Source organism: Streptomyces sp. NBC_00210 (genome assembly GCF_045160975.1).
In the GTDB taxonomy this organism is placed as follows: Bacteria; Actinomycetota; Actinomycetes; order Streptomycetales; family Streptomycetaceae; genus Streptomyces.
In genome coordinates this window covers 6,429,086-6,486,003 of the sequence record NZ_CP108120.1, presented here as the reverse complement: position 1 = coordinate 6,486,003, position 56,918 = coordinate 6,429,086, and the positions used below count along the sequence as shown (strand labels likewise).

At 70.6% G+C, this 56,918-nt stretch carries 53 protein-coding genes and 1 riboswitch (1 of these 54 cut by a window edge); of the genes, 24 read left to right on the top strand and 29 right to left on the bottom strand.

The annotated features are described in order from the left end of the window. The 3 genes in view from OG729_RS29295 to OG729_RS29285 are tightly spaced (each overlapping or abutting the next) and all read left to right on the top strand, a layout consistent with a single transcriptional unit that may run on beyond the window. Window positions 1–676: the 3' portion of a MoxR family ATPase gene (locus tag OG729_RS29295; protein ID WP_360866293.1), read on the top strand. It extends 371 nt beyond the left edge of the window; only the last 676 of its 1,047 coding nucleotides appear in the window; the start codon falls outside the window, past its left edge; its stop codon occupies window positions 674–676. After that, window positions 676–2,031 (top strand): DUF58 domain-containing protein, encoded by a 1,356-nt coding sequence (locus OG729_RS29290; protein WP_405808861.1) that lies wholly within the window; start codon window positions 676–678, stop codon window positions 2,029–2,031. Before OG729_RS29295 ends, OG729_RS29290 begins: the two co-directional genes overlap by 1 nt. After that, on the top strand, window positions 2,028–4,442 hold the full coding sequence (locus OG729_RS29285) for a transglutaminaseTgpA domain-containing protein (RefSeq protein ID WP_405808859.1): 2,415 nt from the start codon (window positions 2,028–2,030) through the stop codon (window positions 4,440–4,442). Before OG729_RS29290 ends, OG729_RS29285 begins: the two co-directional genes overlap by 4 nt. 102 nt (window positions 4,443–4,544) lie before the next feature. Here the strand turns inward: OG729_RS29285 and OG729_RS29280 are convergent, their stop codons facing one another. From OG729_RS29280 to OG729_RS29270, 3 genes are all read right to left on the bottom strand, one after another. Then, the gene (locus OG729_RS29280) at window positions 4,545–4,943 is read right to left on the bottom strand and encodes a DUF3040 domain-containing protein (protein WP_405808857.1); all 399 of its coding nucleotides are present in this window, start codon (window positions 4,941–4,943) and stop codon (window positions 4,545–4,547) included. 250 nt (window positions 4,944–5,193) lie between these two features. Then, on the bottom strand, window positions 5,194–5,952 hold the full coding sequence (locus tag OG729_RS29275; RefSeq protein WP_360866304.1) for a methyltransferase: 759 nt from the start codon (window positions 5,950–5,952) through the stop codon (window positions 5,194–5,196). 137 nt (window positions 5,953–6,089) lie between these two features. Further along, a complete protein-coding gene (locus OG729_RS29270) occupies window positions 6,090–6,629 on the bottom strand; it encodes an SAV_6107 family HEPN domain-containing protein (protein WP_405808855.1) in 540 nt (179 codons plus the stop codon). 207 nt (window positions 6,630–6,836) lie between these two features. Between OG729_RS29270 and OG729_RS29265 the strand changes: the two genes are divergently transcribed. The 7 genes from OG729_RS29265 (at window position 6,837) to OG729_RS29235 (ending at window position 15,232) form a co-directional block, all read left to right on the top strand. Further along, complete coding sequence (locus OG729_RS29265) at window positions 6,837–7,667, top strand: PP2C family protein-serine/threonine phosphatase (protein ID WP_360866310.1); 831 nt, start codon at window positions 6,837–6,839, stop codon at window positions 7,665–7,667. A gap of 93 nt (window positions 7,668–7,760) precedes the next feature. After that, window positions 7,761–8,744: an MASE1 domain-containing protein gene (locus tag OG729_RS29260; RefSeq protein WP_405808852.1), complete on the top strand. Its 984-nt coding sequence runs from the start codon at window positions 7,761–7,763 to the stop codon at window positions 8,742–8,744. Window positions 8,745–8,907: 163 nt separating this feature from the next. After that, entirely contained in the window at window positions 8,908–9,825 is a 918-nt protein-coding gene (locus tag OG729_RS29255; protein ID WP_405808850.1) for an ATP-binding cassette domain-containing protein, read from the top strand. Further along, window positions 9,797–11,884: a YhgE/Pip family protein gene (locus OG729_RS29250; RefSeq protein WP_405808848.1), complete on the top strand. Its 2,088-nt coding sequence runs from the start codon at window positions 9,797–9,799 to the stop codon at window positions 11,882–11,884. Before OG729_RS29255 ends, OG729_RS29250 begins: the two co-directional genes overlap by 29 nt. A 38-nt stretch (window positions 11,885–11,922) precedes the next feature. Further along, window positions 11,923–12,531: a TetR/AcrR family transcriptional regulator gene (locus tag OG729_RS29245; RefSeq protein ID WP_360866322.1), complete on the top strand. Its 609-nt coding sequence runs from the start codon at window positions 11,923–11,925 to the stop codon at window positions 12,529–12,531. A gap of 445 nt (window positions 12,532–12,976) precedes the next feature. Beyond that, entirely contained in the window at window positions 12,977–13,633 is a 657-nt protein-coding gene (locus OG729_RS29240; protein WP_360866325.1) for a DUF4126 domain-containing protein, read from the top strand. Window positions 13,634–13,720: 87 nt separating this feature from the next. Further along, window positions 13,721–15,232, top strand: a complete 1,512-nt coding sequence (locus tag OG729_RS29235) for a phytoene desaturase family protein (RefSeq protein WP_405808846.1) — start codon at window positions 13,721–13,723, stop codon at window positions 15,230–15,232. Window positions 15,233–15,259: 27 nt separating this feature from the next. Here the strand turns inward: OG729_RS29235 and OG729_RS29230 are convergent, their stop codons facing one another. The 5 genes from OG729_RS29230 to OG729_RS29210 form a co-directional block, all read right to left on the bottom strand. Beyond that, window positions 15,260–16,117: a hypothetical protein gene (locus tag OG729_RS29230; protein WP_405808844.1), complete on the bottom strand. Its 858-nt coding sequence runs from the start codon at window positions 16,115–16,117 to the stop codon at window positions 15,260–15,262. Between the two features lie 51 nt (window positions 16,118–16,168). After that, on the bottom strand, window positions 16,169–17,086 hold the full coding sequence (gene metF / locus OG729_RS29225; protein WP_405808842.1) for a methylenetetrahydrofolate reductase [NAD(P)H]: 918 nt from the start codon (window positions 17,084–17,086) through the stop codon (window positions 16,169–16,171). Between the two features lie 152 nt (window positions 17,087–17,238). After that, window positions 17,239–17,889 carry a thiamine phosphate synthase gene (gene thiE / locus OG729_RS29220; protein ID WP_360866336.1) on the bottom strand — a complete coding sequence of 217 codons (651 nt, stop codon included), beginning with the start codon at window positions 17,887–17,889 and terminating at the stop codon, window positions 17,239–17,241. A gap of 124 nt (window positions 17,890–18,013) precedes the next feature. Continuing rightward, complete coding sequence (locus tag OG729_RS29215) at window positions 18,014–18,379, bottom strand: Rv2175c family DNA-binding protein (protein ID WP_307664016.1); 366 nt, start codon at window positions 18,377–18,379, stop codon at window positions 18,014–18,016. Between the two features lie 67 nt (window positions 18,380–18,446). Then, window positions 18,447–19,670, bottom strand: coding sequence for an NAD(P)/FAD-dependent oxidoreductase (locus OG729_RS29210; protein ID WP_405808839.1), 1,224 nt, complete (start codon window positions 19,668–19,670; stop codon window positions 18,447–18,449). Between the two features lie 108 nt (window positions 19,671–19,778). Continuing rightward, window positions 19,779–19,890, top strand: a riboswitch (TPP riboswitch). On the opposite strand from OG729_RS29210, the gene thiO reads away from it, so the two are divergent. From thiO to OG729_RS29180, 6 genes are all read left to right on the top strand, one after another. Next, window positions 19,888–21,060, top strand: a complete 1,173-nt coding sequence (thiO, locus tag OG729_RS29205; RefSeq protein WP_360866340.1) for a glycine oxidase ThiO — start codon at window positions 19,888–19,890, stop codon at window positions 21,058–21,060. Its footprint overlaps the riboswitch before it by 3 nt. Beyond that, complete coding sequence (gene thiS, locus OG729_RS29200) at window positions 21,057–21,257, top strand: sulfur carrier protein ThiS (RefSeq protein WP_360866342.1); 201 nt, start codon at window positions 21,057–21,059, stop codon at window positions 21,255–21,257. Before thiO ends, thiS begins: the two co-directional genes overlap by 4 nt. A gap of 6 nt (window positions 21,258–21,263) precedes the next feature. Beyond that, a complete protein-coding gene (locus tag OG729_RS29195) occupies window positions 21,264–22,058 on the top strand; it encodes a thiazole synthase (protein ID WP_360866345.1) in 795 nt (264 codons plus the stop codon). 250 nt (window positions 22,059–22,308) lie between these two features. After that, window positions 22,309–24,279 carry a Stk1 family PASTA domain-containing Ser/Thr kinase gene (gene pknB / locus OG729_RS29190; protein WP_405808836.1) on the top strand — a complete coding sequence of 657 codons (1,971 nt, stop codon included), beginning with the start codon at window positions 22,309–22,311 and terminating at the stop codon, window positions 24,277–24,279. Between the two features lie 5 nt (window positions 24,280–24,284). Then, the gene (locus OG729_RS29185; protein ID WP_405808834.1) at window positions 24,285–25,133 is read left to right on the top strand and encodes a deoxyribonuclease IV; all 849 of its coding nucleotides are present in this window, start codon (window positions 24,285–24,287) and stop codon (window positions 25,131–25,133) included. A gap of 81 nt (window positions 25,134–25,214) precedes the next feature. Continuing rightward, on the top strand, window positions 25,215–25,706 hold the full coding sequence (locus OG729_RS29180) for a DUF4396 domain-containing protein (RefSeq protein WP_405808833.1): 492 nt from the start codon (window positions 25,215–25,217) through the stop codon (window positions 25,704–25,706). A gap of 19 nt (window positions 25,707–25,725) precedes the next feature. Here the strand turns inward: OG729_RS29180 and OG729_RS29175 are convergent, their stop codons facing one another. After that, window positions 25,726–26,358 (bottom strand): sulfite oxidase-like oxidoreductase, encoded by a 633-nt coding sequence (locus tag OG729_RS29175; RefSeq protein ID WP_360866357.1) that lies wholly within the window; start codon window positions 26,356–26,358, stop codon window positions 25,726–25,728. Between the two features lie 154 nt (window positions 26,359–26,512). Here OG729_RS29175 and bfr point away from each other — a divergent pair, with 154 nt between their 5' ends. Further along, window positions 26,513–26,992 carry a bacterioferritin gene (bfr, locus tag OG729_RS29170; protein WP_405808831.1) on the top strand — a complete coding sequence of 160 codons (480 nt, stop codon included), beginning with the start codon at window positions 26,513–26,515 and terminating at the stop codon, window positions 26,990–26,992. Window positions 26,993–27,046: 54 nt separating this feature from the next. Here the strand turns inward: bfr and OG729_RS29165 are convergent, their stop codons facing one another. The 3 genes from OG729_RS29165 to OG729_RS29155 all read right to left on the bottom strand — a co-directional run bounded on the left by OG729_RS29165 (window position 27,047) and on the right by OG729_RS29155 (window position 28,990). Then, a complete protein-coding gene (locus tag OG729_RS29165; protein ID WP_360866363.1) occupies window positions 27,047–27,313 on the bottom strand; it encodes a (2Fe-2S)-binding protein in 267 nt (88 codons plus the stop codon). Between the two features lie 149 nt (window positions 27,314–27,462). Then, complete coding sequence (locus OG729_RS29160; RefSeq protein WP_360866366.1) at window positions 27,463–28,815, bottom strand: class II 3-deoxy-7-phosphoheptulonate synthase; 1,353 nt, start codon at window positions 28,813–28,815, stop codon at window positions 27,463–27,465. Further along, window positions 28,799–28,990: a hypothetical protein gene (locus tag OG729_RS29155; protein ID WP_405808829.1), complete on the bottom strand. Its 192-nt coding sequence runs from the start codon at window positions 28,988–28,990 to the stop codon at window positions 28,799–28,801. The genes OG729_RS29160 and OG729_RS29155 overlap by 17 nt, the downstream gene beginning before the upstream one ends. A 256-nt stretch (window positions 28,991–29,246) precedes the next feature. On the opposite strand from OG729_RS29155, the gene OG729_RS29150 reads away from it, so the two are divergent. From OG729_RS29150 to OG729_RS29140, 3 genes are all read left to right on the top strand, one after another. Next, window positions 29,247–31,967: an N-acetylmuramoyl-L-alanine amidase gene (locus OG729_RS29150; protein WP_405808827.1), complete on the top strand. Its 2,721-nt coding sequence runs from the start codon at window positions 29,247–29,249 to the stop codon at window positions 31,965–31,967. Window positions 31,968–32,066: 99 nt separating this feature from the next. Continuing rightward, window positions 32,067–32,123: a trp operon leader peptide gene (locus OG729_RS29145; protein WP_071528813.1), complete on the top strand. Its 57-nt coding sequence runs from the start codon at window positions 32,067–32,069 to the stop codon at window positions 32,121–32,123. Between the two features lie 106 nt (window positions 32,124–32,229). Beyond that, a complete protein-coding gene (locus tag OG729_RS29140; RefSeq protein WP_405808826.1) occupies window positions 32,230–34,155 on the top strand; it encodes an anthranilate synthase family protein in 1,926 nt (641 codons plus the stop codon). A gap of 101 nt (window positions 34,156–34,256) precedes the next feature. On the opposite strand, the gene OG729_RS29135 is transcribed toward OG729_RS29140, so the two are convergent. From OG729_RS29135 to OG729_RS29120, 4 genes are all read right to left on the bottom strand, one after another. Beyond that, entirely contained in the window at window positions 34,257–35,285 is a 1,029-nt protein-coding gene (locus tag OG729_RS29135; protein ID WP_360866372.1) for a 6-phosphofructokinase, read from the bottom strand. Between the two features lie 156 nt (window positions 35,286–35,441). Then, window positions 35,442–36,116, bottom strand: a complete 675-nt coding sequence (locus tag OG729_RS29130; RefSeq protein ID WP_360866375.1) for a response regulator transcription factor — start codon at window positions 36,114–36,116, stop codon at window positions 35,442–35,444. Further along, on the bottom strand, window positions 36,113–37,354 hold the full coding sequence (gene macS, locus OG729_RS29125) for a MacS family sensor histidine kinase (RefSeq protein WP_405808825.1): 1,242 nt from the start codon (window positions 37,352–37,354) through the stop codon (window positions 36,113–36,115). The genes OG729_RS29130 and macS overlap by 4 nt, the downstream gene beginning before the upstream one ends. A gap of 28 nt (window positions 37,355–37,382) precedes the next feature. Continuing rightward, window positions 37,383–38,144: a lysophospholipid acyltransferase family protein gene (locus tag OG729_RS29120; RefSeq protein WP_360866380.1), complete on the bottom strand. Its 762-nt coding sequence runs from the start codon at window positions 38,142–38,144 to the stop codon at window positions 37,383–37,385. Window positions 38,145–38,291: 147 nt separating this feature from the next. On the opposite strand from OG729_RS29120, the gene OG729_RS29115 reads away from it, so the two are divergent. Then, the gene (locus tag OG729_RS29115; RefSeq protein ID WP_360866383.1) at window positions 38,292–39,071 is read left to right on the top strand and encodes an alpha/beta fold hydrolase; all 780 of its coding nucleotides are present in this window, start codon (window positions 38,292–38,294) and stop codon (window positions 39,069–39,071) included. After that, window positions 39,064–39,651, top strand: coding sequence for a hypothetical protein (locus OG729_RS29110; RefSeq protein ID WP_405808823.1), 588 nt, complete (start codon window positions 39,064–39,066; stop codon window positions 39,649–39,651). The genes OG729_RS29115 and OG729_RS29110 overlap by 8 nt, the downstream gene beginning before the upstream one ends. Before the next feature lie 70 nt (window positions 39,652–39,721). Here OG729_RS29110 and OG729_RS29105 read toward each other — a convergent pair whose 3' ends face one another. The 6 genes from OG729_RS29105 to OG729_RS29080 form a co-directional block, all read right to left on the bottom strand. After that, complete coding sequence (locus OG729_RS29105; protein ID WP_405808822.1) at window positions 39,722–40,474, bottom strand: endonuclease/exonuclease/phosphatase family protein; 753 nt, start codon at window positions 40,472–40,474, stop codon at window positions 39,722–39,724. 125 nt (window positions 40,475–40,599) lie between these two features. Continuing rightward, entirely contained in the window at window positions 40,600–41,541 is a 942-nt protein-coding gene (locus tag OG729_RS29100; protein WP_360866392.1) for an ROK family glucokinase, read from the bottom strand. 66 nt (window positions 41,542–41,607) lie between these two features. Next, the gene (locus OG729_RS29095; protein WP_360866395.1) at window positions 41,608–42,072 is read right to left on the bottom strand and encodes a DUF5304 domain-containing protein; all 465 of its coding nucleotides are present in this window, start codon (window positions 42,070–42,072) and stop codon (window positions 41,608–41,610) included. 76 nt (window positions 42,073–42,148) lie between these two features. Next, window positions 42,149–43,495 (bottom strand): ArsA-related P-loop ATPase, encoded by a 1,347-nt coding sequence (locus tag OG729_RS29090; protein ID WP_405808820.1) that lies wholly within the window; start codon window positions 43,493–43,495, stop codon window positions 42,149–42,151. Then, complete coding sequence (locus OG729_RS29085; protein WP_360866401.1) at window positions 43,495–43,944, bottom strand: SRPBCC family protein; 450 nt, start codon at window positions 43,942–43,944, stop codon at window positions 43,495–43,497. The genes OG729_RS29090 and OG729_RS29085 overlap by 1 nt, the downstream gene beginning before the upstream one ends. 114 nt (window positions 43,945–44,058) lie before the next feature. Next, window positions 44,059–44,814: a metallophosphoesterase gene (locus tag OG729_RS29080; RefSeq protein ID WP_360867357.1), complete on the bottom strand. Its 756-nt coding sequence runs from the start codon at window positions 44,812–44,814 to the stop codon at window positions 44,059–44,061. A gap of 303 nt (window positions 44,815–45,117) precedes the next feature. On the opposite strand from OG729_RS29080, the gene OG729_RS29075 reads away from it, so the two are divergent. Further along, window positions 45,118–46,914: an AMP-dependent synthetase/ligase gene (locus OG729_RS29075; protein ID WP_405808818.1), complete on the top strand. Its 1,797-nt coding sequence runs from the start codon at window positions 45,118–45,120 to the stop codon at window positions 46,912–46,914. Between the two features lie 13 nt (window positions 46,915–46,927). Here OG729_RS29075 and OG729_RS29070 read toward each other — a convergent pair whose 3' ends face one another. Both OG729_RS29070 and OG729_RS29065 read right to left on the bottom strand, forming a co-directional pair. After that, complete coding sequence (locus OG729_RS29070) at window positions 46,928–48,565, bottom strand: GMC oxidoreductase (RefSeq protein ID WP_405808817.1); 1,638 nt, start codon at window positions 48,563–48,565, stop codon at window positions 46,928–46,930. 145 nt (window positions 48,566–48,710) lie between these two features. Next, on the bottom strand, window positions 48,711–49,853 hold the full coding sequence (locus tag OG729_RS29065; RefSeq protein WP_405808816.1) for a glycosyltransferase family 4 protein: 1,143 nt from the start codon (window positions 49,851–49,853) through the stop codon (window positions 48,711–48,713). Window positions 49,854–49,953: 100 nt separating this feature from the next. On the opposite strand from OG729_RS29065, the gene OG729_RS29060 reads away from it, so the two are divergent. Beyond that, a complete protein-coding gene (locus OG729_RS29060; RefSeq protein WP_405808814.1) occupies window positions 49,954–51,288 on the top strand; it encodes a glycosyltransferase 87 family protein in 1,335 nt (444 codons plus the stop codon). Between the two features lie 54 nt (window positions 51,289–51,342). On the opposite strand, the gene OG729_RS29055 is transcribed toward OG729_RS29060, so the two are convergent. From OG729_RS29055 to OG729_RS29035, 5 genes are all read right to left on the bottom strand, one after another. Continuing rightward, window positions 51,343–52,578, bottom strand: a complete 1,236-nt coding sequence (locus tag OG729_RS29055; protein ID WP_405808812.1) for a hypothetical protein — start codon at window positions 52,576–52,578, stop codon at window positions 51,343–51,345. A 75-nt stretch (window positions 52,579–52,653) separates the two neighbouring features. Continuing rightward, a complete protein-coding gene (locus OG729_RS29050; RefSeq protein ID WP_360866416.1) occupies window positions 52,654–53,682 on the bottom strand; it encodes an NlpC/P60 family protein in 1,029 nt (342 codons plus the stop codon). Window positions 53,683–53,855: 173 nt separating this feature from the next. Beyond that, on the bottom strand, window positions 53,856–54,881 hold the full coding sequence (locus tag OG729_RS29045) for an NlpC/P60 family protein (RefSeq protein WP_360866418.1): 1,026 nt from the start codon (window positions 54,879–54,881) through the stop codon (window positions 53,856–53,858). A gap of 323 nt (window positions 54,882–55,204) precedes the next feature. After that, window positions 55,205–56,566, bottom strand: a complete 1,362-nt coding sequence (locus OG729_RS29040) for an NYN domain-containing protein (RefSeq protein ID WP_405808810.1) — start codon at window positions 56,564–56,566, stop codon at window positions 55,205–55,207. A 35-nt stretch (window positions 56,567–56,601) separates the two neighbouring features. Then, window positions 56,602–56,844, bottom strand: coding sequence for a hypothetical protein (locus OG729_RS29035; protein WP_360867359.1), 243 nt, complete (start codon window positions 56,842–56,844; stop codon window positions 56,602–56,604). Window positions 56,845–56,918: the final 74 nt, after the last annotated feature.

Genomic DNA, 56,918 nt, shown 5'->3' with positions numbered 1-56,918 from the left:
GCAGTCGGCGCTGCTGGAGTCGATGGAGGAGCGCCAGGTAACCATCGACGGGCAGACGTATGAACTGCCCAGCCCCTTCATGGTGGTGGCCACCCAGAACCCGGTGGAGATGGAGGGCACCTATCCGCTGCCGGAGGCGCAGCGCGACCGTTTCATGGCGCGGGTGTCGATCGGTTACCCCAGCGCGGACGCCGAGCTGCAGATGCTCGATGTGCACGGCGGCGTCTCGCCACTGGACGATCTGCAGCCGGTGGCGCACGCCCACGACATCGTGAAGCTGATCGACGCGGTGCGTACGGTCCATGTCGCCGAATCCGTACGGCGGTATGCGGTGGAGCTGGTGGCGGCCACCCGCAGCCACCCGGACCTCAGACTCGGCGCGTCGCCGCGCGCCACGCTGCATCTGCTGCGGGCCGCGAAGGCCACCGCCGCGCTGAGCGGCCGTGACTACGCCCTGCCGGACGACGTCCAGTCGCTGGCGGTTCAGGTGCTCGCGCACCGGCTGCTGCCCACCGCGCAGGCGCAGTTGAACCGGCGTACGGCCGAGCAGGTCGTGCTGGAGATCATGCAGCGCACCCCCGTGCCCACGGCCAACGGCTCGGAGACCAGCTACGTCCCGGGCCGGCCGGCGCAGCCGCCGCTCTACGGCCAGCAGCCCGGCGCCCGGCGGCTGTGATGTCGGCCGGGGCGCCCGCCGCCGCGGAAGGCAAGGACACGGGCGGCGTGCGGGCGGCCCTGGGCGGGCTGACCACACGCGGCCGTTCCTTCCTCGCGGCCGGCGTGGCGGCGATGGTGTGCGCGTACGTCCTCGGGCAGGGCGACCTGCTGCGGGTCGGTCTGCTGCTCGCCGTGCTGCCGCTGGCCTGTGTGGCCGTGCTGTACCGCACCCGCTACCGGGTCGCGGGCAGTCGGCGTCTTTCCCCGTCGCGGGTGCCCGCCGGGTCCGAGGCGCGGGTGCATCTGCGGATGGACAACGTCTCGCGGCTGCCCACCGGGCTGCTGATGCTCCAGGACCATGTGCCGTATGTGCTGGGGCCGCGGCCCCGGTTCGTACTGGACCGGGTGGAGGCGGGCGGCCGGCGCGAGGTCTCCTACCGGGTGCGCTCGGATCTGCGCGGGCGCTATCCGCTGGGGCCGCTGCAACTGCGGCTGAGCGACCCGTTCGGGATGTGCGAGCTGACCCGATCCTTCAGCGCCTACGACACCCTCACCGTCATTCCGCAGACCGAGGCGCTGCCGGCGGTGCGGCTCGCGGGTGAGGCCGCGGGGTACGGCGACGGGCGCCAGCGCTCACTGGCGCTGGCCGGCGACGACGACGTGATCCCGCGCACCTACCGCTACGGCGACGATCTGCGCCGGGTGCACTGGCGCTCCACCGCGCGCTACGGCGAGCTGATGGTGCGCCGCGAGGAGCAGCCGCAGCGGGCCAGATGCACGGTGCTGCTCGACACCCGGCGCACCGCCTATCAGGGTGCGGGTCCCGACTCCGCCTTCGAGTGGGCCGTGTCGGGCGCCGCCTCGGCGCTGGTGCACATGCTGGAACGGGGCTTCGCGGTCCGGCTGTTGACCGACACGGGAAACTCGGTGCCCGGTGAGGGCGCCGACGGCTTCGCCGGGTCGACCCAGGAGTCCGCGGACTCCGCCGGACTGATGATGGACACGCTCGCGGTCGTCGACCACTCCGACGGCACCGGGCTCTCGCCGTCGTACGACGTGCTGCGCGGCGGGAACGAAGGGCTGTTGGTCGCCTTCTTCGGCGATCTGGACGAGGAGCAGGCGGCCCTGGCGGGGCGCATGCGCCAGCGCAGCGGCGCCGCTGTCGCCTTCGTCCTGGACAGCAAGGCCTGGGTGACGAGCGGCGCAAGTGCCGGGGCCGTCGAGGACCGGCTGAGACTGCTGCGCGAGGCGGGCTGGACGGCCCTGGCCGTGCCGCAGGGGGCTGCGCTCTCGGAGCTGTGGCAGCAAGCCGGCCGGCAGCGCGCCGAGGCCTCCGGCAGCGGTACGAACGGTTTCTCTGGGGGTTGGTCATGAGCGGTCGCGGAAGGCTGGCGCTCTGTGCCTATGCCGCCACGCTGATGGCGGCGGGCGCGATGCTGCCGCTGGTCGAGCCGGCCACCTGGATGCTGCAGGCGGCGTTCCTGCTGGCGATCCTGAGCGGCGTGGGCGCACTGACCCGGCGGGTGCCGCTGGCCCGCCCGCTGACGGTGGCGGTGCAGGCCCTTGTCATGCTGCTGCTGCTCACCATGGTCTTCGCCCGGGGCCAGGCGATTCTCGGCGTGCTGCCGGGACCCGATGTGTTCCAGCAGTTCGGCCACTTGCTGAACGCGGGCGGCGAGGACGTCGGGCGGTACGCGATCCCGGCGCCGGCGACCGACGGCATCAAGCTGATGGTGATCGGCGGCGTGCTGCTGATCGGCCTTGCGGTGGACGCCCTCGCGGTGACGTTCCGCAGCTCGGCCCCGGCGGGGCTACCGCTGCTCGCCCTGTACTCGGTCGCCGCGGGCCTGGCCGGCGGCGGCGCGAGCTGGCTGTGGTTCCTGCTGGCTGCCACCGGATATCTGGTGCTTCTGCTGGCCGAGGGCCGCGACCGGCTCTCCCAGTGGGGCCGGGTCTTCGGCGGTGCCCCGCCCGGGCCGGGGCGCTGGGTCCCCGCGGCGGGCGGCAATCCCACCGCTCCGGTCCGCACCGGCCGCCGGATCGGCGCACTCGCCCTCGGTGTCGCGCTGGTGGTCCCGGCGGCGCTGCCCGCGCTGAACGGCGGGCTGCTGGGCGCCACCGGCAGCGGCGACGGCCCGGGACCCGGCGGCGGCACCATCTCCGCGGTGAATCCGCTGGTCTCGCTGCAGGACAGCCTGAACCAGCCCGACAACCGCGAGGTCATCAGGTACCGCACGAATGCGACGGACACCAAGGACCTCTATCTGCGGATCGTCGCGCTGGACGAGTTCGACGGGACGGCGTGGAAGTCCTCGGAGCGCAAGGTCAAGGACGTGCCGGACCAGCTTCCGCAGCCGGAAGGGCTGAGCTCGGCCGTCGGCGTCACCGAGATCAAGACGAACCTCTCCGCCGCGGGCTCGTACAAGCAGAGCTGGCTGCCGCTCCCCTACCCGGCGACGAAGGTACAGATCGACGGACGCTGGCGCTACGAGCCCACCGGGCGGACGCTGGTCGGCGACCGCGGTCAGAACACCCGCGGCGCGCAGTACTCCGTCACCAGCCTGCTGGTGAAGCCGACGGCGGATCAGCTGGCCTCGGCGCCGGCCGCGCCCCCGAAGCTGCTGCGCGAGTACACCAGGGTGCCCGAGGGGCTGCCCGACGTGGTCCGGGAGACAGCGAAGGTGGTGACCAAGGGAGCCACGAACGACTACGAGCGGGCGGTCAAGCTCCAGGACTGGTTCGCGGTCGACGGCGGCTTCCGGTACGACACACAGGTGGCGTCGGGTACGGGCATCGAGGCGATCAGCCGGTTCCTGAAGCAGAAGGAAGGCTTCTGCGTCCACTTCTCGTTCTCGATGGCCGCGATGGCCCGGACGCTGGGCATACCGGCGCGGGTCGCGGTGGGCTTCACGCCCGGCTCCCCGCGCCCGGACGGCACGATGTCGGTCGGTCTGCGCGAGGCGCACGCCTGGCCCGAGCTGTTTTTCGAGGGCGTCGGCTGGACCCGGTTCGAGCCGACCCCGAGCCGGGGCTCCGCGCCGGACTACACCCGGCCCGAGTCGCCGAGCGGCAATCCGAGCAACCCGGCCCAGCCGTCGGCCACTCCATCGTCGGAGCCGACCACGGTGCCTTCCGCCTCGGACAGCTGCCCGCCGCAGGCGAAGCGGCTCGGCGACTGCGGGGCGGCCGCCCCGCAGGAGATCCTGCCGCCCACCGACCCGGGCACCTCGCTGGGGACCGTGCTGGGCGTAGTTGTGATCGTGCTGGCCGTGGTCCTCGTACCGCTGCTGCCGATGCTGTGGCGGATCAGGGTGCGGGCCGCCCGCCTCGGCTCCGGCGGGCGCACGCCCGAGGACGCCTCGGCCCGGACGCTGGCGGCCTGGCAGGAGATCGCCGACACGGCCTGGGACCACGGCATCCTGCCCGACGACTCGCAGACGCCCCGCAAGGCGGCTGCCCGCATCGTCCGGCTGGGACGTCTTGAGGGCGAGTCGGCGGACGCGGTGCACCGGGTGGCCCATGCGGTGGAGCAGGTGCTGTACGCGCCGGTGCCCCGGCCGGGCACGGGACTGACCGAAGACGTCGGGCAGATCCGGCTCGGACTCGGTGCCGCGGTGAGCCGTTGGACGAAGCTGCGGGCAGTGCTCGCGCCCCGCTCAACCGTCCGGGTGGTATGGGCCCTGTCCGAGCGCTGGGCGGCGGTCACGGACCGCTGGGGCGTGCACCGCCTGCGGCTGGACCGGTGGTCGCAGATCCTGCGCCGCCCGTCCCGGCAGCGAGGCTGATGCGAAGGCTGATACGGGTGAGGGGCCGACGCGATTGCGTCGGCCCCTCACTCGTATCAGCCCTTCACCCGTAAAGCCTGTGGAGGCGGTGAAGCAAGAAGTTCAGTTGCCGTGCTCGTCGCGGCGGCGCTGCCACCGCTGCTCGATCCGGGCCATCAACGACCTGCGCTGACGAGGATGGCGGCGAGAGGTCGCTGCCGCGTCCCCCAGGGTCTGTTGCTCACCCGGCTTGGGCGCCTTGCGCCATCCGGTGACCGCGAGAACCGCACAGCCGAGCATGACGAGGAATCCCACCACGCTGATCCAGATCTGCTGCGCGACCATTCCGGCCATGAGGAGCGCGATACCCACCAGGAAGCCGACGACTGCCTGGTAGACCCGTCGCCGGGTGTACGTACGCAGCCCGCTTCCCTCAAGCGCTGTAGCGAACTTGGGATCTTCGGCGTACAGCGCTCGCTCCATCTGCTCGAGCATTCGCTGCTCGTGCTCCGAGAGCGGCACGGAGTCCTCCTAGTCGTCGGTCGCGGGGGCGACCGGTATGCGGCCCTTTCAGGATAGGCAGGGAATCGCCCCCGTGAAACCCGCCCTCTACGCCAATTCGCCAGTCCGGGCCGCCACGGCGGCTTTGGCTGCTGAGGCGTAGATTCCCCAACCGCCAATCCGTCATGCCGGATGGTGTCCCCCGATCATACGGGGCCAAGGCCACGATCGGGGGGTCTGTGGCGTACTCCATGTGCGGCTGCGCCGCTGATCAGCCGCGCTTCTCGCCCAGTACGTGCAGCTGGGTGGCGACGGAGTGGAAGGCGGGCAGCTCGGCGGCCGCGGCCTCCAGCTTGAGCAGCGCGTCCAGCGCGCCGGGCTCGGTGTCCACCAGGACGCCGGGGACGAGGTCGGCGAAGACCCTGACACCGTGTACGGCGCCCACGTCGACGCCCGCGTCGGCCAGCAGCTCGGTCAGCTGCTCGGCGGTGAAACGCCGGGGCACCGGGTCGCCGTTGCCCCAGCGGCCTGACGGGTCGTTCAGCGCATGGTGGGCCTCGGTGAAGTGCCCTGCCAGCGCCCTGGCGAGGACGGCCCCACCGAGCCCGGCGGCGAGCAGACTGATGGCGCCGGACGGACGGAGCGCGTCCACGGCATTGCGCACGCCCTCGGCCGGGTCGTCCACGTACTCCAGGACTCCATGGCACAGCACCGCGTCGTACCCACCGCGCTCGACGACGTCGAAGAGACCGTGGATGTCCCCCTGGACCCCGCGGACCCGGTCGGCCACTGAGGCCTCCGCGGCCCGGCGCTCCAGCGCGAAGAGCGCGTTGGGGCTGGGGTCGACGACGGTGACCCGGTGCCCGAGCTTGGCCGCGGGCACCGCGAAGTTCCCTGAGCCGCCGCCGGTGTCGAGGATGTCCAGGGCGTCCGACCCGATCGCCTTGACCCGGCGGTCGAGGGCGTCCTTGAGGACCTCCCAGACCACGGCGGTACGGAGGGAGGCGCGGGGGCGCATCGGGTCCGACACGGCAGTTGACTCCTCGGACGGTGCCGCCCCGGTCCCGGGGCGTGAGCGGGGTGGACGGTCGCTCGAGTGTTGATCGAGTGAACGGTGAATACGCAGCCCACCCTATTGCCTCCGCCAAGCATCCCGGCCCCTCCCTCTCACCCCGCGGCGCCTCCCGCCTCCGGCTGCTCGGCGCGAGGCTGCGGCAGCACCGGCTGGAGCACCAGCAGCCGCTCCACCAGGCGCAGGAACATGGCCGCGTCGCGCAGCAGGTCGTCGGCGTCGCGGCTGCTCGCCGCGCCCTGTATGCCTGCCTCCGCGCGCGCCCTGCGGCGGGCGCCCGAGGCGAACAGCGCACTCCACTCGGTCAGCTCGGGCGCTATCTCGGGCAGGACTTCCCAGGCACTTCGGATGCGCTGCCTGCGGCGCTCGCTGGTCTCCGGGCGGCCGCGGGCCGCGAGCACCGCGGCCGCGGTGCGAAGGGCGGCCAGATGGGCCGTGGCATACCGTTCGTTGGGCGTTTCGAGAGTGGCGGCCTCGTCGAGACCCGTACGGGCCTGGGCGAGCAGGTCGAGGGCGGCGGGCGGTGCCGAGGCCCGCCGCAGGACGGGGTGCACGTCGTTCGCCGGTCCGGTCAGTGAGGGGGCAGGGCCGGTGGCGCGGCGCCGGTGTGCGGCTGCTGCGTAGGAGCTGGCCATGACGAACCTCCTGTCGTCGTGTGACGGCGCTGTGGCCGTATGTGTCCATCGTGAGGGGCACCACTGACAATCGGCTCTGACCTGCTGCTTTCTCTGTGGGGACCGCTGCTTGCCTTGTGGAGACGGCTGTTTTCCCCAACAGAGGTGGCTTACGGGGGCGGACGGCTAAGGTGAGGTGAGTAGTACGCGCGATCCCCCGGAGCGGTCATGCGCGGACATCGCCCCGACCCTCCCGACAGTGGGCAGCAACTCCTGCTCACCCTCGGGCAACTCGTCGACCAGGCCCTGGAGCGGATCAAGCTGCAGCGGGCCCGCGTCGAGCTGGCCATGGTCCTGCAGCGCCATATGCTCCCGCCGGAGTTGCCGAAGCTGCCCGGCCTGCATATCGCGGGCCGTTACTCGCCCTCACGGGACGGTCTCGACGTCGGCGGCGACTGGTACGACGCCTTCGTGATGATGGACGGGTCGCTCGGGCTCGCGATCGGCGATGTGCAGGGCCACGATGTGGAGGCCATCGCGTTCATGGGCCAGGTCCGCACCAGCCTGCGGGCCCTCGCCGAGGGGACGAGCGATCCGAGAGAGGTGCTCAGCCGCACCAACAACCTGCTGATCTCGATGGGCTTCGGCCTCTTCGCGACCTGCTGCTTCCTCCGGTTCGACCCGGTCAGCCGCGATCTCACCGTGTCCCGGGCCGGCCATGTCCCGATGATCTGGGCCACCGCGGGCGGCCGCTCCGGCATCGCCCTGGACAGCGGCGGCGCGCCACTGGGCGTCGTGCGGGGCGAGCGCTATCCGGTGACCCACCGACGGCTGACGGAGGCAGGGGTCCTCGTTCTGCTCACCGACGGCGTCGTCGAAGGCCCGACCTACCCGATGGAGGCCGGCCTGGCCGAGGTGCACCGGCTGGCCCGCACGGGATTCGACGCCGACCCCGACGTGCTGGCCTCGGCCGTCATCAAGGTCGCCGAACGGACCGGTCACCGTGACGATGCCGCCGTCCTCGTCGTCCGTTACGACGGCCCGCCGGTGCCTGGGTAACCGCGCAGCACACCGTACTCGACCCGCCCGGCCCGGACAGCCGATCCCGCCGTCCCGGTCGCCGGGGGCCCACCGGGAGCGCAGAATGCTGTGGTGCGCACTGCGGAGATCGGCCGTTATGGGCCTCCTGCCCTGCAGATCCTCGCTGTCGCCGCCTTCTATTACGGGGCCGCCCGACTCGGGCTGCTTCAGCAGCTGGTACGCGGTCAGGTCACGCCGCTGTGGCCGCCGACCGGAGTGGCCCTGGCCAGTCTGCTCGTCCTCGGCCTGCGGATCTGGCCGGGCATCGCGCTCGGCGCCTTCCTGGTCAATGTGTCCATCGGCCCCTCGCCCCTCGCCGTGCTGACCATCGTCGCCGGCAACACCCTGGCTCCGGTCTGCGCGTACCTGTTGCTGCGTCGGGCCCAGTTCCGCAACGAGCTGGACCGACTGCGGGACGTACTGGCACTGATCTTCCTCGGCGCCCTGGCCGGAATGCTGATCAGCTCGACCGTGGGCAGCGGGGTGCTGGTGCTTGCCGGGGCACTGGAGGGGAGCGACTTCTGGCCGACGTGGTCGGTGTGGTGGACCGGTGACGCGATGGGGGTCCTTGTCGTCACTCCGTTCCTGCTCGCGCTGCGCAGGGCCCGGTGGCCACGGGATGCCGGGATCGGCCGCTGGATCGAAGCGGTGGCGCTGCTGCTGGGCACGCTCCTCGTGACGATTCTGGCGACCAGTACCGGCAGTTCCGCCCTGTTGTTCCTCGTCTTTCCGTTCCTGATCTGGGCCGCGTTCCGCTTCCAGCTGGCCGGTGCCGCGCCGTGTGCGCTGGGGGTGTCGACGCTGGCGATCCTCGCCGCGGCCCGGGAGTCCGGCCCGTTCGCCGGTCACGACCTGTTCGCCAACATGGTCACGCTGCAGGCCTTCAACGGCGCCACGGCGCTGACGGCCCTGCTGCTCGCGGCAGTCATCACCGAGCGCGACAAGACCTATGAGGAGATCAAACAGGTCTGCGCACGGCTCGCCGAGATGGTGGCCCATATGGAGCCGCGCCTGGAGTCGTACGACTTCCGCTCGGCCGAGGACGAGGAAAAGTGACGCCCGGAACCGCGACGGACAAGGCCGCGACGGACAAGGCCGCGACGGACAGGGCCGCCTGCGGACGGGATCTCGATCGCTGAACCAGCCTCTTTTGCTTCGGACGGAGATTCGGAGTAGTTTTTGAACTGACCAGTCAGTTCAAAAATGTTGGGGGGAACGCGTGGGTAGCTCTGACAGCCCTGACGGCAGCCACGGGGCGGCCGTCACCGCCGAGGACTTCGGCCTCAAGGGCCCGCGCGGCTGGACGTTCCGCTCGGTGAGCATCAAGGCGGAACCCGGTTCGCTCATCGCGATCGAGGGCCCGTCCGGCTCCGGCCGCACCTGCCTGCTGCTCGCGCTCGCCGGCAGGATGCGCCCCACCGAGGGCCACGCCGAGATCGGTGGTCTGCCGCTGCCGCGCAAGATGGCCGCGGTACGCCGGATCAGCGCGCTCGGCCCGGTGACGGGCGTCAGCGAGCTCGACCCGGCCCTGACCGTCGCCGAGCATCTGCGTGAACGGGGCTTGCTGCAACGCCACTTCGACGGCTCGCTGCGCACCCTGCTGCGGCCCCGGGCCGAGCGCGCAGCCGCGACCCGCAGCCGTATCGACGAGGCGCTGGAGGCGGCGGGGCTGGACCTGGCCGCACTCCCCAAGGGGGAGCGCACGGCCGTACGCGATCTGGAGCGGCTCGAGGCGCTGCGCCTGTCCGTCGCCCTCGCGCTGATCGGCCGGCCGCGTCTGCTCGCCGTCGACGACGTCGACCTCAAGCTCTCCGACACGGACCGGGCCGAGGCCTGGAAGCTGCTGCGCTCGGTCGCCGAGGCGGGCACGACGGTGCTCACCGTGTGCAGTCAGGCGCCGGAGGGCACGACGGCGATCCGCACGGCCGCCACCACCGACCCGGACGCCCCGGACGCGGCCCCGGCCCTGGAGAGCGAAGCCGCGCCCGACGCAACTCCTGGCGCCGTGCCCGCCAACACAACCGAAGCCACAGAAACCACGTCCGAAGTCACGCCCGAAGACGCGTCCGCGGACACCGACCAGGACACCACCGAGGAGGGGACGACCGATGCGCTCGCCGAAACTGGCCGCGCTTGAGCTGAAGCGGTTCGGCAGGGGGAAGCTGCCGCGCGCCGCACTCGTCGCGATCCTGCTGCTCCCACTGCTGTACGGCGCGCTGTACCTGTGGTCCTTCTGGGACCCGTACGGACAGCTCAACCGGATCCCTGTCGCACTCGTCAACGACGACAAGGGAGCCACCGCCGCCGGCAAGAAGATCGCGGCAGGCAACGAAATCACCAAGGGCCTGCATGAGAGCGAGGTCTTCGAGTGGCACGAGGTGAGTGCCACCGAGGCCCGCAAGGGCGTCGAGGACGGGTCGTACTACCTGTCCCTCACCATGCCGAAGGACTTCAGCAAGCGCATCGCGTCGAGCTCCGGCGACTCCCCCGAGACCGGCGCCCTTCAGGTCCGTACGAACGACGCCAACAACTACATCGTCGGACAGATCTCGCGAACGGTCTTCTCCGAGGTGCGCACCGCCGCTTCGACCAAGACCTCTCGTTCCTTCCTCGACCGGATCTTCATCTCCTTCTCCGACATCCATGACGCGACCGAGAAGGCGGCGAAGGGCGCCGACCAGCTCAAGGGCGGGATCGGCAAGGCGAAGAAGGGCTCCAAGGACCTCGCGGACGGGCTCAAGGACGCCAAGGACGGCAGCGGCAGGCTCGCCGGCGGCCTGACCAAGCTCAACAAGGGCGCGGGCGACCTCGAGACCGGCTCCCAGCAGGTCGCCGACGGCACCCAGGAACTCGCCGACAAGGTCAACGGGATCGCCGCCGACGTCCGTCCGTACCTCAAGGACAACGGCAAGGCGATCGGCGACACGGCCCGGCTGGTCGCCGACTCCTCGCAGGCGGTGCGCCACAACCTCGACATCCTCGTGAAGACGGCACCCGGCTCCGCGGCCCTCGCCCACAAGTCGGCCGACGAGCTGAGCGCCATCTACAAATCGCACTGCGAGGACGCGCTGCTGCCCGACCCGACCGCCTGCCCCGCCCTCAAGCGTGCCAAGGTCACAGCCGCCGATGTCGCCACGGTCGCCGACGACGTCAACGCCCTGGTGAAGAACAACAACGGCGACCTGAAGAAGCTCGACGGCCAGCTCGCCGATCTGCAGAAGAAGGCGAACGACCTGGCCAAGCGGTCACCGCACCTCGACGAGGACCTCGAGTCCTCCGTCCGCAAGATCAATGAGCTCAACTCGGGCGCCAGGAAGGTCGCTCAGGGCGCGGACAAGCTGCACACCGGACTGAGCAGCGCCAAGACGGGCTCCACGGATCTCGACAGTGGTGTCGGCAAGCTCAAGAACGGCGCCAACAGCCTGGACGGCGGCATGTTCAAGCTCGCGGACGGTTCGACCGAGCTGGCCGGCGGGCTCAACAAGGGCGTCGACAAGATCCCCGACTACGACAAGAACGACCGCGACCGCCGCACCGAGGTGATGGCCGACCCGGTGAAGCTGGCCAGCCAGTCTCTGCACAAGGCACCCAACTACGGCACCGGCTTCGCCCCGTACTTCATCCCGCTGTCCCTCTGGGTCGGTTCGATGGTCGCGTACATGCTCATCCAGCCGCTCAACCGGCGGGCCCTGGCCGCCGGCGCCTCCGCCTGGCGGATCGCGGTGGCCGGCTGGCTGCCCGTCGCCGCGATCGGCCTGGTGCAGGTCGGCGCGCTGATGTCCGTGCTGCACTGGGGAATTGGCCTCGAGATGACCCACACGGCCGGGACGATCGGCTTCCTCGCCCTCGTCACCTGCTGCTTCGCGGCCATCATCCAGTGGCTGAACGCCCGCTTCGGGGCGGCGGGACGGATCCTCGTACTGGCGTTGCTGATGCTCCAGCTGACCTCGGCCGGCGGCACCTACCCGGTGGAGACCAGCCCCGGTTTCTTCAACGCCATCCACCCCTTCCTCCCGATGACGTACGTCGTCGAGACGCTGCGCCTGCTCATCACGGGCGGCGGACTCGGCCCGGTCTGGCAGGCGTGCACGATTCTGATCGCCTTCACCGCGGGCGCGCTGGCGCTCACCGCCGTCTCCGCACGGCGCAAGCAGGTGTGGACGCTCGACAGGCTGCACCCGGAGCTGAGTCTGTGAGGACGGCCGGACCTGTGAGAATCGATGCCATGGACGGCATGGACAGCACGAGCACCAGACGCCGGGCGACCCGGGCGAAGCTCTATGAGGCGGCGGTGACGCTCATCGCCGAGCAGGGGTTCTCCGCCACCACGGTGGACGAGATCGCCGAACGGGCCGGGGTCGCCAAGGGCACGGTCTATTACAACTTCAAGAGCAAGACCGAACTCTTCGAGGAGCTGCTGCGGTTCGGCGTCGGCCTGCTCACCTCCTCGCTGCAGTCCGCCGCCGACGAGACGACTGAGCGCGGCGGCAGCAGGGTCGAGGCACTGGACGCGATGATCAGGGCCGGTCTGGGGTTCATCGAGCGCTATCCGGCCTTCACCCAGCTGTACGTCGCCGAGCTGTGGCGTACCAACAGGGCCTGGCAGTCGACCCTCCTCGTGGTGCGGCAGCAGGCGGTGGCCGTCGTCGAGAACGTGCTCCGGGAAGCCGTCGAGAACGGGGAGTTGAGCGAGGAGATCGACATTCCGCTGACGGCGGCGGCGCTGGTCGGGATGGTCCTGGTGGCGGCGCTCGACTGGCAGGCCTTCCAGCCGGAGCGGTCGCTCGACGATGTGCACTCCGCCCTGTCGCGGCTGCTGCACGGCCGGGTCAGCGGCCGCTGAGGCGCGCTCCACGCGCGCGTGCTGGACGGTGCGCGCTCCGGACAGCCGCGCGAGCGTGCGCCTGACAGCGCGCGGATACAAAAGTGCCGGTCCGGTGAGGCTCGATCCCCCCGAGCCCCGCCGGACCGGCGTGTTTCCCCCGTACCCCCGTTGTTCCCCGTCTGCCCCCGTTGTTCCCCCGTGGAGCCGGAGAACCCGTGTGCCGGAGAGCCCGTGGTCAGTGGGTTCTCCGTCGTGCACCCCCGTTCCGTCAGGGGAGCCGCGCCGTTCCGCCGCCCCGTGTCGTCGGTACCGGCGCCGCGCCCCCTCCGTGGTCTCCACTCTTCCGTCTACGCAGGTGAGGCCCCATCCGCGCGCGTACTCATCTCGCCCACTAGGTACGGATACTCAGCTGTCCGTGCTCATCCCCACCCGCGCGGGCAGCCGACTGGTTACGATCGCGTCCGTGTCCGTACTCCCTCTCGTCTTCACCAGCGGCTGGGCCAGCGGGATCAACGCCTATGCGGTGGTTCTGCTGTTCGGCATCTTCGGTGCGACCGGCCTCACCGACGAAGTGCCCGAATCGCTTCAGCGCACCGATGTCCTGATCGTGGCCGGAGTGCTCTTCCTCTGTGAGGCGGTGGCGGACAAGATCCCGTACGCCGACTCGGTGTGGGACTCGGTGCACACCGTGATCCGGCCGGTGGCGGGCGCGGTCGTGGCGGCGTTGCTGGCCGGGGAGAACGGCTCACTGCCCGAGCTCGCGGCCGGTGCGGTCGGCGGTTCGGCCGCGCTGATGAGCCATCTGGTCAAGGCCGGCACGAGGATGGCGGTGAACACCTCGCCCGAGCCGTTCAGCAATATCGCGCTGAGCACGGCGGAGGATCTGGGCGTCGCCGGGATCATCTCGTTCGCGGTCTTCCATCCGCTTGCGGCCGCGATCATCGCCGGGACGCTGCTCCTGCTGGGGGTGGTGGTACTGGCCTTCGTCGCCGGCAGGATCCGCCGGTTCCTGCGCCGCAGGGCGCAGCGCCGCGAGGGCCGCGCCTACCGGGGGCCGGCCCCCAGGCCGCCGGCCGACGACGCGGTCGGCAGCCGCGCGGCCCAGCCACCGCCCTGGTGATCCGCCCGCCGGAGCCCAGCCGGCCCCGAACCCCGGTGACCGGACCGCCTGGACCCACTGTCAGTGGCGGCGGATAAAGTCGCTGACATGGCACGGATTGCGGTGATCGGCGCCGGGATGGGCGCCATGGCGGCTGCCGCCCGGCTGGCCGTGGCAGGCCACCGGGTGACGGTGTACGAGCGCTCGGCGACCCATGGCGGCGCGGTGGGCCGGTTCGAGCGCGAGGGCTTCGGCTTCGACACCGGTCCCGCTCTGCTGCATCTGCCCGCCGTCTGGCGGGACTTGTTCGTCAAGACCGGCAAGGAGCCGCTGGAGCGGTGCGTCGAGCTGGTCCAGGTCGACCCGGCGAGCCGTCATGTATTCGCCGACGGCACCGCGGTGTCCCTGCCGAATGCCTCGCGGGCCGGCATCGTCTCCGCGCTGGACGCGGCGCTCGGGGCGGGCGCGGGTGCGCGCTGGGGCGACTTCCTGGGCCGCGCGCGGGACGCCTGGGAGCGCACCCGGCGCCCCCTGCTCGAGGAGCCCCTGCCCGCCGACCTGTCCCCGCTGGAGCGGGAGCCGTACCCGGCGCTCAGGTCCGGGCTGCTGCGGCGCTCGGCGAGGACGCTCGCCGAGGTCGGCCGGCGCGAGCTCGCCGATCGGAGGCTGGCGGCGCTGCTGGAGAGCTACGCCCTGTCGTACGGCTTCGATCCGGTCACCGCCCCCGCCTCCGCCGCCGTGCTGCCGTACATGGAGCAGACCTTCGGCAGCTGGTACGTGCGCGGGGGCATGCGCGCACTCGCTGACGCCGTGTACGAACGGTGCCTCGCCCGGAAGGTCGAGTTCGTCTTCGGCGCCGAGGTGAGCGGCGTACGGGAGAAGGACGGCCGGGCGGCGGGTGTCGAGCTGGCCGATGGGCGGCTGATCGAGGCGGACCAGGTGGTCGCGGGCGCGCCCGTGCCCGCCCTCTACCGGGACCAGGTCATCGGCTGGGAGAGCCAGGACGAGTGGCCCCGCTTTCAGTCGGCAGTACGGACCGGACGGGTCACCGTGTGCCTGGCGTTGCGGGGCGCGCGGCCCGCGGACGCCGTGCACCGGACGCTGGTGCACTCGGCGGACCGGGCGGACGAGCTGGACGCCCTGGCGGGGGCCAGGCTTCCCGACCGGCCGACCGTCGCGGTGCTGCGTCCGGACGACGAGCGGCTGCGCCCCGACGGGCACCATGAGTCGGTGACGGTCACCGCGACCGTCCCGGCCGGAGGCCTGTTCTCCTCGGAGAACCTGTGGGGCGGCGAGCCGCAGCCGGTGGATGCCTTCGCCGACCGGATGACCGAGGCCGCGGAGGCTGCCATACCCGGGCTGCGGGAGCGGTTGCTGTGGCGCGAGGTCCGCACCCCCGCCGACACCTTCCGCGAGACGGGCATGTACCAGGTGCCGGGCCCGGCGCTGGCCGGTGCGCGCGGCGCGCTGCTGCCCGCGGCCAACCGGTCGCCACTGCCCGGGCTGCACTTCGCCGGCGGCTGGGCCCACCCGGGCGGCTCTCTCGCGCACGCGGGGATGTCGGGGGCGCTGGTGGCCGGTCTGATCGTGGAGGGCGCGGACTTCCGCGGCTCTCAGTGACAGGCCCTGGCTGACAGGCCCTAAGCGTCAGTAGCGGTACTGCTGCTCGTTGTACCCGGACCCGGTGTCGTAGCCGTAGGGCGAGGGCTGCTCCGCCGGCATCGGCGGAGCCTGCTGCTCGCCGTCGCGCTGCTGGGGCACCCACACCCCGCCGGGCGGCGTCTCGCTGTGCTGAGGCTGTGCGTAGGGGTCCGCGTACTGCTGCTGGCCGCCGTAACTGTCATAGCTGTCGTACGTGTTGTACTGCTGTCCGCCCACGTACGGATCGGAGTAGGGGGCGTACTGCTGCTGCCCGCTTCCGTAGTCGTACTGACCGGCGTAGCTCTCCTGGCCGGTGGGCTGCTGGGCGTAGCCGGAGTAGTAGGTGTCGTACATGCCGCCGTACTGGCCGTAGCTCTGGCTCTGGTCCTGTTGCTGCTGCGCCGCCGCATAGGCCTGGTCGCTGTAGACGCCGTACTGCCCGGTGTCGTCCGGGAGCGGCTGCGGCTCGTACACCGGCTCCGGCTCGTATCCGGACGCCGGCTCGGCCGCGCCGTGCTCGTAGGAGAGGTCCGAGACCTCGAGTGTTGGCTCGCGCAAAGCGGCCTCGTCCGGCCTGGCGCCGGACTTGCGACGGCGGCTCACGCCCGGACTGCCGCCGAGCGCCCAGCCGGTGGAGAAGCCCCGGCGGAACGAGAGCGTGACGTACGTCTGGCCGACCGCGAAGGCTATCGCGCCCAGCGCGATCACCACGACGGAGGGCAGCAGTACGCCGACGACCACGCCGAGGAATCCGGCGAACGCGAGCAGCCGCCAGCGCAGTCGCGCCTTGTACTGCAAGAGCACCTCGCCGAGCAGCCACAGCGCGACGATGCCGAACGCGGCGTAGAGGACCGTCCAGCCCATGCCCGCCCCTCTCCTTCGGTCACCGCCCGGGGTGGGGGCGGGTGCGACCGATCACGACTGCTCGTGCAGTCCGAGATTCTCGTAGATTTCGAGCGTCGCAGTGGAGTTGTTGAGCGTAATGAAATGCAGTCCGGGGACACCCTCGGAGAGCAAACGTGCGCAGAACTCCGTTGCGAACTCGATGCCAATGGAGCGTACAGCGGCGGGATCCTCCTTGACGGTGAGGATCCTCTCTTTCAGGTCCGGCGGGAACGAGGCATTGCTGAGCTGGGCAAAACGCTCGAGCTGCTTGACGCTGGTGACCGGCATGACCTCGGGGATGATCGGGGTCTCGCAGCCTGCCTCCGCGACCCGGTCGCGCAGCCGCAGATAGTCCTCCGGCTGGAAGAACATCTGCGTGATCGCGTAGTCGGCACCGGCGCGGCACTTATCCACGAAGTGCCGGGTGTCGGTGTCCCAGTCCTCCGAGCGCGGATGCATCTCGGGGAAGGCTGCGACGCCGACGCAGAAGTCACCGGACTCCTTGATCAGCTGGACGAGCTCGGCCGCGTACCGCACCCCGTCGGGGTGCTTGACCCACTCGCCCATCGGGTCGCCGGGCGGGTCGCCCCGGACGGCGAGGATGTTGCGGATCCCGGCGTCGGCGTACTGGCCGATCATGTTGCGCAGCTCGGCGATGGAGTGGTTCACCGCGGTGAGGTGTGCGACGGGGGTGAGGGTGGTGTCGGCGGCGATCTGCTCGGTGGCCTTGACGGTACCGGCGCGCGTCGAGCCGCCCGCGCCGTAGGTCACGGAGACGAAGTTCGGGGCGACGGCCTCGACCCTGCGGAGCGCGTTCCAGAGGTTCCGCTCGCCCTTCTCGGTCTTGGGCGCCCAGAACTCGAAAGAGTAGGAAGGTTTGCCGGTCGCAAGCAGCTCGCGCACTGTCCGTGCGCGATCCGTCCTGGTGGAAGCTGTTCCGAGGGCCATAACTGCAGGTTATCCAGGGCTCGACGGTCACCCAACCAGAACCAGGGAATATGTCCGTATTGTCTGCCTAATGTCCACCCCTCGGACAGTTATGCGCTTCCCGTTGTCCACCGCGCCCCCTTCACGCGCCGCCTATGCGTCTCATGCGCCATCTATGCGTCGCGCTCCCTGACGCGCTTGGCCAAAGACGCGGACGCCGCCGCGGGGTCGTCGGCCTCGGTGATGGCCCGTACGACGACGATCCTGCGCGCGCCCGCGTCCAGCACCTCCTCGAGGTTGCCCGCGTCGATCCCGCCGATCGCGAACCACGGCCGGTCGGTCTCCAGCCCTGCCGCATACCGCACAAGGCCGAGTCCCGGGGCGTACCGCCCGGGCTTGGTCGGGGTGGGCCAGCACGGTCCGGTGCAGAAGTAGTCCACGCCGGGCTCGGCGACGGCCGCATCCACTTCGGACTCCGCGTGCGTCGAGCGGCCGGTCAGCACCTGGTCGCCGAGGATCGCGCGGGCGGCCGGGACCGGCAGATCGCCCTGGCCCAGATGCAGCACGTCGGAGCCGATGGCGTGGGCCACGTCCGCGCGGTCGTTCACGGCGAGCAGCTTGCCGTGCCGGCGGCAGGCGTCCGCGAAGACCTGGAGGTGCTCGAGCTCCTCGGCCGCTTCCATGCCCTTGTCGCGCAGCTGCACGATGTCGACCCCGGAGGCGAGCACGGCGTCGAGGAACTCCGCGAGGTCACCCTGCTTCTTCCGGGCGTCCGTGCAGAGATAGAGCCGGGCGTCGGACAGCAGCTCACGAGCCGTGGGCATGGGTGTTTCCCCCCGTTGGGTGGGCGGTGTGCGGGCAGGGACGCTCGGCCCCCGTCCCGCACACCGCGTGGTGTTGTCTTCAGGACCCCGTGACGCCAGGACGTGGCATCACGAAGTCCGGATGTCAGACGGCGAGCGCCTGGGCACGGCGCTTCACCTCCGTGCCGCGATTCTCGCTGAGCGCCTGCGCGGGCGTGCCCGGCAGGGTCGGGTCGGGAGTGAAGAGCCACTCCAGCATCTCTTCGTCGGTGAAGCCGTCGTCCTTCAGGAGCGTCAGGGTCCCGGCGAGACCCTTGACCACCTTGTTGCCGTCGATGAAGGCGGCAGGCACCTGAAGCGCCCGGTTCTCACCGCGGCGCACGGCGATCAGCTGGCCCTCCTTGACCAGCTGCCGTACGCGTGTCACCTCGACATCGAGCATTTCCGCGATGTCGGGAAGGTGGAGCCAGGCGGGGACGAGAGCATCGATTTTTGCGTCAATCTCGGTCACAGGACAAGCGTGCCATCCCGGACTGACAGTCGGTAGCCGGACCCCTCGTGCGGCAGCTCGCTGCCCCCTAGACAGCCGCCGCCTTCAGAGGGACGGACAGGTCTGCCGCGAGGTCCGGATCCAGCCGCGCGCCGGACAGGATGAGCTTGCGCCCCTGCGCCAGGTCACGGGCCCTGCCCACGGCGAGCAGCGCGACCAGCGCACCCTCGCGCAGCCAGAGCACCGACCAGGAGGCGTCGGCCGGATCACCCCGCCACACCATGGTGTCGGCGGCGGTGTGATGGCCCGCGTACTGCACAAAGCGGCCGAACTGCTCGGACCAGAAATACGGCACCGGGTCATAGACCTGCGGGGCCTCGCCCACGACGTTGGCGGCCACCGTGCGCGGCCCCTGCAGGGCGTTGTCCCAGTGGTGCACGAGCAGCCGCTCGCCGTAGCGGGCGGACGGGAAGGAGGCGCAGTCCCCCACCGCGTACACGTCGGGCAGCGAGGTGCGCAGATACTCGTCCGCGGTGATTGCTCCGTCCGGGCCGAGCCCGATGCCGGAGCCCGCGAGCCAGCCGGTGGCGGGGCGCGCGCCGATGCCCACGACCACCGCCCCGGCCGGGAGCAGGCGGCCGTCCGCCAGGATCACCGTGCCCGGCTCGATGTCGGCCACGCGCGCGTGGGTGATCAGTTCGGCGCCGTACTCCGCGTACCAGTGGGCCATCGGGGCGGTGATCTCGGCAGGCAGGGCGCCCGCGAGGGGGCGGTCGGCGGCCTCGACGACGATCACGGCGCAGCCCGCCTCCCGGGCCGCCGTCGCGAACTCCGCGCCGATCCAGCCTGCGCCGACGACCACGACGTCGTGCTGCTGCGCGAGTACGGGGCGCAGCCGCTCGGCGTCGTCGAGGGTGCGCAGCAGATGGACGCCGGGGACGCCTTCGGTGCCGGGCAGGGTGATCGGCTCGGCACCGCTGGCGATGACCAGGACGTCGTACGGGACGGGCCCCGCCTCGGTGTCCAGTTCATGCGCGGCCGGGCGCACGCCGGTCACCTCGCAGCCCAGCCGCAGTTCGATGTCGAGCGCCTCGAAGTCGACCTCGAAGGCCGACCCCTCCGCCTTGCCGAGCAGGATCGCCTTGGAGAGCGGCGGTCTGTCGTACGGCTGGTGGGGCTCGGCGCCGATCAGGGTGACCGGTCCGGTGAAGCCCTGCTCGCGCAGCGCCACCGCGGTCTGCACGCCGGCCATTCCCGCGCCGACGACGACCACGCGGCGCCCGCCCTGTGCTGTCTGCTGCTGCTCGCTCACCCTGCAACCTTAACGATCTGACGACCCGTCAGGAAGTCGGGATCCGCGACGCCGCTCACCCCGCACTCCCTTACTGCGAGCTGATGGCTGGGGTTAGGGTGGCGACCGTAAGGCACTCGCGGGAGCCCGGACGCACCGGGCTGAGAGGGAGGCTGGCGGCCTCCGACCGTACGAACCTGATCCGGGTCATGCCGGCGAAGGGAGGGGCTGGACGCCCATGTCGCGTATTTCCGAAACGCGCACTTCAGACGTCCTCGTCATCGGGGGCGGAATCATCGGCCTGGTCACGGCCTGGCGCGCGGCACAGCGCGGACTGCGGGTCGCCGTCGCCGATCCGGAGCCGGGCGGCGGCGCCGCGCAGGTCGCCGCGGGCATGCTCGCCGCCGTCACCGAGCTGCACTACGGCGAGCAGCTGCTGCTCGGTCTCAATCTGGAGTCCGCCAGACGCTATCCCGCATTCGTCGCCGAGCTGGCGGAGGCGAGCGGGCAGCGCCTCGGGTACCGCGCCTGCGGGACACTCGCCGTCGCGCTGGATGCCGACGACCGCGCGCATCTGCGTGAACTGCACACCCTGCAACGCCAGTCCGGCCTTCAGTCGGAGTGGCTGACGGGCCGCGAATGCAGACGTCTCGAGCCGATGCTCGCACCCGGCGTACGCGGGGGCCTGCGGGTGGACGGCGATCACCAGATCGATCCGCGCCGACTGGCGGCCGCGCTGCTCACCGCCTGCGAACGGGCCGGGGTGATCTTCCACCGCGGCTGGGCGGAGCGGCTCTCCGTGGTACGGGACCGGGCGGCCGGGGCCGTACTGACCGACGGCGACGAGCTCACCGCGGATCAGGTCGTCCTGGCGGGCGGCAGCCTGAGCGGCAGGCTCGGCGGCTTGCCGGCGGACGTACTGCCTCCCGTGCGGCCGGTGAAGGGCCAGGTCCTGCGGCTGACCGTGCCCCCCGCGTACGCGCCCTTCCTCTCCCGGACCGTGCGGGCCGTGGTGCGCGGCAGCAATGTCTATCTGGTGCCGCGCGAGAACGGCGAGCTGGTCGTCGGCGCGACCAGCGAGGAGCTCGGCTGGGACACCACGGTCACCGCGGGCGGCGTGTACGAGCTGCTGCGCGACGCGCACGAGCTGGTGCCCGGCATCACCGAGCTGCCGCTCACCGAGACCCGCGCGGGGCTGCGCCCCGCCTCCCCCGACAACGCCCCGCTGCTGGGTCCGACCGCGCTGCCCGGTCTGCATCTGGCCACCGGGCACTACCGCAACGGGGTGCTGCTGACCCCCGTCACCGGCGATGTGCTGGCCGAGCTGCTGGTCACCGGCGCGCTGCCGGACGAGGCCCGCGCCTTCACGCCGCGCCGTTTCTCTCCCGTACCTCTGGAGCAGCCCGCATGAACGTCTCCGTCAACGGCGAGGCCCGCGAGCTCACCGCCGGAACCACCCTGGACACCCTGGTCACGGCCCTCACCGCCGCTCCCGCCGGGGTCGCCGCCGCCGTCAACGAAGCGGTCGTCCCGCGCAGCGAGTGGTCGGGCACGCTGCTCGGCGACGGCGACCGCGTCGAGGTCCTCACCGCAGTGCAGGGAGGCTGATCAACCATGGCCGACGACCGTCTCACCATCGGTGACACCGTCCTCAACTCCCGCCTGATCATGGGTACGGGCGGGGCACCGAGCCTCGACGTGCTCGAACGCTCCCTCGTGGCGAGCGGCACCGAGCTCACCACCGTCGCGATGCGCCGCCTCGACCCGACTGTCCAGGGCTCCGTGCTGTCCGTCCTGGAGAAGCTGAACATCCGGGTCCTGCCCAATACGGCGGGCTGCTTCACCGCGGGCGAGGCCGTGCTGACCGCCCGCCTCGCGCGCGAGGCGCTCGGCACGGACTGGATCAAGCTGGAGGTCGTCGCGGACGAACGGACCCTGCTGCCCGATCCGATCGAGCTGCTCGACGCGGCCGAGACGCTGGTCGACGACGGCTTCACGGTGCTGCCGTACACCAATGACGATCCGGTGCTGGCGCGGAAGCTTCAGGACGTGGGGTGTGCGGCGATCATGCCGTTGGGCTCGCCGATCGGCTCCGGTCTGGGTATCCGCAATCCGCACAACTTCCAGCTGATCGTCGAACACGCGCGCGTGCCGGTCGTGCTGGACGCGGGAGCGGGCACCGCGTCGGACGCGGCGCTGGCGATGGAGCTGGGCTGCGCGGCGGTGATGCTGGCGTCGGCGGTGACCCGGGCGCAGGAACCGGTGCTGATGGCGGAGGCGATGCGGCACGCGGTGGAGGCGGGCCGCCTCGCGTACCGGGCGGGCCGCATTCCGCGCCGCCACTTCGCGGAGGCGTCCTCGCCGCACGAGGGCCGCGCGGCCCTGGACCCGGAACGCCCGGCGTTCTGACCGCTGCGGCCGTTTCCGTAACCGGGGCTCCGCCCAGGACCCCCACGCGTCAAAACGCCGGACGGGCTGAACTTTCAGCCCCGCCGGCGTTTGAGGCGCTGAGGGTCCCCCCACGCCCGCAGGGCGTAGGGGGCGGGTCCGGGGGCGGAGCCCCCGGGAAAGGCCACCGCTGTCACAGCTCGGCTGCAGTACGGCCCCGGTCCCGCCCGGGGCGTCTGGCCTGTCCGTGGTGACTCGTAGAATCTCCCGCGTGGATACGACCCTCAAGGACCCCCTCGTCGGGCAGGTGCTCGACGGCCGCTACCGCGTCGACGCGCGCGTCGCCGTCGGCGGTATGGCCACGGTCTACCGGGCCGTCGACACCCGACTCGACCGGGTGCTCGCGCTCAAGGTGATGCACCCCGCCCTCGCCACCGACGCGTCCTTCGTGGAGCGCTTCATCCGCGAGGCCAAGTCCGTGGCGCGCCTCGCCCACCCCAATGTGGTCGCGGTCTTCGACCAGGGCGCCGAGGGTGCGTACGTCTATCTCGCCATGGAGTACGTCGCGGGCTGCACCCTGCGCGACGTACTGCGCGAGCGTGGGGCGCTCCAGCCGCGCGCCGCGCTCGACATCCTGGAGCCCGTGCTGGCCGCCCTCGGCGCCGCGCACCGGGCAGGGTTCGTCCACCGGGACATGAAACCGGAGAACGTGCTGATAGGAGACGACGGCCGGGTCAAGGTCGCCGACTTCGGTCTCGTACGTTCCGTCGGCTCGGTCACCAACACCACCGGCACGGTGCTGGGCACGGTCTCCTATCTCGCCCCCGAGCAGATCGAGCACGGCACGGCCGACACCCGCGCCGATGTGTACGCCTGCGGGGTCGTCCTCTACGAGATGCTGACCGGTGCCAAGCCGCACGCCGGGGACACCCCCGCCCAGGTGCTCTTCCAGCATCTGAACGAGGCCATGCCGGCGCCCTCCGCGCAGTTCCCCGGACTCGCCGTCGAGCTCGACGAGCTGGTCGCGGTTGCCACCGCCCGCAACCCCGAGGTCCGTCCGCACGACGCGGTGGCGCTGCTGGCGCAGGTCCGCGAGGCCCGTGCGGCGCTCGGCGACGAGCAGCTGGACATGGTGCCGCCGCGTGCGCGTACCGAAGTTCCGGCCGAGCACCCGGCGCAGAGCGGGACGACCGGCGAGAGCGCGGGCAAGGTCCCCTCCTCGTCCGAGGACCGTACGGATGTCATCCCGCGGTTGATCTCCCGCGAGGAACCACCGGTGGACCACACCGCCCGGCTGGTGATGCCGCCCCCGCAGCCGCCGCACCAGCCCGAGCCGCCCCGCCTCCTGGGCGTCCCGCGGCGCGGCATGCTCGCGATGCTGGTCGCCGTCCTGCTCGTGCTCGGCGTGGGCGCCGGCGTCTGGTACATCAACTCGGGTCAGTTCACCCGCGTACCGGCCCTCATCGGCAAGACCGAGAAGGACGCCAGGCAGCAGCTGAAGAGCGCCGGACTCGGCGTGAAGAATGTGCGGTACGACTTCAGCGAGACGGTCGAGCGCGGCACGGTGATCAATAGCGTCCCCGCGATCAATCAGCGCATCCGCGGCAACGACTCCGTGACGCTCATCGTCTCGCGCGGCCCGGAGATCGTCAGGGTTCCCGACGTCGAGAACATGCCGCTCAAGAAGGCCGAGCAGCAGCTGCGGAAGGTCGGCCTGGCACCGGGTGTGATCACCAAGTCCTTCAGCGACGAGATCGAGCAGGGCTCGGTGATCAGTACGGACCCTGCGGCCGGTACCGGACGCAGCCCCGACTCCGCGGTCGCCCTCGTCGTCAGCCGGGGCGCCCCGGTCGATGTCCCGGATGTGACCGGCGAGTCGGTGGAGGATGCCACCAGCAAGCTCGAAGGCGCCGGCTTCAAGGTCAAGGTCGCCTCCGAGCAGATCAACTCCCCCGAGGAGGCGGGCACCATCGCCGAGCAGTCCGCGACCGAGGGTGCCCAGCTGGCCCGCGGCGACACCATCACGCTCACGGTCTCCAAGGGCCCGCGCATGGTGGAGGTTCCCGATGTCGTCGGCATGAAGGCGGACGAGGCCACCGACAAGCTGAAGTCCGCGGGCTTCGAGGTCAAGGTGGAGAAGAGCTTCCCCTTCCTCGGCGACACCGTGGAGAGCCAGTCCGTAGCGGCGGGCGAACAGGCGCCCGAGGGCAGCACGATCACCATCAAGACCAAGGGACTGTAGTTCTGATGCGCAACCCCGTCGGCGGCCATGTCCCCGTGGCCGGCGGCCTCGCCACCACCGGTCTTGCCTACGCCCGTGAGTTGGAGGCCGAGACAGTACAGGTCTTCGTGGCCAATCCGCGCGGCTGGGCGACGCCCGCCGGAAACCCGGCGCAGGACGAGCTCTTCCGGTCCGAGTGCGCCGCCGACGGGATCTCGGCGTACGTCCACGCCCCCTATCTGATCAACTTCGGCTCGCACACCGAGGCGACCGCCGAGAAATCCGTGGAGTCGTTGCGGCATTCGCTGCGCCGGGGCAGGGAGATCGGTGCGCTGGGCGTGGTCGTGCACACCGGCTCGGCGACCGGCGGCAGGACCCGCGAGGTGGCGCTGGCGCAGGTGCGCGAGCGGATGCTGCCGCTGCTCGACGAGCTGACGCACGACGACGACCCGTTCCTGCTGCTGGAGTCGACGGCCGGTCAGGGCTTCTCGCTCTGCTCGAGGACCTGGGACTTCGGGCCGTACTTCGAGGCGCTCGACTCCCATCCGAAACTGGGCGTCTGCCTGGACACCTGCCACGTCTTCGCGGCCGGGCACGATCTGGCAGGCCCGGACGGGATGGCGCAGACCCTGGATCTGCTGGTGGAGACGGTCGGCGAGGGTCGGCTCAAGCTGATCCACGCCAATGACTCCAAGGACGTGATCGGCGCCCACAAGGACAGGCACGAGAACATCGGCGCAGGTCACATAGGCGAGGAGCCGTTCAGGGAGCTGATGCGGCATCCGGCGACCGAGGGCGTACCGCTGATCATCGAGACGCCCGGCGGCAAGGAGGGGCACTCGGCGGACGTGGCGCGGCTGAAGAAACTCCGCTGAGAGATCTCCACAGAGGAATACCCCTGGGGGGTATACGGTTCTTGCTCAGCAGGAACCGCTGTCCGACATTGGGGGCTTCTCATGCAGCACGACGCTCACACCGAGCACACGCACCACACGCCCGAGGACCACGGCAGGGTCAGCTGGGCCATGGCTGCCCAGGCGACCCTCCACTGCCTCACCGGCTGCGCCATCGGCGAGGTGCTCGGTATGGTCATCGGCACCGCGCTGGGCTGGGGAAACGTCCCGACGATGGTCCTGGCGATCGTCCTGGCCTTCTTCTTCGGCTACTCGCTCACGCTGCGCGGCGTCCTCAGGGCCGGAGTCGACTTCAGGACCGCGGTCCGGGTCGCCCTCGCCGCCGACACCCTCTCCATCGCCGTGATGGAACTGATCGACAACGGCGTGATCGTGCTCTGGCCGGGCGCCATGGACGCAGAGCTGGCCGACGCACTGTTCTGGGGCGCTCTCGGCATCTCACTCGTCGTCGCCTTCATGGTGACCACACCCGTGAACAGGTGGATGATCGGCCGCGGCAAGGGCCATGCGGTGGTGCACCAGTACCACCACTGACCGCGCCGGCCACCAGGACTCAGAGCTCGGGGCCGTCCCCGGGCTCTTCCTGGTACGAGTAGCGCTGTTCCCGCCAGGGGTCGCCGAGATTGTGGTACCCGCGCTCTTCCCAGAAGCCGCGGCGGTCGGCGGTCATGTACTCCACGCCCCGGACCCACTTGGGCCCCTTCCAGCCGTACAGATGCGGCACGACCAGCCGGAGCGGGAAGCCGTGCTCGGCGGTGAGCAGTTCGCCGTCCTTGTGGGTCGCGAAGATCGTGCGCTCCGAGACGAAGTCGGCGAGCCGCATATTGGCGCTGAATCCGTACTCGGCCCAGACCATGACATGGGTGGCGTTCGCCGCCGGCGGTGCGAGTTCCACGATCGTACGGGCGGGGACACCGCCCCATTCGGCCCCCAGCATGCTGAACTTCGTCACGCAGTGCAGATCGGCGACCACCGTCGAGAACGGCAGAGCCGAGAACTCCTCGTGGTTCCAGCAGTGCTTGCCGCCGTCGGCCGTGGCGCCGAAAACCCTGAACTCCCAGCGGTCCGGCTTGAACTTGGGTACGGGCCCGTAGTGAGTGACCGGCCAGCCACGCTGCAGTCGCTGCCCCGGGGGAAGCTCGGACTCCTCTGATGCGCGGTATTCCCGGCTTTCCGGCTGACCCATGCCTTCAATGGTGACAGACCGGGAGGGGTGGTCATGACCAGGTCTGGACCGATTCGGGCAACTCGTACTAAGCATGCACTTACTGGACTGCCCCCGGCCGCGGTGCGAAGATTCGCCCACCTGCCCAGTCACACGTGCGGAAGGAGCCTCTGCGATGCAGGGCGACCCCGAAGTCATCGAGTTTCTCAATGAGCAGCTGACCGCCGAATTGACGGCCATCAACCAGTACTTCCTGCACGCGAAGATGCAGGAGAACTTCGGCTGGACGAAGCTCGCCAAGTACACCCGGGCAGAGTCGTTCGACGAGATGAAGCACGCGGAAGTGCTCACCGACCGGATTCTCTTCCTCGACGGCCTGCCGAACTACCAGCGCCTGTTCCATGTGCGTGTGGGCCAGACGGTCACCGAGATGTTCCAGTCGGACCGGCAGGTCGAGGTCGAGGCGATCGACCGCCTCAAGCGCGGGATCGAGGTGATGCGCAGCAAGGGCGACATCACGTCGGCGAACATCTTCGAGTCGATCCTGGCGGACGAGGAGCACCACATCGACTATCTCGACACGCAGCTGGAGCTGATCGAGAAGCTCGGTGAGCCGCTCTACATCGCGCAGCTGATCGAGCAGCCTGAGGGCTAGGTCCTGTCTTTCGGATCAGGCCGGTTCGGATCTTTCGGATCAGGCCGCTTCGGATCAGGCCGCTTCGCGGAGCTCGGTCTGCGCGCCGGAGCCGGGGTCGGAGGCCAGTACGGCCGCGCTGTTGCCCTGCTCCATCAGCTCACGCCGCGGGCAGCTGCCCCGGCCCAGAATCCCCTGGATGCGGCGGACACACGATCCACAGTCGGTACCGGCTTTGGAGACCGACGCTATCTGTCGAGGGGTGCAGGCACCGGCGTCCGCGTGTTCCTTGACCTGCTTCTCGGTGATGCCGAAGCATGAGCACACGTACACGCGGTTCACCTCCCGGACGGGATCGATAGGGTGGCGCCTTTCCCGATGATCGGTGAGGCTTACCTAACCTTAGCCGCAGAACCGGATGCGCAAAAGCCCCGAAATGACGGTGGGGCGCGGATCACATCGATCCGCGCCCCACTGTCGTTGATCCGTTACTACTGGTCGCGGTACATCTCGGCAACCAGGAAGGCCAGGTCCAGGGACTGGCTGCGGTTCAGGCGCGGGTCGCAGGCCGTCTCGTAGCGCTGGTGCAGATCGTCGACGAAGATCTCGTCGCCACCTCCCACGCACTCGGTGACATCGTCACCGGTGAGCTCGACATGGATACCGCCGGGGTGCGTGCCGAGCGACTTGTGGACCTCGAAGAAGCCCTTGACCTCGTCGAGCACGTCGTCGAAGCGGCGGGTCTTGTGGCCGGAGGCGGCCTCGAAGGTGTTGCCGTGCATCGGGTCGGTCACCCAGGCCACGGTGGCACCCGAGGCGGTGACCTTCTCGACCAGCTCCGGGAGCTTGTCGCGGACCTTGTCGGCGCCCATGCGGACCACGAAGGTCAGCCGGCCGGGCTCGCGCTCCGGGTCGAGCTTGTCGATGTACTGCAGCGCCTCGTCGACCGTGGTCGTCGGGCCGAGCTTCACACCGATCGGGTTGCGGATCCGGGAGGCGAACTCGATGTGCGCCCCGTCCAGCTGGCGGGTGCGCTCGCCGATCCAGACCATGTGCCCCGAGACGTCGTACAGATTGCCCGTACGGGAGTCGATGCGGGTCAGCGCCGACTCGTAGTCGAGCAGCAGCGCCTCGTGGGAGGCGTAGAACTCGACCGTGCGGAACTCCGCCGGGTCGGTGCCGCAGGCCTCCATGAAGTTCAGCGCGTTGTCGATCTCGCGGGCGAGCTGCTCGTAGCGCTGGCCGGAGGGCGACGACTTCACGAAGTCCTGGTTCCAGGCGTGCACCTGGCGCAGGTCGGCGTAGCCACCGGTGGTGAAGGCGCGCACCAGGTTGAGCGTCGCGGCGGAGGCGTTGTACATCCGCTTCAGGCGCTCGGGGTCCGGGATGCGGGCCGCCTCGGTGAAGTCGAAGCCGTTGACGGAGTCGCCCCGGTAGGTGGGGAGCGTCACGCCGTCGCGGGTCTCGGTCGGCTTGGAGCGCGGCTTGGAGTACTGGCCGGCGATACGGCCGACCTTCACCACGGGCACGGAGGCGGCGTAGGTGAGCACCGCGCCCATCTGGAGCAGGGTCTTGAGCTTGTTACGGATGTGGTCGGCGGACACGGCGTCGAAGGCCTCGGCGCAGTCGCCGCCCTGAAGCAGGAACGCCTCGCCCTTGGCGACGGCTCCCATCCGGGCACGCAGCTGGTCGCACTCGCCCGCGAAGACGAGCGGCGGATACGACTCGAGGTCCGCGATCACATCGCGCAGAGCCTCGGCATCGGGGTACTCGGGCTGCTGCGCCGCGGGCAGGTCTCGCCAGGTGTTGCCACCGACAACGGTGGTCTTAGCGTTCACGGTCACCCAGCCAACAGTACGGGGTCCGTGACGGCATCCACGCCGCGGCCCAGTACGTGAGACGGCGGTCCATGCCCGATTCCGGGTCGCCGAGGGCCGCCCGGTCGACGGCGAGCCCGTCCGCGGTCACCTCCGGGTTCAGCGGCCCGCCATGGCAGACGCCCCCGGAGGCGAAGATCATTTGCGGCGTACACCGACGGACAGGGACTCCGTACATGAGACAACCCCCACTCCAGGCAACCGAATTGGCCTGGGGTGCATCTTGTTGTAACGCTCAACTTTACGGACTGCTAACCTCACGCCGTTTCCTGAGAAATCAGCGGGATCCAAGTCAACAGGGGTAGGTCTGTGAGCAGGGGTGGGCGTTGAAAAGCGGGCATAGGGGACATCGCAGAGACCGCACGAAAAAGATCCTGATCTACGGCATTGCCACCGCCGTGGTCGCCAGCGCCGCGATCGGCACCATCGCGGTGGCATCTCCCGACTTCCTCGGCTCGTCGGACGGTAAGGGAACGCCTCCGGGCATGGCGCTGGAGTCCCAGTTCGGGGACGCGGCACGGGAGTTCGACGTACCGAAGAGCGTGCTGATGGCGGTCTCGTACCACCAGACGCGCTGGGAGGCCCACGACGGACAGCCGAGCACCACCGGCGCGTACAACGTCATGGGACTGACCCAGGTCGGCCCGGAGGACGTTGAGCAGCACGACGACAAGGAGCGCCTCGCGCACCTCAACACGAGCGGCAACCCGGAGATCGAGAAGACCTTCGACGCCGCGAAGGCACTGCGCAGCCTCCCGAAGGAGACCGTCGACACCGACGACCCACGGCTGCACACGCTGGACAAGGCCGCCGAGCTGATCGACGGTTCGACGGACTCCCTGAAGAACGACACGGCCGAGAGCATCCGCGCCGGTGCGGCGCTGCTCGCGGAGTACCAGCGCCAGGCGACCGGCGAGCTGCCGGACGACCCGGGGCAGTGGTACCCGTCCGTCGCCCGTTTCAGCGAATCGCCGGACAAGAAGGGCGCCGACCTCTTCGCGAAACGGGTATTCGAGTCGATCAAGACCGGCGAGCGGGAGCTCACCACGGATGGCCAGGTGGTCACGCTGCCGGCCGATCCGTCGGTGGAGCCGGTCAAGCCGTCGAAGGTCCCGCTCGCCGCGACCTTCGCGAGCACGACGGCGGTTCCGACGCCCGAGTGCCCGTCGGGCCTGAACTGCAACTACATCCCGGCCGAGGTCCCGAGCACCGGCCAGCGCAACTACACGCTCGCGGACCGCCCGGCAGGCGGGTTCGGCATCCGCCAGATCGTCATCCACGACACCGAGGGCAGCTACGACGGCACCATCGCCGCCTTCCAGAGCTCCACGGCCAGGGGAAGCGCGCACTACCTGATCCGTGCCTCGGACGGTCTGGTCACCCAGATGGTCGAGAACAAGAACCTGGCGTGGCACGCGGGCAACTGGACCGTCAACATGCACGCCATCGGCGTGGAGCACGAGGGCTACGCCATCAAGGCGGGCAGCTGGTACACCGAGCCGCAGTACGAGTCCTCCGCGGCCCTGGTGAAGTTCCTGGCGGCCAAGTACGGCATTACGCCGGACCGTGAGCACATCATCGGCCACGACGAGGTGCCGGGACAGCTGGACGCCAACGTGGCCGGCATGCATTGGGACGCGGGCCCGTTCTGGGACTGGAACCACTACATGTCGCTGCTGGGCGCACCGACGGGCGCCGGCGGAGCCGGCGGCCTGCTCAAGGCCGGTCAGCTGGTCCGCGTCGTTGTGCCGTTCACCGCGGCGAACCAGCCCACGATCACGTACGACGGCAGCACCGTCGCCAAGCAGCCGGCGAACTTCGGGTACCTGTACACGACGGCATCGACGGCCACGCCGATCAAGGACCCGTACATGCCCGGCGTGCTGTGGAGCGACGGCCCGAACTGGGGCAACAAGGTCGTCGCGGGAGGTACCTACGTCGTTGCCGAGGCGCAGTACGACTGGACGGCCGTCTGGTACGGCGGGCAGAAGGCCTGGTTCTACAACCCCGGTGGCCAGTACACCGCGCCCGTCACCAGCGGGACCGTGGTGAAGCTCAAGGCCGGCGTGACGGCCCGGATCTACGGACGTTCCTTCCCCGAGGCCTCGGCCTACGAGGGAACCGGCGAGACCGCCCCGACGGACAGTCCCGACTACCTGTCGAAGTACGCCTTCCCCTCCGGCCAGGCCTATGTGAAGGCAGGCGAGGCGGTCCTCGGTGACGAATACTTCGGCTCCAAGCAGCTCCGGGTCGAGGGCAAGACCGATCTCTACGTCCCGATCCGCTACAACCACCGCATGGCGTGGGTGAAGGCGAGCGACGTCGAGGAGGCCGCCCCGGTGGCCCCCGTGTCCGGCGCCAACCGCTACAACGTCGTCGCCCGCGACTCCGGCGGCGTGCTGTGGCAGTACCAGGGCACTGGAAACGCCACCTCCCCCTTGCTGACCCGCTACCGCGTCGGCAGCGGCTGGCAGGGCTACAACGTGGTGACCTCGATGACCGCTCTGCGCGCCGACGCCGCCGGCGACATCGTGGCCCGGGAGCCCTCCGGAGTGCTCTGGTACTACCGGGCCAGCGGCAACCCGTCCGCGCCGTTCCAGAAGCGCCTTGAAGTGGGCAAGGGCTGGCAGATCTACAACCAGCTGACCGGCGCCCGGGACATCACCGGTGATGGAACAGCCGATCTGATCGCCCGCGACTCCTCCGGTGTGCTCTGGCTCTACAAGGGCACCGGCACCGCGACCGCACCCTTCGCCGCCCGAGTGAAGATCGGCCCCGGCTGGGGGATCTACAACCAGCTGACCGACACCGGAGACATCACCGCGGACGGCAAGGCCGACCTGATCGCCCGCGACTCCTCCGGTGTGCTCTGGCTCTACAAGGGCACCGGCAACGCCACCGCGCCGTACGCCGCACGGACCAAGATCGGCACCGGCTGGGGGATCTACAACATCCTGGCCGGGCCGAGCGACCTCTCCGGCGACGGCAAGCCCGACCTGATCGCCCGCGACTCCTCGGGTGTGCTGTGGCTGTACAAGGGCAGCGGCAGCGCGACATCGCCGTTCGCCGCCCGCGTCAAGATCGCCGAGGGCTGGCAGATCTACAACCTGCTCGTCTGACCCGCGTCCGACCGCCTGAGCTCCGCGCGCGGTGCCGCGGCCGTCCGTTTCCCGGACGTACCGCGGCACCGCGCGCGGAAGTGCGTTAAGGTCTGCGGCATGTTCGCGCACTCGACCCAGAACTGGTGGTGGACCGCACACCCGGCGGCCCACTGACTGATCGCGCGCAACAGGATCGCGAAGGCCGCCCGAGGGGCGGCCTTCAGTGTTTCCCGGGTCCCGGGGCAACGGCCGTTCCTCCCACTCGGAAGGAACACGCCCGATGCTCATCAGCCGACTCCTGGACGACGACTGCCCGCCCTTCGCCCTGCTGCGCAGGCGCACCCCCGGCCATGACCACGACATCGTCGAGGTCCTGATCGGCCCAGTGCACGAGGTCGAGCGGCTCGCCGACCTCCCGGCCGGGGACCGCCCGTCCCTCGCCCTCGTCCCGTTCCGCCAGATCGGAGAACGCGGCTTCGACGTACGCGACGACGGAACGCCGCTGTCGGTGCTCGTCGCCGACGAGTCGTACGAACTGCCGCTCGCCGAAGTCCTGTCGACGCTTCCCGCCCATGACGTACAGGTCGAGGGCGGGGCCTTCGACGTCGGCGACGAGGAGTACGCGGACATCGTCCGCCGGGTCATCGACGACGAGATCGGCCGCGGCGAGGGCGCGAACTTCGTCATCCGCCGCACCTATACCGGCCGCGTCCCCGGCTTCGGCCGGGCCGACGCCCTGGCCCTGTTCCGGCGGCTGCTGGCCGGCGAGCGCGGCGCGTACTGGACCTTCGTCGTGCACACGGGAAACAGGGGGCCCGCAGGGCCTTCCTTGGAAGGGCGGCGGCGGGAGACGGGTGGGCGCACCCTGGTCGGCGCCTCCCCCGAGGTACATGTCCGGATGAGCGGCGGCACCGTCGTGATGAACCCCATCAGCGGCACCTTCCGCTATCCGCCCGAAGGCCCCACCCCCGAGGCGCTGCTCTCCTTCCTGGCGGACCGCAAGGAGCGCGAGGAGCTCTCCATGGTCGTCGACGAGGAGCTGAAGATGATGTGCACCGTCGGCGACATGGGCGGCGTCGTCATCGGTCCCCGGCTCAAGGAGATGGCCCATCTGGCGCACACCGAGTACGAGTTGAGGGGCAAGAGCTCCCTGGATGTACGGGACGTACTGCGGGAGACCATGTTCGCGGCGACGGTGACAGGATCGCCGGTGCAGAACGCCTGCCGGGTCATCGAGCGGCACGAGGTGGGCGGGCGCGGCTACTACGCGGGGGCCCTCGCGCTGATCGGCATTGACGACGGCGGCGCGCAGACCCTCGACTCCCCCATCCTGATCCGCACCGCCGACATCGACAACGAGGGCTTTCTGCGGGTGCCGGTCGGGGCGACGCTGGTCCGGCACTCCGACCCGGCGGGCGAGGTCGCCGAGACGCACGCCAAGGCGGCCGGTGTGCTCGCCGCGCTGGGGGTGGCGCCGGGCCGGCCGCGGGAGGACGCCGAGCGCCCGCAGCTCGCCGACGACCCGCGGGTACGGGCCGCCCTCGACGCCCGCCGCGCCGACCTCGCGCCCTTCTGGCTGCGGATGCAGGAGCGCAGCGCCCGGCTGAGCGGCCATGCGCTGGTCGTGGACGGCGAGGACACCTTCACCGCGATGCTGGCGCATCTGCTGCGCTCCACGGGCCTGGAGGTGACGGTGCGTCGGTACGACGAGCCCGGCCTGCGGGAGTCGGCTCTGGCGCACACGGGACCGGTGGTGCTGGGTCCGGGACCGGGCGATCCGGCCGACGCGGGCGACCCGAAGATGCGTTTCCTGCGCTCGCTCGCAGCGGATCTGCTGCGCGATCACCGCCACGGTCTGCTGGGCGTCTGCCTCGGCCATGAGCTGATGGCGGCCGAGCTCGGCTTGGAGATCGTGCGCAAGGACGCGCCGTACCAGGGAGCACAGGAGCGGATCGACTTCTTCGGGCGTGCGGAGACGGTGGGCTTCTACAACAGCTTCACGGCGCGCTGTGACGACGCGGCGGCGGCGGAGCTGGAGGCGCACGGGGTCGAGGTGGCCCGCGATCCCCTCTCGGCGGAGGTGCATGCCTTGCGGGGCACAGGCTTCGCGGGCATCCAGTTCCACCCGGAGTCGGTACTGACGATGCGGGGGCCGGAGGTGATCCACGGCCTCCTCGTCGCGACGACGCGAGTGGGCCGGGCCTGATTTCCCACGTACGCCCTTCGGGCATGTCCTCAATCGCCGGACGGGCTGAAAATTCAGCCCTGCCGGCGATTGAGGCGCGGGTCTGGGGCGGAGCCCAGGGGTCAGCCGAAGAAGACGCCGACCTCCTCGTACAGCCTCGGGTCGACCGTCTTCAGCTTGGCCGTCGCCTCCGCGATCGGTACCCGCACGATGTCCGTGCCCTGCAGCGCGACCATCTTGCCGAAGTCCCCGTCCCGCACCGCGTCGATCACGTGCAGCCCGAAGCGGGTGGCCAGCCAGCGGTCGAAGGCGCTCGGGGTGCCGCCGCGCTGGACATGGCCGAGGACGGTGGTGCGGGCCTCCTTGCCCGTACGCCTCTCGATCTCCTTGGCCAGCCACTCGCCGACGCCGGAGAGCCGGACATGGCCGAAGGAGTCGAGCGAGCCGTCCTTGAGGACCGCCTCGCCGTCCTTGGGCATGGCGCCCTCGGCGACCACCACGATCGGGGCGTAACTGGCCTTGAAACGCGAGGTCACCCAGGCGCAGACCTGGTCGACGTCGAAGCGCTGCTCCGGGATGAGGATGACATTGGCGCCGCCGGCCAGACCGGAGTGCAGGGCGATCCAGCCCGCGTGGCGCCCCATCACCTCGACGACCAGGACGCGCATATGGGATTCGGCGGTGGTGTGCAGCCGGTCGATGGCCTCGGTGGCGATGCCGACCGCGGTGTCGAAGCCGAAGGTGTAGTCGGTGGCGGACAGGTCGTTGTCGATGGTCTTGGGCACGCCGACGCACTTGATGCCGTACTCCTCGTACAGGCGCGCGGCAACGCCGAGGGTGTCCTCGCCGCCGATCGCGATCAGCGCGTCGACCTCGTGCTTGGCGAGGTTCTCCTTGATACGGCGGACACCGTTCTCCGACTTGAGGGGGTTGGTGCGCGAAGAGCCGAGGATGGTGCCGCCGCGGGGCAGAATGCCGCGTACGGCCGGGATGTCGAGCGTGATCGTGTCGCCCTCGACGGGTCCGCGCCAGCCGTCGCGGTAGCCGACGAATTCGTACGCGTACTCCTGCACGCCCTTGCGGACGATGCCACGGATGACCGCATTGAGCCCGGGGCAGTCGCCGCCCCCGGTCAGTACTCCGACGCGCATGGAAACTTCCCTTCGCCTGGTGAGCCGTATGACCGCCACGCTAATGGTGATCCAGGTCACTACGGGATGGGACGAAAGGTCAATTCCTGTGCGTCATACGACGGTTGACGCCCGTTTTTCACCCGTACGAGTCTCGTACGGGCGAGGGCCGGCGAACTACTCGTCGTCGAGGCCACGCTCGATGGCGTACCGCACGAGCTCCACGCGGTTGTGCAACTGGAGCTTGCCGAGCGTGTTCTGGACGTGGTTCTGGACAGTGCGGTGGGAGATGACCAGGCGCTCGGCGATCTGCTTGTACGAGAGCCCCTTGGCGACCAGCCGCAGCACCTCGGTCTCGCGCTCGGTCAGCTGCGGCGCCTTCGGCTCGTCGCCCCCCGGCCCGGGAGCGGGCTCGGAGGCGAGCCTGCGGTACTCGCCGAGGACCAGGCCCGCAAGGCCGGGCGTGAAGACCGGGTCGCCTGCGGCCGTGCGCCGCACGGCGTCGGTCAGCTCCTCCGTACTGGCGGACTTGAGCAGATAGCCGGTGGCGCCGGACTTCACCGCTTCCAGTACGTCCGCATGCTCGCCGCTCGCGGAGAGCACCAGGACCCGCAGAGCGGGATGGGAGCCGACGAGTTCCTTGCACACCTGGACGCCCGGCATCCCGGGCAGATTGAGGTCGAGTACGAGGACGTCGGGCGCGACGGCCCTGGCGCGGCGCACGGCCTGGGGACCGTCGCCGGCCGTCCCCACCACCTTGAAGCCGGCCGCGTCCAGGTCGCGGGCAACCGCGTCCCGCCACATCGGGTGGTCGTCGACGACCATCACCTTGATCGTCTGCTGATCCGTCATTTTCCTGCCTTCCCCCGTGGAGCCCGTGCCCGTGGAGCCCGCGAGGCCCGTGGAACTTTCAGTTCGACTTCTGTGCCCTGGCCCGGGACCGAGATCACTTCGGCCGTGCCGCCGAGATCCCGCAGCCGCCCGCGGATCGACAGGGCGACACCGAGCCGTCCCTCGCCCTCCGCCTGGGCAAGCCTGCCCTCCGGGATGCCTGGGCCGTCGTCCCGGACCGTCACGATCACCTCGTCCGGCCAGTCCTCGACCAGGATCCAGGCCTGGGCGTTGTCCCCCGCGTGCCTACGGACATTGTCCAGGGCGGCACTGACAGCGGCGGCGAGCTCGGCCGCCGCGGTCGTCGGGAGCAGCACGGGCGCGCCCGGCTCCGAGAACGTCACCTTCGATCCGGCGTGCTGCGCGAGCAGCGACCGCAGATCGTAGAGCTCCGGCTCGCCCGAGGTCTCGTCGTCCTCGACGGTGCGGACCACGGCACCCATCGAGGCGTCGGCGGAGGCGCGCATCGTGGGGACCAGGCCGCTGGAGACCAGGGTGCGCAGGGCGACCTCCTGCTCCCCCGCCATCCGGCCGAGCTCGGCGGCCTCGCCGCCCAGCGCCGTACCGCGCCGCTGCACCATCGCAAGCACCTGGAGCACGCTGTCGTGGATGTCGCGGGCCAGCCGCTCCCGCTCCCGGGTCGCCGCCTCGATCTCCAGGGCGCGGGCGAGGGTGCGCTCGGAGGCGCGGGCGACCTCGACGACATAGCCGATGCCGATGGACGCGACCCAGACCAGCAGGACGTTGTGGAAGGTGTCCCGGCTGGGCTGGCCGCGCTCGATGATGTTGACGACGGCGACGAGTGAGGACGCGAAGCCGGCCCAGCGCCAGCCGCCCTTGATGGCGAAGGCCAGGACGGATCCGGCGGTCCATATCGTCGGCAGCGTCGGGCCGTCCATGTGCTGCGCCTGGGCGTCGGCGAGCGGGGTGAGCAGAATGCCGGTCAGGGCGATGGTGAGATCGGCGACGAGGAAGCGTTTGGTGCAGCGGCGGGCGTTGGCCACCTTGGGGAGCGTGAGCAGCGTCCAGACGGAGATCACCGCGAGAACGGCCACCGCCACCCAGGGGCGCTCGAACTTGTCCCGGGTGAAGACGGCGAGGAGCACCGCGTACGTCATGGTGATGACGCGGTACGCCGTCAGCGCACGCCACAGCGGCAGTTCGACCGACATCCGTACGACCCGCTGGCGCTTGGCCATGTCCCCCACCCCAGGACGGACGGCTCGGCTAGGCAGCCGGCCGGTCCGTCGTCTCTGCCGTGTCCGCCTTCGCGGCCGCCTTCGCCGCCTTGTCCGCCGCCGCCTTCTGCTCGGCGATCTGGCGCTTCGCAGCCGTCGCGTAGATGTCGACGTACTCCTGGCCGGAAAGCTTCATGATCTCGTACATGACCTCGTCGGTCACCGAGCGCAGGATGAAGCGGTCGCCCTCCATGCCGTGGTAGCGGCTGAAGTCGAGCGGCTTGCCGATCCTGATCCCCGGGCGCATCAGCTTGGGGACCACCTTGCCGGGCGGCTGGATCTTCTCCGTGTCGATCATCGCGACCGGGATGACCGGAGCACCGGTGGCGAGCGCCACGCGCGCGAGGCCGCCCGGCTTGCCGCGGTAGAGGCGGCCGTCCGGGGAGCGGGTGCCCTCCGGGTAGATGCCGAACAGGCCGCCGCCCGCGATGACATCGACTCCGGCCTTGATCGCCGCCTCACCGGCACCGCGCGCGCCCGAACGGTCCACCGGGAGCTGTCCGACGCCCTTGAAGAAGGCCGCGGTGAGCTTGCCCTTGATTCCGGGCGAGGTGAAGTACTCCGCCTTGGCGATGAAGGTGACCTTGCGGTCGAGCACCGCCGGGAGGAAGAACGAGTCCGAGAAGGACAGATGATTGCTCGCCAGGATCGCCGGTCCCTCGGCGGGAATGTTCTCAAGACCCTCCACCCAGGGCCTGAAGGCAAGCTTCAGCGAGCCTCCGATGGAGAACTTCATTGCGCCGTAGATCACTCGGGTGCCTCCTGTGTGCTGTCGAACAGACCTTAACCCGAGGTGGGCCCGGGGTCCCCGCGCTGGGGGGCTTACGCACCTGGTCGGTGTCGGTCCGGTCGCGTACGGTGAAGTACACCTTCAGACACTGACGAACAGGAGACCCTGGTGCCGGTCCTTCCTGGAGCCGAGCCGTACCGCCACGAAGGCGGAGAGGTCGGCGTCCTCCTCTGTCACGGATTCACCGGTTCCCCGCAGTCGCTGCGCCCCTGGGCCGAGTATCTGGCGGAGCGCGGTCTCACCGTGTCGCTGCCGCTGCTCCCCGGGCACGGCACGAGCTGGCAGGACATGCAGGTCACCGGCTGGCAGGACTGGTACGCGGAGGTGGACCGCGAGCTGCGGGTGCTGGTCGAGCGGTGCAGCCAGGTCTTTGTCTTCGGGCTCTCGATGGGCGGCGCGCTCACGCTGCGGCTCGCCGCGAAGCACGGGGACGCGATCAGCGGCATCGTCCTGGTCAACCCGGCGAACAAGGTCCACGGCCTGTCGGCGCACGCCCTGCCGGTCGCCCGCCACTTCGTGCGGACGACCAAGGGCCTGACGAGCGACATCGCCAAGGAGGGCTCTGAGGAGGTGGGCTACGACCGGGTGCCGCTGCACGCCGCGCACTCCCTGCGGAACTTCCTCCGGCTGGTCGACGGCGAGCTGCCGCAGGTCACCCAGCCGATGGTGCTGCTGCACAGCCCGCAGGACCATGTGGTGCCGCCGGTCGACTCGGCCCGCGTCCTCAGCCGGGTCTCCTCCACGGACGTCACGGAGATCCTGCTGGAACAGAGCTACCACGTGGCGACGTTGGACCACGATGCGGAGCGAATTTTCGACGAGAGTTACGCGTTCATCGGCCGGCTCGCTCCGAGTGTCGGGAAGAAGGGGAGCACCACCGGTGGCTGAACAGCACGACGCGGACCGCGAGCCGCAGCCCATCGACGAGGAGGCCGCCTGGGCGGCCATCGTCGCCGGGTACGGCGACGAGCCCGCAGACCCGCCGGGCGCGAAGCCGTTCAAGTCGGTGGAGGATCTCGCGCTGCTTGCCGAGGGCGAGGTGAACGAGACCTCTCAGGACCGGGCGGCACAGCCGGAGCCCGACCCCGAGGAGGACTCCGACGCGGACAGGCCCGCGCTGGGCAGCTCGATCACCTTCGCACCGGGGGTCGGCGGGCCGCGCGACTACCAGGTGGACGAGCCGAAGGACGACGACCTCGACGACGCCGACGACGACGAGGGCCACTTCGTGCCGCCGGAGCCGCCGCCGCTGCCGGAGGCCGATGTCACGGCCAAGTTCGCCTGGCTCGCGGTGGTCGGCGGCCCGGTGCTGATGCTCGTCGCGGTGCTCTTGCAGTGGGACATGACGTGGTGGCTGACGACACTCTGCGTCGGCGGCTTCCTGGGTGGCTTTGCCACCCTGGTGGCCCGGATGTCGGGCGCCGACGACGACGAGGACGACGACCCGGGCCGCGGGGCAGTGGTCTGATTCCGGGGCAGTGGTCTGATTCAAGGGCTCGGACGAGGCAGTGGTCTGATTCGGGGGCTCGGGCCACCGCTCAGGCCGCGGGGACCCGGAGCGCGGCCAGCACCGGAAGATGATCCGTCGCGGCCTCCAAGTCGTCCGGGGTGATGCCCGGGAGGTCCAGCGGCACGCCGCAGCCCAGCACTTCGACGCCCTCCGTCGCAAAGACCGCGTCGATCCGCTGGTGCGGGTCCTCGGGCGTCGACGTGTGCTCGCCGCCCCAGGGAGCGACCGCCCAGCAGTCCTGCAGCTCCCCCGCAAGCCTGCGGAAGCTCCGCCCGGTGGGCCGGTCGTTGAGGTCGCCCGCCGCGATCGCATACGGCACGTCCATCGCCCTCAGCCGGTCGAGCAGCATCCCGGCCTGTGCGTAGCGCTCGTCGCTCTGCAGGCTCAGATGACAGCTGAGCAATCCGATCCGGGCGCCCCCGATGCGTACGACGGCGGTGGCGAAGCCGCGCCGGTGCAGGCCGGGGCTGCGCGGCAGCAGCACGTCCTGCGTACGCTCAACGGTCGCCCTCAGCGAACACAACAGCAGCGGCCCGGCCGCGGTCGCGCCGCCGGTCAGCACGACGAGCTCGCTCTTGGCGGCGAGCCGGGCGGCGTGTTTGCGCCAGCGGAAGAACCGCGGGGCCTCCTGGACGAAGACCAGATCGGGCTCACAGGCACGGATCACCCGGGTCAGCGCGTCCTCGTCGTCACGCAGCGAGCGGATGTTGTAGCTGAGCACCCGGATCACGACCGAACCGTCCGGCTCGGTGCGGGGGTTGGGCAACGCAGTGATCGCCATGCGGCTCACGATACGACGCCACGAGCCATCCACCGGGGCTCCGCCCCGGCCCCCGTACGCCCTTCCGGGGGAACGCCCTCGATCGCCGGAACATCAAACCCGTCCGGCGATCGAGGACGAAGAGCTCAGCCCTGCCGCGCCAGGTCCGCCGCGCCCACCAGGCCCGCCCTGCCGCCCAGTTGCGCCGCCAGCACCTGCGCGTGCGGCCGGTACCGGCCACCGATCAGCCAGCGCCGGAAGGACTTGCGAATCGGGTCCAGGACCAGCTCGCCCTCGTCCGAGACGCCGCCGCCCACGATGAACGCCGACGGGTCGAAGAGCGAGGCCAGATCGGCCAGACCCGCGCCCGCCCAGCGCGCCAGTTCGCGGAAGGAGTCGACCGCGACCGGGTCGCCCTGCCGCGCCGCCGCGCTGACGTGCTTGCCCTCGATGCCCTCGACCGTGCCGTCGCCCAGCGAGAGGAGCACCTCGGCGTTCTCCGGGGCGGCATTGGCGCGCTGTTTCGCGTAGCGCACGAGGGCGCGCCCGGAGGCGTACTGCTCCCAGCAGCCCTGGCTGCCGCAGCCGCACAGCAGACCGTCGGGGACCACCCGGATGTGGCCGAACTCCGCGGCCACGCCGAAGCGTCCGCGGCGCAGCTTGTTGCCGATGATGATGCCGCCGCCGAGCCCCGTGCCGAGGGTGATGCAGATGACGTCCTCGTGGCCCTGGCCCGCGCCGAAGCGGTACTCGCCCCAGGCCGCCGCGTTCGCGTCGTTCTCGACGACCACCGGGAGGCCTACGCGCTGCTCGACCTTGTCCTTCAGCGGCTCGTGCCGCCAGTGAATGTTCGGCGCGAACAGCACGGTCGCGCGCTTGTCGTCGACGTATCCGGCGGCGCCGATGCCGACGGCCTCGATGTCGTGCCCCTCGCCGGCCCCGGCCACGGCGGAGCAGATCGCGTCGACGATGCCTTGCGGGGTCGACGGGGTGGGCACCGTGTGCGTCTCGATGATGGTGCCCTCTTCGTCGACCACGCCGGCCGCGATCTTCGTGCCGCCGATGTCGACGCCGATGGTGAGTCCCATGTGTCCCTCAGTTTTCGGTCGAGCCCCGCTACGGCCAACCGTACCCGAGGGCGGGCACCGCCTTTGTCAGTCCAGGTCGATGTGCTCGCTCGCCCCGGGGCCCTCGTCGCGGGGGTCCGTGTCGTCCTCGGCGGCCGCCGTGCCCTTGGTCCCGCTCGGGTCGTACGGCCGCTGTGCCCAGCGTCGCTCATGGCCCTCGACGGCCGATCGATAAGCGGCGAGCAGCTCGCCGCCCGCCGCGGCGAGGTGGTCGAAGACCTGTGGGTTGCGTTCGATGACCGGCTCGACGGCCGATTTCGCCTGGTTGACCAGCTGCTGAACGGCGCTCTGCGCGGCCAGGCCGGGAACGGAGCTCTGGAACGAGGCGACCTTGTCGGCGACCGCGTCGAGCAGCTTGCGCAGCTCCTCCGCGGCGGAGCCGGGCGGCGGCCCGTACTGGGCGCGGCGGCGGGCCTTCTCGGCCTCCAGGTCCTCGGCGCACGCCCTGGCCCAGGCGTCGTCGTCGACGGGACGCTCGGTGGCATCACTCATGGCGTACTCCTGCACAGCGGCGGTGGCGGAACTTCCGGTTCGTACGCTCGACGTTACCCGAATGGGGGCAGGGCGTTCAGCGTGCCCGCGGCCACAGCTCGGGGTCCGGAGTGAAGCGGACCCGCAGCACCTCGTCGGTGAGTCCGGCGCCCGACACTGTGCAGCGGCGCAGTACGGACGGCAGCGGAACGATCCTGCGGAACGGGCCCACGGTGAGCAGCAGTTCGTCCCCACGGCGGACAAGCCCGACGTCCTCCTTGACGGCGCCTGGCAGCCGCAGCCCCCAGACGAGGACCCCGTCCTGATCGCGCCGGTCCTCGACCGGCTGCCAGGCGCTGCCCGCGCCCGCCGGTCCGGCACCCGCGGGGCCGCGCAGCAGTGCGTCAAAACCACCGTCCGCGGCCGGGTCGTCCACCGCCCAGGGGTCGGCGGCCCGCCGCTCGCGGTCCCAGTCGAGTTCGACCGCGAGCCCGTCGCCCGCGAAAAGGCCGCCGCCGGTGCCCGCCTGCTCGAAGGTGGTGCAGGACGAACCGGTGTCGAGGAGCGTGAGGTCGTCCAGGCCGCGCGGGTCCCGGCCGAGGTGGGCCACTTCGCAGAGCGAGACCTCGGGCACCCACAGCTCGTACCACTCGCGCAGGCACTTCTCCTGCTGGGCAGAGAGGGTCGCGAGCCAGGTGTCGGCGGAGTCCCGCGGCAGGATCCGGTTCGGTACGAGGGTGTCGACCCGCAGTCCGTGCAGTGCGAGCCCGGGGCGAGCGGCGGACAGGGCGTCGGCGGCCGCGGGCGAGGGCTCGGCGACCACCCGCAGGGTCGTGTTGCTGGATTCGATCACCGTCTGGACAGCGGCCAGTTCGGCGTCCCAGCGGGCCGCGGTCTCGTACAGCCACTGCGCGGGCACCGGCACGCCGGCGAGCTGGGCGAGCATCGGGCGCAGCGCGCGGGCAACCTGCCGTTCCGGCGGCAGCAGTCGGCGCAGATAGCGCCGCAGCTGCTCGGGCAGGGCAAGCAGGGCGATGGTCTCGCGCAGCGGCGGCATATCGACGACGACCACGTCCCAGTCGCCGTCGGCGGCGGTCTTCAGGGCGCGCAGCAGCGCGTACTGGTCGCTGCCGGGAAGCTCGGTCAGCTCCTCGTCCTCCAGCCGGGCCGCGCCCAGCAGATCGAGCGCGGCGCCGCTGCGCTCCTGGAGCGAGAGGAACTCGGCCCGGAAGTCGGCCGCGGAGTCGACGCGCTCGGCCCACAGCCCATCCGTGAGCTGCGCCGGATCGCCCGGCCGGCCGGTGACGGGCGTGCCGAGAATGTCGCCGGGTTCGGCACAGAGCAGCAGCGTGCGCCTGCCGCGCCCGGCCGCGGCGAGCGCGGTGGCAGCGGCGACGGTGGTACGGCCCGCGCCGCCGAGGCCGGTGACGAGGACCTTGCGCATCAGGCGGTGGGCGCGCTCTCGACGCGCTTCTTCAGACCGGCCAGGGCGCGGTCGATGATGACCTTCTCGGCCTTGCGCTTGATCATGCCGAGCATGGGGATCTTGACGTCGACGGTCAGCTGGTAGGTGACCTCGGTGCGGTCGCCACCGCCGACGGCCTTGAGGCTGTACGAGCCGTCGATGGTGCGCAGCATCTGGGACTTGACGAGCGTCCAGCTGACCTCGTTGTCGCCGTTCCAGGTGTACGCGAGGGTGTGGTCGTCCTTGATCGCGCCGGCGTCGAGCACCAGCCGGACCTGCTCGGCGCGGCCCTTGGCGTCGGTGGCGAGCACCTCGGCCTCCTTCACCTCACCCGTCCACTCCGGGTAGCGGGCGAAGTCGGAGATCACGCCCATCACGTCGGCCGGCGCCGCCTCGATCGTGATGCTCGAGCTGGTGTGTTCCGCCATCGCTGCGGCTCCTCACAGTGCGGTACGGACCGGGGGTGGTGTGGTGTGCAGGCTATCGCGCCCCGGCTGGTCAACCACCCCAGGGCCGGTGGGTCACCACTGCGGACCCGTACGTCACCACTCCAGCGCCCAGGGGCGACCGGTCGAGGCGAAATGCCCGACGTTCACGCACTCCGTCCGGCCGACGCGCATCCGCTGGGCGAGCGGCTGGTGGACATGGCCGAAAAGCGCGTACCGGGGGCGGATCCGGTGGATGGCGTCGAGCAGTGCGCTGCTGCCGCGCTCGAAGCGGCGCGCGACGGTGTCGTAGGTCAACTCGGGCACCTCCGGCGGGATGTGCGAGCAGAGCACATCGACGTCCCCGAGCGCCTCGACCTTGGCCGCGTACTCCTCGTCGGAGATCTCGTAGGGCGTGTTCATAGGGCTGCGCAGTCCGCCGCCGACGAAGCCGAAGACAAGCCCGCCGATTTCGACACGCTCGCCGTCGAGAACGGTGGTGCCCGGGCGCGCGTACTCCGGCCAGAGGGCCGGCATGTCGACATTGCCGTAGGTGGCATAGGTAGGAGTGGGGAAGGCCGCGAACAACTCGGCGTACTGGCGCCGTACGGCCGACTCGATCGCGCTCTCCCGGTCCGTCCGTAGCTCACCCCAGAGCCTGCGCCCCAGCTCGCGGGCCTCGTCGAAGCGGCGGGCCGTGCGCAGTTCCACGATCAGGTCGGCGTTCTCGACGCCGAAGAGATCGGGGAAGATGCCGCGCGAGTGGTCGGCGTAGTCGAGAAAGAGGACGAGGTCGCCGAGGCAGATGAGCGCGTCGGCACCGTCACCCGCCATGGCGAGATCCTTGGCGTTGCCGTGCACGTCACTGACCACATTGACTCGCATGCCTCGCATGACGATCACCCTAGGACGACGGAGTTGCGGCTGGGTAGTGGGGGACGGACCAGCCGTTCTACCGAGGCGTCACGGGTGTGGACTACTCTGCGCGAAGCGATGCCACACACATGTGACGCAGCGAACATCTGGCCGGAACCCCCTATCCGGAACCGAGTACTGGTGGGTAACGTCCGGGCAGTCCAGTCGTGCTCGCCTCCAACGAGCACCTGCCCGATCTTGGACCGCAGCCGGTGCATCACACAGAGCCGTGGCGCCGGCGCCTGATGAGGAGCAGCAGTCTTGCGCGAGTTCAGCCTTCCGGCCCTGTACGAGGTCCCTTCGGACGGCAATCTGACGGATCTGATCCGCCGCAATGCCGCTCAGCATCCTGATGTAGCCGTCATGGGCAGAAAGGTGGCGGGCGTCTGGACGGACGTCACCGCCACGCAGTTCCTTGCGGAGGTGCGCGCCGCCGCCAAGGGCCTGATCACCGCGGGCATCCAGCCCGGCGACCGGGTCGCCCTGATGTCGCGCACCCGTTACGAGTGGGTGCAGCTGGACTTCGCGATCTGGAGCGCGGGCGCCGTCACCGTCCCGGTGTACGAGACCAGCTCGGCCGAGCAGGTCTCGTGGATCCTCGGCGACTCCGGCGCGGTCGCGGTGATCGTGGAGAGCGACGGGCACGCCGCAGCCGTGGAGTCGGTACGGGACCGGCTCCCCGCTCTGCGCAGTGTCTGGCAGATCGACAAGGGCGCGGTCGAGGAGCTGACCGCGGCCGGCGCCGAGGTCAGCGAAGAGACGGTCGACGCGCGCAGCGCCGCCGCCAAGGCGGACGACCCGGCGACGATCGTCTACACCTCGGGCACCACCGGCCGCCCCAAGGGCTGCGTGCTGACGCACCGCAGCTTCTTCGCGGAGTGCGGCAATCTCGTCGAGCGCCTCAAGCCGCTGTTCCGCACGGGCGAGAGTTCCGTGCTGCTCTTCCTCCCTGCCGCGCACGTCTTCGGCCGCATGGTCGCGCTCGCGCCGGCGATGGCGCCGATCAAGCTCGGCTGTGTTTCGGACATCAAGAACCTCACCGATGAACTGGCCTCCTTCCGGCCGACGTTGATCCTCGGTGTGCCGCGCGTCTTCGAGAAGGTCTACAACTCGGCGCGGGCGAAGGCCCAGGCGGACGGCAAGGGCAAGATCTTCGACAAGGCCACGGACACGGCGATCGCGTACAGCAAGGCGATCGGCACCCCCGAAGGCCCGTCGGTCGGCCTCAGGATCAAGCACAAGGTCTTCGACAGGCTCGTCTACAGCAAGCTCCGCGCAGTGCTGGGCGGGCGCGGCGAGTACGCGATCTCCGGCGGCGCTCCGCTGGGCGAGCGGCTCGGCCACTTCTTCCGCGGCATCGGCTTCACGGTGCTGGAGGGCTACGGCCTCACCGAGTCGTGTGCGGCGACCGCGTTCAACCCGTGGGACCGGCAGAAGATCGGCACGGTCGGTCAGCCGCTGCCGGGCTCGGTGGTGCGGATCGCGGACGACGGCGAGGTGCTGCTGCACGGCGAGCATGTCTTCCAGGGGTACTGGAACAACGAGGCCGCGACCGCGGAGGCGCTGGCCGACGGCTGGTTCCACACGGGTGACATCGGCACCCTGGACGAGGACGGCTACCTCGCGATCACGGGCCGCAAGAAGGAGATCCTGGTCACTGCGGGCGGCAAGAACGTCGCCCCCGCAGTGATCGAGGACCGCATCCGCGCGCATGCACTGGTCGCGGAGTGCATGGTGGTGGGCGACGGGCGGCCCTTCGTGGGCGCGCTGGTCACCATCGACGAGGAGTTCCTCGGGCGCTGGGTCTCGGACCACGGCAAGCCGGCCGGTTCGACGGCGGCTTCGCTGCGCGACGACGCGGATCTGCAGGCGGAGGTCCAGCGGGCGGTGGACGACGGCAATGCGGCCGTCTCCAAGGCGGAATCGGTGCGGAAATTCCGCATTCTCTCCTCCCAGTTCACTGAAGAAGCGGGACACATCACGCCGTCGCTGAAGCTGAAGCGCAATGTGGTGGCGAAGGACTTCGCCGATGAGATCGAGGCGATCTACCGGGGCTGAGTGCCGCCGCTGATCAGCCGCTGGGGTCCTCGGCAAGAATCCGGGTCATGTTCCGTTCGGCGAGAGCCGTGATGGTGACGAACGGATTGACCCCGATCGAGCCGGGGACCAGGGCGCCGTCGGTGACGTACAGCCCCGAATACCCCCTGGCACGGCCGTAGTTGTCGGTGGCCCGGCCCAGTACGCAGCCGCCCAGGGGGTGGTACGTGAAGTCGTCGGCGAAGGTTTTGTTGCCGCCGAAGAGGTCGTACCGGTAAATGGTGGCATTCGCCTTGTTGACGCGGTCGAAGAGAGATTTGGCCGCGTTGACTGAAGGCTGATTCTGCGACCGGGTCCAGTCGAGCTTTGCGGAGTCGCTGGCCCAGTCGTACGAGAAAGTCCCGCGCTCCGGGTTCTTGGTGATCGCCAGATAGAGGCTGATCCAGTGCTCGAATCCCATGGGCAGCGGCGCGATCTCCGCGAAGACGGGATTCGTGGGGTTGGCCCAGTCGTCGATGCCCATGGTGGGCATGGTCGCCTGGTTCGCCCCGACCGTGTCCCAGATGTGGTTGGCGCGGCCGGTCATCACATTGCCGTTGTGGCCCCAGCCTCTGCCGACCTCGGCGCTCAGGTCGGGCAGCGTGCCCTTCTCCCGTGCGCGCAGCAGGAGTTCGGTGCTGCCGAGGCTGCCCGCGCCGAGGAAGAGCTGCCTGCACCCGATCTCGTCGGTCCCGACGACCCTGCCCGAGATGTCCGTGCGGTCGACGGTCAGGACATAGCCGCCGTCGGGTTCCCTTCGGATGCCTCTGGCCCGGCTCATGGTCTGGATGGTGACGTTGCCGGTGCCGAGCGCGGCCGCGAGATAGGTCTTGTCGACGCTGCGCTTGCCGTGGTTGTTGCCGTAGATGACCTCGCCGGCGAGCGCCGACTTCGGGGCCTGTCCGGCGGCTTCACGCTGCATATGGCCGAAGTCGTAGACGTTCGGCACGAAGACGGTCCTCAGGCCGGCGTTCTGGGCGTGTTTGCGGGAGATCCGCGAGAAGCGGTACCACTCGGTGGACTCGAACCAGGCCGGGTCGATGGTGTTGACGCCGAGCATCCGGCGGGCCCGCGGGAAGTAGGTGTCGTACATCTCGGCGGCGTCGACCTGGGGCAGCACCTCGGAGAAGTACGTACGCAGCGGGGTCACCGCCATCCCGCCGTTGACCAGCGATCCGCCGCCGACGCCGCGTCCGACGTAGACGGACATGCCGGTGTAGCGGACCCGGTCGAGTACGCCGGGGTAGGGGCTGATGTTCTTGTTGACGACATCCAGCCAGAGGAAGGTGGCGAGCGGGGCCTCGGTGCGGGTGCGGAACCACATGGAGCGCTGATCGGGGGCTCCGGTGCTGCAGAAGATCTTTCCGTCCGGGCCCGGGGTGTCCCAGAGCCGGCCCATCTCCAGTACGAGGGTGCGGACGCCTGCCTCGCCGAGGCGGAGGGCGGCGACGGCAGCGCCGTAGCCGGAGCCGATCACGACGGCGGGGGCGTAGTCGGCTGCCGAGGGCTCGACGGCGGCCGAGGCCTCCCCGGCGACTGCCGGGGAGAGACCGATGCGGGTGAAGCCGAGCGCGGCCGCGGTCTGCAGGGCGGCGATGCCCAGCAGTTGACGGCGCGTCAGATTTGATGTCATGTCCGGAGCATGGGCGGAATTCGGTCTTGTGCCCATATCCCGCGCGGCTCAGAACTGACGCTCCATCAAAAAATGGTTTACGCAGCTCAGCGATGTGTCTGGCGCGGGTTTACGCAGGTCAGCAAAATGTCTGGTTTCAGGCTGGTCAGAGCAGTGTGCGAAGCTTCTCGGCCAGCAGATCCCAGCGCCACTTCTCCTCGACCCACTCCCGGCCGCGCTCCCCCATCCGCCGCCGCAGCTCCGGGTCCTCGAGCAGCGCCACGATCCGCTCGGCCGACTCCTCGGCACTCCCGCCGCGGACCACCCAGCCCGTCTCTCCGTCGAGTACGGCGTCGGGGGCGCCGCCCGAGTCGCCTGCGACGACCGGGAGCCCGGTCGCCGACGCCTCCAGATACACGATTCCGAGGCCCTCGACGTCGAGGCCGCCCCTTCGGGTGCGGCAGGGCATCGCGAAGACGTCGCCCGCGCCGAAGTGCGCCGGCAGTTCCTCCCACGGCACGGCGCCGGTGAAGCGCACGGACCCCGCGACGCCGCTCTCGTCGGCGAGCCCCCGCAGATCCCTCTCGTACGGACCGCCGCCGACGATCAGGAGCACCGCGTCCGGCACCTTGGCCAGGATCGCGGGCATCGCCTGGATCAGCGTGTCCTGGCCCTTGCGCGGCACCAGCCGCGATACGCACACCACGACCGGTCGGCCGGTCAGCCCGAGCCGCTCGCGGACCGCGTCCCCGCCCGAGCCCGGGTGGAAGGTCTTCTCGTCGACACCGGGCGGGAGTTGGACCATGCGCCCGGCCGCGTCGGGGGTGAGCGCGGCGGCTATGCGCGAGCGGGTGTACTCACCGAGATAGGTGATCGTGTCCGTACCCTCGCCGATCCGGCGCAGCAGCTGCCGGGACACGGGCAGCTGTGCCCAGCCGGCCTCGTGGCCGTGCGTGGTGGCCACAAGCCGCCGTGCACCGGCCTTGCGCAGCGCCGGTGCCATCAGACCGAGCGGGGCTGCCGCGCCGAACCACACGGATTGACAGCCGTGCTCGCGCAGCAGCCGGGTGGCCCTGCGGGTGACGCGGGGGGTCGGCAGCAGCATCGTCGTACGGTCCCGTACGACCGTGAACGGCTGCTCGGCGTCGAATGCGGCGGTCGCTTCGGCGCCCTCGCGGCCACGCTTCCAGGTGGAGGCGTAGACGACGAGCTGATCCGGGTCCAGCCGCAGCGCCATGTTGTGCAGGAACGCCTGGATGCCGCCGGGCCTGGGCGGGAAGTCGTTGGTCACGATCAAGGTCTTGTGCATCGTCGCCGACAGTACCGAACGGCCCTGCCTCACCGCTCCTGCGCTGCCCTGCCGGGCATCATGGGGACCCTCAAATCGGCCTAAACGGGATGAGGTGCTCATGGCGGGCGGGCGCGGGAGCGGTGACGGCACGGGCGGCTTCGGCGGTGACGGCGCGGAGGGCGCGGGCGGCGCGGGCAGCAGGGGCGGCGCGGGCGGCAGCGGCAGGGGCGGCACATGGCTTGCCGCCCTGGTGTGGATCCTCACTAGGACGGCGCTGCTGCTCTGCGTCCTCGATGTGCTGACACTCCCCGGCCCCGATGTCACCACCGATGTCTCGGTGATCTACGAAGGCTGGTACGAGGTGCTGAAGAACGGCACCTATCCGATGGACGACGTCGCCTGGCAGTACCCGCCCGCCGCGGCACTCGCGATCCTCTCCCCCGCCCTGCTGCCCTTCCTCGGCTACGCCTCCGCCTTCTTTGCCCTCACCCTGCTCTGTGACTCGCTGGTCTTCGGCCTGCTGCTGTACGCGGGCGGCAAGACCGGCAAGTCGCCGCGGGGAGCGTGGGTGTGGGTCGCCGGGGTGCCGCTGCTCGGCCCGACCGCGTACGCCCGCTACGACCTGATGGTCACGGCCGTCGCCGTGGCCGCGCTGCTGGCCGGCGCACGCCATCCGCGCACACTGGGCGCGCTCGCGGCCTTCGGCGCGCTGCTGAAGGTCTGGCCGCTGCTGCTGCTCGCGGGGGTCCCGGGCGTACGGGCGAACCGCCGCGCCTGGGCCACCGCGGCGGGCACGGCGGCTGCGGTCGCGGTTGCGCTCGTCGCGGCGATGCCGGGCGCGCTGGCCTTTCTCACCTTCCAGCGCGAGCGGGGCACCGAGGTCGAGTCGCTGGGCGGACTGGTTTTCCATGTGGCGCGGCACCACGGCTGGCAGGGTCAGGTGCTGCTGAACTACGGGTCGGTGGAGTTCGTGGGCCGCCATGTCACCCTCGTCTCCACGCTCTCCCTCGGCCTCGCCCTGCTCGCCCTCGGCTGGCTGGTGCTCTGGCGGCTGCGGGTGCAGAAGTTCGTGGCGAGCACGCTGTGCGACGCGGCGTTCGCCGCGGTGCTGCTGTTCACCACGACGAGCCGGGTGATCAGCCCCCAGTACATGATCTGGCTGGTCGGTCTGGCCGCTGTGTGCCTGGTCTTCCGGGGCAGCCGGATGGCGCTGCCCGCCTGGCTGGTGCTGGCCGCGACGGGGGTCTCGCTGCTGGAGTTCCCCGTCTGGTTCTCGCAGGTGGTGGCGAGCGAGCCGCTGGGGGTGCTGCTGCTGTTCGTACGCAACGGGCTGCTCGTCGCCGCGACGCTGACGGCATGCCTGCGGCTGTGGCGCCAGACGGTGAGCGAGCCGGGCCGCCGCCGGCTGCTGCCCGCCCAGTCGACCCGAGACAATGCGCTGCTGTCCTCCTGACCCTGACTCCCGGCCCGGCCGGGCGCCGCGCCCGGGACAGCCATGGCAGCGTGTTCAGCCCGCCAGCCGCTCGCGCAGATACTCCCGCCACCGCACCGTGAAGTCCTGCGGCGTCGTCCCCAGCCCATCGGCCAGCGCCTTCTCGACCGCCCCCGCCCGGTGTTTGCCCGCCCCCACGGCCCGGTAGAACGCCGTCAGCTTCTCCTCGCCCCAGCGCGCCGCAATCAGCTCGCAGGCCAGCCACCCTCCCTCGTACGCCCGCGCCAGCCTGTCCGCGTCCGACCCGAAAGCGAAGTCCGCGTCGGACGGCAGCGCGGCCGGCACCTCGCCGCGCCCCACCGCGCGCTGGAGTTCGGGGGCGGTCTGCCCGGCCGTGCGGCCCCTGCCGCGGTACGCGACCCAGTCGGCGAAGCCCTCCGAGAGCCACATCGGGGTCGCCGCCGAGGTGTACGCGCGGGTGGCCACATGGGTGGTCTCATGAGTGAGGACGACGCTCCGGCCGAAGTCACCGAGCACCCCGTACGCGTCGGGGTTGACGATCATCCGGTCCGCCGGCGCCGTCCCGGCCGCACCCGTCTCGCCCGTGGTGACCGCCGCTATCCCCCGGTACCCGGCAGCGGGCGCGCCGAGCAGCTTCCCCATGGCGTCCAGTGAGGCGGGGACGAGGACGACGACACGGCGCGCCCAGGGAGACGTCCAGGCGTCCGACACGGCGGGCACGGCCCGGTCGGCGGTCGCCGCGAGGGCTTTCAGCCGCGCGCCGTTCTGGCCGACGGCGAGGATCAGACTCCGCTCGCCCCGGACCACCTGCACATCACCCTGCTGCCAGAGCTGCTGGCCGCCGCCCGTGCCCGCGCGTTCTGCCGTGACATACCAGCGGCCGTCGCGCTCGGCGAGCTCCAGCGTGCGGGGCGCGGTCACCGGGGCGGTGTCGTACCCCTCGATCCGGTAGCGCAGCTCGGCCTCGGCGACGGCTCGCGTGCCGTGCCGCTGCACCGTCCCCAGCCGGTACTCCCAGGAGCGCAGTGGCACGTCCGCGAGGTTGCGGAACTCCCTGCGCTGCGCCGTACGCAGCTGCACGGCCTCGGGTGCCAGCGCGGCCAGATAAGCGCTCTCGTCATGGCCCAGGACGGCGGCCGCACGCGCGTCCAGGGTCTGCCGGATGTCCCGCACGCTCGTGTCGGACGCCTCGCCGGATGTACAGCCGGACACCAGCAGGGCGGCGGAGAGGAACAGCCCCGCCGCACGCCGTATCGCCCGGCGCCCTGTGCTGCGCCCCTGACCTGCCACATGGCCGATCGTACGGAACGCGGCGCGGAACGGAACGCAGCCCGGAACAGAACGCGGCCCGGGACGGAACCCCGCTCAGACGCGGGTGACCGAGGAGATCGGCATCATGCCGACCGGGTCGTAGCGCACAGCGGCGCCCGGGTAGGGCGCATGCACCACCTGCCCGTTGCCCATGTACATCCCGATATGACTGGCGTCGTTGCGGTACGCCACGAGGTCTCCCGGACGCGCCTGCGACAGCGGGACCTGCCTGCCCGCGTACCGCTGCGCCTGCGAGGTGCGCGGCAGGCCGACCCCCGCCTGTGCGTACGACCACTGGGTGAGCCCCGAACAGTCGAAGCCGGACGGCCCGTTGGCGCCCCACACATAGGGGCGGCCGACCACGCTGCGGGCCGCCCGCACCGCGGCGGCCGCCCGCGCGGAGGCGGGCGCGAGGCCGGAGAGCGCGGGCAGGGGCCCCCGGCCCGCGCGCGACACCCGGTCGAAGGCCTCGCGGTCGGCGGCCGGCAGGGAGTTCAGCAGCCGCTGCGCCTCGGTGAGTTTGCGCTCGACGGTGCGTTTGTGGCGGGCCACGGCCGCCCGGCTGCGCTCCAGTTCGGCGAGGTCGCGGGAGGCCTCGGCCCGCTCCTGGCCGAGGCTGCGCTGCTCCCGCCGCAGATCCCGCAGCACGGCAGTCTGTCGCTCGCTGATGCGGTCCAGGGTCGCGGCCTTGTCCAGGTAGCTGTCCGGGTCCGCGGAGAGCAGCAGGGCGAGGGCGGGGTCCATGCCGCCCGACCGGTACTGCGCGCCGGCCACCGATCCGAGCGCCCCCCGCATCCGGTTGATGCGCTCCTGGCCGCGCGCCACACTGTCCTGCACCTGCGTCACCTGCTCACGCAGCCGCTCGACGCGCTCACCGGCCTTGTTGAACTCCTCGGTGGCCTGCTCGGCCTCCTCGTAGAGCCGGTCGACCGTGGCCCGGGTGCTCTCCGCGGTGGCACCCGGTTCGGCGCTCGCCGGTGCGGCCCCGAGCGCTGCGGCGGCCGTTGCCGCCGCGGCGGACAGGACGGTGACCCGGGCACTCTGAGTGAGGCCGGACTGTGAGAGCCGTCGATGGGACGTCACGAGCCGCGCTCCCTTCCGCTGTACGAGGGATGTTGCGCGGCAGACAGTAGCCGGGTGAACACGGAGCGACCAAAGACCGCGCCGGGCACGCAAAGTGACGCCCCGCCGGAGACCACAGGTCAATGGCGGGGCGTGACGTCAGCAGCGGGTGCGGGAAATCGCCCGATTGGGCGTCAGATGCGCACGCCGAACTGGAACGGCATGTTGCCGATCGACTCGTAGCGCACGCTGGCACCGGGCTTGGGGGCGTGCAGCACCTGGCCATTGCCCGCGTACAGGCCGACGTGGTGCATGTCGCCGTAGAAGATGACCAGGTCGCCCTGCTGGAGTCCGCTCTGCGAGTAGATGCGGGTGCCGGCGTTGGCCTGCGACTGCGAGGTCCGGGGTATGGAGACACCGGCCTGCGAGTACGCCCAGGAGGTCAGCCCGGAGCAGTCGAAGGAGCTGGGGCCGGACGCGCCGTAGACGTACGGCGAGCCGATCTTGCTCTGGGCGGCGGCGAAGGCCGCGCCCGCACGCTGCGAGGCGGGGACGGAGTTGCCGAGGTCCGCACGCGAGTTGTCACGGTTTGCCCGGGACTCGTCGGCGGAGAGCGCGGCACGCTCCTGGGCGGTAAGGGTGTTGAGAAGCTTCTGCGCGGCGCCGAGCTTGGACTGGACTTCCTTCTTCTTGGCGCCCAGCTCCTTGCGCGTGTCGGCCAGGTCGGCGAGCTTGTCCTGGGCCTCCCTGCGCTGCTGAGCGAGGGTCCGCTGCTTGGCCTGGATCTCGGCCAGCGCCTCGGTCTGCTTGGCGCCCAGCTGGTCCAGCGCGGAGGCCTTGTCGAGGTAGGTGTCCGGGTCGGAGGAGAGGAAGAGCTGCACCGCCGGGTCGATGCCGCCCGAGCGGTACTGGGCGCTCGCCACCGAACCGAGGCCGTCGCGCAGGGTGTTGAGCTCGTCCTGACCGCGGGCGACCTTGTCCTGCAGAGCGTCGACCTGCTTCTCGAGCTTCTCCTGCTGCTCCTTGGCCCCGTTGTACTTCTCGGTGGCCTTCTCCGCCTCTTCGTAGAGCTTGTCGACCTTCTCCTTGACCTCGCTCTTGCTCGGCTTCGGCTCGGCCTGGGCGGCCTGGGAGGTCAGGGCTACGGCCGCAGCGGCGGTCGCGGTGAGCACGGTCACACGGGTGCGGCTCGGCTGCTTGGGTCGACGGTGGGACGCCACGAAGGCGAGCTCCTTCTTCCTCGAGCCGCCTACCGGGCTGTGGGGGGTTGAATCCCCGGCTCTGAGCATTCATCCCCCGGGGACAAAAGGGCTGAACTGCACAGATTCGGCGGTTCCTTCGCTGTTCGCCCCGGCTGGACGATCAACCGCGCGAAGGTTCGAGGCCCGACCCTAGTGACCTTCTTGTGATCAGTTCAAATCCTGATGAGAAAAATCTGGCTCACCGACCGCATTCTTTACTCACATCACACGCGTAGTAGTGGCCACTTGACACAACGTCCCGTCAACATCGGTCGAATTCGGGCATTGAGTACGGGAGTTACTTAGATGCGCGAAAGCCGCTTCAGCAACAAGGCGGACGCGACCGGTCGGGCCCCGGCCTTCGCCACTCCGTCGGCGACCTCGCGGTCGGTGGACACCACCACCACCGGCCGGCCCGGCGGCTCCGCCCGTACCAGCTGACGGATCAGTTCGTCCGCCGTCACACCCGGCTTGGAGAACAGCACCCGCACTCCACGCGGTGGCGCCAGCAGCACCGGGGCCGCCAGCTCGGCTCCGTCGAAGACACAGGTGATCTCGGCTCCGGTCTGCGCGGCGAGCACCGAGAGTCCGCCGAGCAGCCGCAGCCGCTGCTTCTCCAACGGCATCGTCGGATAGCCGGTCTTGGTGACGTTGTAGCCGTCCACGACCAGATGCGCCTGCGGCAGCGCGAGCAGCTGGTCGAGCAGCGCCGGATCGGTCTCCGAAAGCGCACGGGCGGCGATGTCCTTGGGTGACATCCGGCCCGGCTCGACCGCGTCCACCGTGTCGGCGGGATGGACGGCGGCGGGCGGCAGGGCCAGCTCACGGCGCAGCCCCTGGGCCGCGTCCAGCACCGTGTCCAACAGCAGCCGCAGTCGCATGTCCTCGATCGAGCGGCCCTCGCGCGCGGCCCGGCGACTCGCCTCCAAGGCCGCCTCCGCCTCGCCGAGGCGCGCCTTGAGCCGACGGGTCTCGCTCTCGGCTGCCGACACCTGGGCGGCGGCCTCCGACCTGATCGTCTCGGTCTCGGCGTGCGTACGGCGCAGAGCGGCCTCGCCGCGCTTCACATCGCTCTGGGCGCTGCGCAGCTTGCGGCGCAGCGCTTCGGCTTCCTTGCGGGCCGCCTCCAGCTCCGTGCGCAGCCGCTCGGTCTCGCTCTTGGTCTGCCCGCGCGCCTCGGTCAGCTCCTCGCGCAGCCGCTCCAGCTCGCGTCGCCCGGCCTCGTCGGCGCGCTCGGCGTCCGCCCGCTGGGCCTCCTCGCCCGCGGCGGCGACGAGTTTCACCCATCCGGTGGGACGCAGCACATAGGCGGCAGCCGCGACATCGACGGGATCGGCGGCCGCGGGCGGCGATCCGGCCTCCAGCGCCGCGGACAGCTCCGGCTGGGCCTGGCCGAGCCGCTCAGCGATGCGCTGCCGGAAGACCGGGTCGCTCTCCAGCGCCGCGGCCATCGCGTTGCCCGCGAACTTGGCCCGACGGGTCGGGGTGAACCGGGCGTACTGCCGCAGCTGGGCCGGGAGTTCGGAGACCGTCAGGCCGCCGAACGCGTCCGAGACCAGCGCCACCACCCGGCGCCGTACGCCCTCCGGCAGCGGGCGGTCGAGCGCCTCGGCGGCGTCACCGGCCGCATCGGCCGGCTCAGCGCCGTGTGCAGGCTGCTCCACGATCCGTCACCCCACTACCCGTTCGGGCCGCTCCCTCAGGAGCCGGCGCCCGGCCTGTCCACCAGCTCGATCTGGTCCACCGCATTGCACCAACGGCAGCGCACCGACTCGATGGTCTCACTGACCACCTCGCGTTCCTCGACCGTCGGCTCTCCGGCCAGGTCCAGATGGACGTACTCGACGACCTTGGAGGAGCGCGTGACGTCGAAACGGGTGAGGTTGCCGCAGAGCGTGCAGCGCCAGCGGGTCTTGGCGGTCGGCATGGGAACCGTCGTCATCGAGCCGTCCTCTTCCATGATGCGGGTGCGGGTGCCGCTGTGCGCCATCGAACTGCGGGTGTACTGCCCGTAAC

What these genes read in the sequence shown, in the direction of transcription:
- OG729_RS29290 (WP_405808861.1), top strand. Translation starts at nt 676, where the DNA reads ATGTCGGCCGGGGCGCCCGCCGCCGCGGAAGGCAAGGACACGGGCGGC.
- OG729_RS29285 (WP_405808859.1), top strand. Translation starts at nt 2,028, where the DNA reads ATGAGCGGTCGCGGAAGGCTGGCGCTCTGTGCCTATGCCGCCACGCTG.
- OG729_RS29270 (WP_405808855.1), bottom strand. Translation starts at nt 6,629, where the DNA reads ATGGCCAGCTCCTACGCAGCAGCCGCACACCGGCGCCGCGCCACCGGC.
- OG729_RS29265 (WP_360866310.1), top strand. Translation starts at nt 6,837, where the DNA reads ATGCGCGGACATCGCCCCGACCCTCCCGACAGTGGGCAGCAACTCCTG.
- OG729_RS29250 (WP_405808848.1), top strand. Translation starts at nt 9,797, where the DNA reads ATGCGCTCGCCGAAACTGGCCGCGCTTGAGCTGAAGCGGTTCGGCAGG.
- OG729_RS29245 (WP_360866322.1), top strand. Translation starts at nt 11,923, where the DNA reads ATGGACAGCACGAGCACCAGACGCCGGGCGACCCGGGCGAAGCTCTAT.
- OG729_RS29235 (WP_405808846.1), top strand. Translation starts at nt 13,721, where the DNA reads ATGGCACGGATTGCGGTGATCGGCGCCGGGATGGGCGCCATGGCGGCT.
- OG729_RS29230 (WP_405808844.1), bottom strand. Translation starts at nt 16,117, where the DNA reads ATGGGCTGGACGGTCCTCTACGCCGCGTTCGGCATCGTCGCGCTGTGG.
- metF (WP_405808842.1), bottom strand. Translation starts at nt 17,086, where the DNA reads ATGGCCCTCGGAACAGCTTCCACCAGGACGGATCGCGCACGGACAGTG.
- thiE (WP_360866336.1), bottom strand. Translation starts at nt 17,889, where the DNA reads ATGCCCACGGCTCGTGAGCTGCTGTCCGACGCCCGGCTCTATCTCTGC.
- thiO (WP_360866340.1), top strand. Translation starts at nt 19,888, where the DNA reads ATGTCGCGTATTTCCGAAACGCGCACTTCAGACGTCCTCGTCATCGGG.
- thiS (WP_360866342.1), top strand. Translation starts at nt 21,057, where the DNA reads ATGAACGTCTCCGTCAACGGCGAGGCCCGCGAGCTCACCGCCGGAACC.
- OG729_RS29195 (WP_360866345.1), top strand. Translation starts at nt 21,264, where the DNA reads ATGGCCGACGACCGTCTCACCATCGGTGACACCGTCCTCAACTCCCGC.
- OG729_RS29185 (WP_405808834.1), top strand. Translation starts at nt 24,285, where the DNA reads ATGCGCAACCCCGTCGGCGGCCATGTCCCCGTGGCCGGCGGCCTCGCC.
- OG729_RS29180 (WP_405808833.1), top strand. Translation starts at nt 25,215, where the DNA reads ATGCAGCACGACGCTCACACCGAGCACACGCACCACACGCCCGAGGAC.
- OG729_RS29175 (WP_360866357.1), bottom strand. Translation starts at nt 26,358, where the DNA reads ATGGGTCAGCCGGAAAGCCGGGAATACCGCGCATCAGAGGAGTCCGAG.
- bfr (WP_405808831.1), top strand. Translation starts at nt 26,513, where the DNA reads ATGCAGGGCGACCCCGAAGTCATCGAGTTTCTCAATGAGCAGCTGACC.
- OG729_RS29155 (WP_405808829.1), bottom strand. Translation starts at nt 28,990, where the DNA reads ATGATCTTCGCCTCCGGGGGCGTCTGCCATGGCGGGCCGCTGAACCCG.
- OG729_RS29140 (WP_405808826.1), top strand. Translation starts at nt 32,230, where the DNA reads ATGCTCATCAGCCGACTCCTGGACGACGACTGCCCGCCCTTCGCCCTG.
- OG729_RS29135 (WP_360866372.1), bottom strand. Translation starts at nt 35,285, where the DNA reads ATGCGCGTCGGAGTACTGACCGGGGGCGGCGACTGCCCCGGGCTCAAT.
- OG729_RS29130 (WP_360866375.1), bottom strand. Translation starts at nt 36,116, where the DNA reads ATGACGGATCAGCAGACGATCAAGGTGATGGTCGTCGACGACCACCCG.
- macS (WP_405808825.1), bottom strand. Translation starts at nt 37,354, where the DNA reads ATGGCCAAGCGCCAGCGGGTCGTACGGATGTCGGTCGAACTGCCGCTG.
- OG729_RS29105 (WP_405808822.1), bottom strand. Translation starts at nt 40,474, where the DNA reads ATGGCGATCACTGCGTTGCCCAACCCCCGCACCGAGCCGGACGGTTCG.
- OG729_RS29100 (WP_360866392.1), bottom strand. Translation starts at nt 41,541, where the DNA reads ATGGGACTCACCATCGGCGTCGACATCGGCGGCACGAAGATCGCGGCC.
- OG729_RS29095 (WP_360866395.1), bottom strand. Translation starts at nt 42,072, where the DNA reads ATGAGTGATGCCACCGAGCGTCCCGTCGACGACGACGCCTGGGCCAGG.
- OG729_RS29090 (WP_405808820.1), bottom strand. Translation starts at nt 43,495, where the DNA reads ATGCGCAAGGTCCTCGTCACCGGCCTCGGCGGCGCGGGCCGTACCACC.
- OG729_RS29085 (WP_360866401.1), bottom strand. Translation starts at nt 43,944, where the DNA reads ATGGCGGAACACACCAGCTCGAGCATCACGATCGAGGCGGCGCCGGCC.
- OG729_RS29070 (WP_405808817.1), bottom strand. Translation starts at nt 48,565, where the DNA reads ATGACATCAAATCTGACGCGCCGTCAACTGCTGGGCATCGCCGCCCTG.
- OG729_RS29065 (WP_405808816.1), bottom strand. Translation starts at nt 49,853, where the DNA reads ATGCACAAGACCTTGATCGTGACCAACGACTTCCCGCCCAGGCCCGGC.
- OG729_RS29060 (WP_405808814.1), top strand. Translation starts at nt 49,954, where the DNA reads ATGGCGGGCGGGCGCGGGAGCGGTGACGGCACGGGCGGCTTCGGCGGT.
- OG729_RS29035 (WP_360867359.1), bottom strand. Translation starts at nt 56,844, where the DNA reads ATGACGACGGTTCCCATGCCGACCGCCAAGACCCGCTGGCGCTGCACG.